This window comes from Nocardia caishijiensis NBRC 108228, from assembly GCF_001612825.1.
GTDB lineage: Bacteria > Actinomycetota > Actinomycetes > Mycobacteriales > Mycobacteriaceae > Nocardia > Nocardia caishijiensis.
In genome coordinates, this window is record NZ_BDBE01000039.1 from 57,672 (window position 1) to 113,469 (window position 55,798).

The 55,798-nt window shown below is 70.0% G+C and carries 55 protein-coding genes and 1 pseudogene (2 of these 56 only partly in view); 26 read left to right on the plus strand and 30 right to left on the minus strand.

All coding sequences use genetic code 11. From position 1 onward, the window contains the following. The 4 genes from NC7_RS21605 to NC7_RS21620 all read left to right on the plus strand — a co-directional run. A protein-coding gene (locus tag NC7_RS21605; RefSeq protein ID WP_159372893.1) for a GNAT family N-acetyltransferase crosses the window boundary here: on the plus strand, nt 1-1,275 show its 3' portion. 108 nt of this gene lie to the left of the window's left edge; the window shows 1,275 of its 1,383 coding nt (coding positions 109-1,383); its start codon lies beyond the left edge, outside the window; the stop codon is at nt 1,273-1,275. Next, nucleotides 1,275-2,606, plus strand: coding sequence for a glutamate-1-semialdehyde 2,1-aminomutase (locus NC7_RS21610; RefSeq protein ID WP_067985985.1), 1,332 nt, complete (start codon nt 1,275-1,277; stop codon nt 2,604-2,606). Before NC7_RS21605 ends, NC7_RS21610 begins: the two co-directional genes overlap by 1 nt. Continuing rightward, the gene (locus tag NC7_RS21615; protein WP_067985987.1) at nt 2,603-3,709 is read left to right on the plus strand and encodes a glycosyltransferase; all 1,107 of its coding nucleotides are present in this window, start codon (nt 2,603-2,605) and stop codon (nt 3,707-3,709) included. The genes NC7_RS21610 and NC7_RS21615 overlap by 4 nt, the downstream gene beginning before the upstream one ends. Before the next feature lie 245 nt (nt 3,710-3,954). Continuing rightward, nucleotides 3,955-5,973: an SDR family oxidoreductase gene (locus NC7_RS21620; RefSeq protein WP_067985989.1), complete on the plus strand. Its 2,019-nt coding sequence runs from the start codon at nt 3,955-3,957 to the stop codon at nt 5,971-5,973. 57 nt (nt 5,974-6,030) lie between these two features. Here the strand turns inward: NC7_RS21620 and NC7_RS21625 are convergent, their stop codons facing one another. From NC7_RS21625 to NC7_RS21640, 4 genes are all read right to left on the minus strand, one after another. Continuing rightward, nucleotides 6,031-6,909, minus strand: coding sequence for an NmrA family NAD(P)-binding protein (locus tag NC7_RS21625; RefSeq protein ID WP_067985990.1), 879 nt, complete (start codon nt 6,907-6,909; stop codon nt 6,031-6,033). A 52-nt stretch (nt 6,910-6,961) separates the two neighbouring features. Beyond that, nucleotides 6,962-7,267, minus strand: a complete 306-nt coding sequence (locus NC7_RS21630; RefSeq protein ID WP_218017651.1) for a DapH/DapD/GlmU-related protein — start codon at nt 7,265-7,267, stop codon at nt 6,962-6,964. A 48-nt stretch (nt 7,268-7,315) separates the two neighbouring features. After that, nucleotides 7,316-7,930, minus strand: coding sequence for a cutinase family protein (locus NC7_RS21635; RefSeq protein WP_236573617.1), 615 nt, complete (start codon nt 7,928-7,930; stop codon nt 7,316-7,318). 232 nt (nt 7,931-8,162) lie between these two features. Further along, on the minus strand, nt 8,163-8,375 hold the full coding sequence (locus NC7_RS21640; protein ID WP_067985994.1) for a hypothetical protein: 213 nt from the start codon (nt 8,373-8,375) through the stop codon (nt 8,163-8,165). Between the two features lie 93 nt (nt 8,376-8,468). On the opposite strand from NC7_RS21640, the gene NC7_RS21645 reads away from it, so the two are divergent. Then, a complete protein-coding gene (locus NC7_RS21645; RefSeq protein ID WP_067985996.1) occupies nt 8,469-10,160 on the plus strand; it encodes an FAD-binding dehydrogenase in 1,692 nt (563 codons plus the stop codon). A 1-nt stretch (nt 10,161) separates the two neighbouring features. On the opposite strand, the gene NC7_RS21650 is transcribed toward NC7_RS21645, so the two are convergent. The 4 genes from NC7_RS21650 to NC7_RS21665 all read right to left on the minus strand — a co-directional run bounded on the left by NC7_RS21650 (nt 10,162) and on the right by NC7_RS21665 (nt 13,655). Continuing rightward, nucleotides 10,162-10,992 (minus strand): IclR family transcriptional regulator, encoded by an 831-nt coding sequence (locus NC7_RS21650; protein ID WP_067985998.1) that lies wholly within the window; start codon nt 10,990-10,992, stop codon nt 10,162-10,164. A 100-nt stretch (nt 10,993-11,092) separates the two neighbouring features. Then, complete coding sequence (locus NC7_RS21655) at nt 11,093-12,013, minus strand: LysR substrate-binding domain-containing protein (RefSeq protein WP_067985999.1); 921 nt, start codon at nt 12,011-12,013, stop codon at nt 11,093-11,095. Beyond that, nucleotides 12,010-12,594 (minus strand): YdcF family protein, encoded by a 585-nt coding sequence (locus NC7_RS21660; protein WP_067986001.1) that lies wholly within the window; start codon nt 12,592-12,594, stop codon nt 12,010-12,012. The genes NC7_RS21655 and NC7_RS21660 overlap by 4 nt, the downstream gene beginning before the upstream one ends. A gap of 59 nt (nt 12,595-12,653) precedes the next feature. Then, entirely contained in the window at nt 12,654-13,655 is a 1,002-nt protein-coding gene (locus tag NC7_RS21665; protein ID WP_067986003.1) for a YeiH family protein, read from the minus strand. 176 nt (nt 13,656-13,831) lie between these two features. Between NC7_RS21665 and NC7_RS21670 the strand changes: the two genes are divergently transcribed. Further along, the gene (locus NC7_RS21670; protein ID WP_067986005.1) at nt 13,832-14,092 is read left to right on the plus strand and encodes a hypothetical protein; all 261 of its coding nucleotides are present in this window, start codon (nt 13,832-13,834) and stop codon (nt 14,090-14,092) included. A gap of 51 nt (nt 14,093-14,143) precedes the next feature. Here NC7_RS21670 and NC7_RS21675 read toward each other — a convergent pair whose 3' ends face one another. Both NC7_RS21675 and NC7_RS21680 read right to left on the minus strand, forming a co-directional pair. Further along, entirely contained in the window at nt 14,144-14,617 is a 474-nt protein-coding gene (locus tag NC7_RS21675) for a hypothetical protein (RefSeq protein WP_157102129.1), read from the minus strand. A gap of 92 nt (nt 14,618-14,709) precedes the next feature. Then, on the minus strand, nt 14,710-15,534 hold the full coding sequence (locus NC7_RS21680; RefSeq protein WP_236573609.1) for an AraC family transcriptional regulator: 825 nt from the start codon (nt 15,532-15,534) through the stop codon (nt 14,710-14,712). Between the two features lie 75 nt (nt 15,535-15,609). Between NC7_RS21680 and NC7_RS21685 the strand changes: the two genes are divergently transcribed. Both NC7_RS21685 and NC7_RS28675 read left to right on the plus strand, forming a co-directional pair. Further along, on the plus strand, nt 15,610-16,428 hold the full coding sequence (locus tag NC7_RS21685; RefSeq protein ID WP_067986010.1) for an alpha/beta fold hydrolase: 819 nt from the start codon (nt 15,610-15,612) through the stop codon (nt 16,426-16,428). A gap of 53 nt (nt 16,429-16,481) precedes the next feature. Next, nucleotides 16,482-16,565: pseudogene (locus tag NC7_RS28675) on the plus strand (mycothiol transferase); the annotation flags it as partial. Here NC7_RS28675 and NC7_RS21690 read toward each other — a convergent pair. Next, nucleotides 16,566-17,216 carry an HAD family hydrolase gene (locus NC7_RS21690; RefSeq protein WP_067986294.1) on the minus strand — a complete coding sequence of 217 codons (651 nt, stop codon included), beginning with the start codon at nt 17,214-17,216 and terminating at the stop codon, nt 16,566-16,568. 100 nt (nt 17,217-17,316) lie between these two features. On the opposite strand from NC7_RS21690, the gene NC7_RS21695 reads away from it, so the two are divergent. The 8 genes from NC7_RS21695 to NC7_RS21730 all read left to right on the plus strand — a co-directional run bounded on the left by NC7_RS21695 (nt 17,317) and on the right by NC7_RS21730 (nt 26,396). Further along, nucleotides 17,317-17,988, plus strand: coding sequence for a PaaI family thioesterase (locus tag NC7_RS21695; RefSeq protein WP_067986012.1), 672 nt, complete (start codon nt 17,317-17,319; stop codon nt 17,986-17,988). Between the two features lie 177 nt (nt 17,989-18,165). Next, nucleotides 18,166-18,936, plus strand: coding sequence for a GntR family transcriptional regulator (locus tag NC7_RS21700; RefSeq protein WP_067986014.1), 771 nt, complete (start codon nt 18,166-18,168; stop codon nt 18,934-18,936). Further along, complete coding sequence (locus NC7_RS21705) at nt 18,937-19,164, plus strand: 4Fe-4S dicluster domain-containing protein (RefSeq protein WP_019046727.1); 228 nt, start codon at nt 18,937-18,939, stop codon at nt 19,162-19,164. It abuts the gene before it with no gap. A 17-nt stretch (nt 19,165-19,181) separates the two neighbouring features. Beyond that, nucleotides 19,182-20,609 carry an ABC transporter substrate-binding protein gene (locus tag NC7_RS21710; RefSeq protein ID WP_084458678.1) on the plus strand — a complete coding sequence of 476 codons (1,428 nt, stop codon included), beginning with the start codon at nt 19,182-19,184 and terminating at the stop codon, nt 20,607-20,609. Continuing rightward, nucleotides 20,606-21,568 (plus strand): ABC transporter permease, encoded by a 963-nt coding sequence (locus tag NC7_RS21715; RefSeq protein ID WP_236573607.1) that lies wholly within the window; start codon nt 20,606-20,608, stop codon nt 21,566-21,568. Before NC7_RS21710 ends, NC7_RS21715 begins: the two co-directional genes overlap by 4 nt. Next, on the plus strand, nt 21,565-22,299 hold the full coding sequence (locus tag NC7_RS21720; protein WP_067986016.1) for an ABC transporter ATP-binding protein: 735 nt from the start codon (nt 21,565-21,567) through the stop codon (nt 22,297-22,299). Before NC7_RS21715 ends, NC7_RS21720 begins: the two co-directional genes overlap by 4 nt. After that, a complete protein-coding gene (locus tag NC7_RS21725) occupies nt 22,296-25,016 on the plus strand; it encodes a fumarate reductase/succinate dehydrogenase flavoprotein subunit (RefSeq protein WP_067986019.1) in 2,721 nt (906 codons plus the stop codon). Before NC7_RS21720 ends, NC7_RS21725 begins: the two co-directional genes overlap by 4 nt. Before the next feature lie 129 nt (nt 25,017-25,145). Next, a complete protein-coding gene (locus NC7_RS21730; protein ID WP_067986021.1) occupies nt 25,146-26,396 on the plus strand; it encodes a serine hydrolase in 1,251 nt (416 codons plus the stop codon). 4 nt (nt 26,397-26,400) lie between these two features. On the opposite strand, the gene NC7_RS21735 is transcribed toward NC7_RS21730, so the two are convergent. From NC7_RS21735 to NC7_RS21745, 3 genes are all read right to left on the minus strand, one after another. Continuing rightward, nucleotides 26,401-26,691, minus strand: coding sequence for a hypothetical protein (locus NC7_RS21735; protein ID WP_174550258.1), 291 nt, complete (start codon nt 26,689-26,691; stop codon nt 26,401-26,403). A gap of 195 nt (nt 26,692-26,886) precedes the next feature. After that, on the minus strand, nt 26,887-27,528 hold the full coding sequence (locus NC7_RS21740; RefSeq protein WP_067986023.1) for a response regulator: 642 nt from the start codon (nt 27,526-27,528) through the stop codon (nt 26,887-26,889). Next, nucleotides 27,525-28,673 (minus strand): sensor histidine kinase, encoded by a 1,149-nt coding sequence (locus tag NC7_RS21745; RefSeq protein WP_236573605.1) that lies wholly within the window; start codon nt 28,671-28,673, stop codon nt 27,525-27,527. The genes NC7_RS21740 and NC7_RS21745 overlap by 4 nt, the downstream gene beginning before the upstream one ends. Before the next feature lie 108 nt (nt 28,674-28,781). On the opposite strand from NC7_RS21745, the gene NC7_RS21750 reads away from it, so the two are divergent. Beyond that, complete coding sequence (locus NC7_RS21750; RefSeq protein WP_067986025.1) at nt 28,782-29,330, plus strand: hypothetical protein; 549 nt, start codon at nt 28,782-28,784, stop codon at nt 29,328-29,330. A gap of 150 nt (nt 29,331-29,480) precedes the next feature. Here NC7_RS21750 and NC7_RS21755 read toward each other — a convergent pair whose 3' ends face one another. Genes NC7_RS21755 through NC7_RS21790 form a run of 8 tightly spaced genes read right to left on the minus strand, consistent with a single transcriptional unit; the run spans nt 29,481 to nt 37,042 of the window. Further along, nucleotides 29,481-30,425, minus strand: coding sequence for an ABC transporter substrate-binding protein (locus NC7_RS21755; RefSeq protein WP_067986027.1), 945 nt, complete (start codon nt 30,423-30,425; stop codon nt 29,481-29,483). Beyond that, on the minus strand, nt 30,422-31,141 hold the full coding sequence (locus tag NC7_RS21760) for a class II aldolase/adducin family protein (RefSeq protein ID WP_067986029.1): 720 nt from the start codon (nt 31,139-31,141) through the stop codon (nt 30,422-30,424). The genes NC7_RS21755 and NC7_RS21760 overlap by 4 nt, the downstream gene beginning before the upstream one ends. Before the next feature lie 14 nt (nt 31,142-31,155). Next, entirely contained in the window at nt 31,156-32,325 is a 1,170-nt protein-coding gene (locus tag NC7_RS21765) for an LLM class flavin-dependent oxidoreductase (RefSeq protein WP_067986031.1), read from the minus strand. Then, nucleotides 32,322-33,416 carry an LLM class flavin-dependent oxidoreductase gene (locus tag NC7_RS21770; protein WP_067986032.1) on the minus strand — a complete coding sequence of 365 codons (1,095 nt, stop codon included), beginning with the start codon at nt 33,414-33,416 and terminating at the stop codon, nt 32,322-32,324. Before NC7_RS21770 ends, NC7_RS21765 begins: the two co-directional genes overlap by 4 nt. Continuing rightward, nucleotides 33,413-34,438, minus strand: a complete 1,026-nt coding sequence (locus NC7_RS21775) for an ABC transporter substrate-binding protein (protein ID WP_067986034.1) — start codon at nt 34,436-34,438, stop codon at nt 33,413-33,415. Before NC7_RS21775 ends, NC7_RS21770 begins: the two co-directional genes overlap by 4 nt. Further along, the gene (locus tag NC7_RS21780; RefSeq protein WP_067986037.1) at nt 34,435-35,190 is read right to left on the minus strand and encodes an ABC transporter ATP-binding protein; all 756 of its coding nucleotides are present in this window, start codon (nt 35,188-35,190) and stop codon (nt 34,435-34,437) included. The genes NC7_RS21775 and NC7_RS21780 overlap by 4 nt, the downstream gene beginning before the upstream one ends. Then, nucleotides 35,187-36,002 (minus strand): ABC transporter permease, encoded by an 816-nt coding sequence (locus NC7_RS21785; RefSeq protein ID WP_067986039.1) that lies wholly within the window; start codon nt 36,000-36,002, stop codon nt 35,187-35,189. Before NC7_RS21785 ends, NC7_RS21780 begins: the two co-directional genes overlap by 4 nt. A 2-nt stretch (nt 36,003-36,004) precedes the next feature. Further along, nucleotides 36,005-37,042 carry an NrtA/SsuA/CpmA family ABC transporter substrate-binding protein gene (locus tag NC7_RS21790; protein WP_067986041.1) on the minus strand — a complete coding sequence of 346 codons (1,038 nt, stop codon included), beginning with the start codon at nt 37,040-37,042 and terminating at the stop codon, nt 36,005-36,007. A 208-nt stretch (nt 37,043-37,250) separates the two neighbouring features. On the opposite strand from NC7_RS21790, the gene NC7_RS21795 reads away from it, so the two are divergent. Together NC7_RS21795 and NC7_RS21800 are read left to right on the plus strand one after the other, a co-directional pair. Beyond that, complete coding sequence (locus NC7_RS21795) at nt 37,251-37,997, plus strand: IclR family transcriptional regulator (protein WP_067986043.1); 747 nt, start codon at nt 37,251-37,253, stop codon at nt 37,995-37,997. A gap of 103 nt (nt 37,998-38,100) precedes the next feature. Beyond that, nucleotides 38,101-39,507, plus strand: a complete 1,407-nt coding sequence (locus tag NC7_RS21800) for an MFS transporter (RefSeq protein WP_067986045.1) — start codon at nt 38,101-38,103, stop codon at nt 39,505-39,507. A gap of 83 nt (nt 39,508-39,590) precedes the next feature. Here NC7_RS21800 and NC7_RS21805 read toward each other — a convergent pair whose 3' ends face one another. Together NC7_RS21805 and NC7_RS21810 are read right to left on the minus strand one after the other, a co-directional pair. Continuing rightward, the gene (locus tag NC7_RS21805; protein ID WP_067986047.1) at nt 39,591-40,814 is read right to left on the minus strand and encodes a hypothetical protein; all 1,224 of its coding nucleotides are present in this window, start codon (nt 40,812-40,814) and stop codon (nt 39,591-39,593) included. Nucleotides 40,815-40,947: 133 nt separating this feature from the next. Next, nucleotides 40,948-42,363 (minus strand): amino acid permease, encoded by a 1,416-nt coding sequence (locus NC7_RS21810; RefSeq protein WP_067986049.1) that lies wholly within the window; start codon nt 42,361-42,363, stop codon nt 40,948-40,950. 144 nt (nt 42,364-42,507) lie between these two features. On the opposite strand from NC7_RS21810, the gene NC7_RS21815 reads away from it, so the two are divergent. Continuing rightward, nucleotides 42,508-43,500 (plus strand): LLM class flavin-dependent oxidoreductase, encoded by a 993-nt coding sequence (locus NC7_RS21815; protein WP_067986051.1) that lies wholly within the window; start codon nt 42,508-42,510, stop codon nt 43,498-43,500. Nucleotides 43,501-43,506: 6 nt separating this feature from the next. Here the strand turns inward: NC7_RS21815 and NC7_RS21820 are convergent, their stop codons facing one another. Next, nucleotides 43,507-44,325 (minus strand): NADPH-dependent oxidoreductase, encoded by an 819-nt coding sequence (locus NC7_RS21820; protein WP_067986053.1) that lies wholly within the window; start codon nt 44,323-44,325, stop codon nt 43,507-43,509. Between the two features lie 123 nt (nt 44,326-44,448). On the opposite strand from NC7_RS21820, the gene NC7_RS21825 reads away from it, so the two are divergent. Further along, nucleotides 44,449-45,045, plus strand: a complete 597-nt coding sequence (locus NC7_RS21825; RefSeq protein ID WP_067986055.1) for a pyridoxamine 5'-phosphate oxidase family protein — start codon at nt 44,449-44,451, stop codon at nt 45,043-45,045. Here NC7_RS21825 and NC7_RS21830 read toward each other — a convergent pair. Both NC7_RS21830 and NC7_RS21835 read right to left on the minus strand, forming a co-directional pair. Next, the gene (locus NC7_RS21830) at nt 45,023-45,754 is read right to left on the minus strand and encodes a glutamine amidotransferase (protein WP_067986058.1); all 732 of its coding nucleotides are present in this window, start codon (nt 45,752-45,754) and stop codon (nt 45,023-45,025) included. The two genes, NC7_RS21825 and NC7_RS21830, sit on opposite strands and share 23 nt — an antisense overlap. Nucleotides 45,755-45,810: 56 nt before the next feature. Beyond that, nucleotides 45,811-46,797: an SMP-30/gluconolactonase/LRE family protein gene (locus tag NC7_RS21835; RefSeq protein WP_201449917.1), complete on the minus strand. Its 987-nt coding sequence runs from the start codon at nt 46,795-46,797 to the stop codon at nt 45,811-45,813. 125 nt (nt 46,798-46,922) lie between these two features. Between NC7_RS21835 and NC7_RS21840 the strand changes: the two genes are divergently transcribed. Further along, on the plus strand, nt 46,923-47,669 hold the full coding sequence (locus tag NC7_RS21840) for a M50 family metallopeptidase (RefSeq protein ID WP_067986305.1): 747 nt from the start codon (nt 46,923-46,925) through the stop codon (nt 47,667-47,669). 6 nt (nt 47,670-47,675) lie between these two features. On the opposite strand, the gene NC7_RS21845 is transcribed toward NC7_RS21840, so the two are convergent. After that, on the minus strand, nt 47,676-48,158 hold the full coding sequence (locus NC7_RS21845; RefSeq protein WP_067986060.1) for a gluconokinase: 483 nt from the start codon (nt 48,156-48,158) through the stop codon (nt 47,676-47,678). 96 nt (nt 48,159-48,254) lie between these two features. On the opposite strand from NC7_RS21845, the gene NC7_RS21850 reads away from it, so the two are divergent. Continuing rightward, nucleotides 48,255-49,172, plus strand: coding sequence for an LLM class F420-dependent oxidoreductase (locus NC7_RS21850; protein ID WP_067986307.1), 918 nt, complete (start codon nt 48,255-48,257; stop codon nt 49,170-49,172). A gap of 7 nt (nt 49,173-49,179) precedes the next feature. Here NC7_RS21850 and NC7_RS21855 read toward each other — a convergent pair whose 3' ends face one another. Beyond that, nucleotides 49,180-51,222, minus strand: a complete 2,043-nt coding sequence (locus NC7_RS21855; protein WP_067986309.1) for a CocE/NonD family hydrolase — start codon at nt 51,220-51,222, stop codon at nt 49,180-49,182. A gap of 243 nt (nt 51,223-51,465) precedes the next feature. Between NC7_RS21855 and NC7_RS21860 the strand changes: the two genes are divergently transcribed. After that, on the plus strand, nt 51,466-52,263 hold the full coding sequence (locus NC7_RS21860) for a VOC family protein (protein ID WP_067986062.1): 798 nt from the start codon (nt 51,466-51,468) through the stop codon (nt 52,261-52,263). Between the two features lie 92 nt (nt 52,264-52,355). On the opposite strand, the gene NC7_RS21865 is transcribed toward NC7_RS21860, so the two are convergent. Beyond that, nucleotides 52,356-53,978, minus strand: coding sequence for a PucR family transcriptional regulator (locus NC7_RS21865; protein ID WP_067986064.1), 1,623 nt, complete (start codon nt 53,976-53,978; stop codon nt 52,356-52,358). Between the two features lie 130 nt (nt 53,979-54,108). Here NC7_RS21865 and pruA point away from each other — a divergent pair, with 130 nt between their 5' ends. Both pruA and NC7_RS21875 read left to right on the plus strand, forming a co-directional pair. Beyond that, nucleotides 54,109-55,752, plus strand: coding sequence for an L-glutamate gamma-semialdehyde dehydrogenase (gene pruA, locus NC7_RS21870; protein ID WP_067986066.1), 1,644 nt, complete (start codon nt 54,109-54,111; stop codon nt 55,750-55,752). After that, a protein-coding gene (locus tag NC7_RS21875) for a proline dehydrogenase family protein (RefSeq protein WP_067986068.1) crosses the window boundary here: on the plus strand, nt 55,752-55,798 show its start. The gene runs 916 nt beyond the window's last position; 47 of the gene's 963 nt are visible here — the first part of the coding sequence; the start codon lies at nt 55,752-55,754; its stop codon lies beyond the right edge, outside the window. Before pruA ends, NC7_RS21875 begins: the two co-directional genes overlap by 1 nt.

The following is a 55,798-nucleotide window of genomic DNA, read 5'->3' on the forward strand; positions in this document are numbered from 1 at the left end:
TTCGACCGGTGGCGTGAGATCCGGTTGCGCGACCGCGCCTGGATCGAACCGCACTGGGGCACCTCCCCATTGAGCTGGGAGCAGCGGCACACGCCACGGATCTGGGCGCGCGAGTGCCTGGTGGCCTGGGCCGATATGCGGGCCGGTCGCCGGTTCGTCGGCGTCATCGAGGTCGACGGGCGGTTCGCGGGTCAGGTCGAGTACACGATCATCGACGCCGAGGCGGCGACGGCGGAGGCGAGTGCCTGGATCGATGCCGGTGCGGCCGGTCGTGGGCTGATCGGCCGGGCCCTGCTGTTGTTGTGCGACCACATGTTCCGCGTGCACCGGGTGGCGCGGGTGCTCGCTCCGGTGTCCATCGACAACGACCCGGCGCTGCGCTGCCTGCGGGGACTCGGCTTTCGGCACGAGGCGACGATGGCCCGGGCCTACGACGCGGGTGGTGCGCGCAAGGACCACACGCTGTGGGCACTGACACCCGCCGATCTGGCCGCCGCGCAGCTGTCGCCGCTCGTTCCGGCCGATCCCGCGGACGTTCCCGGCGTGGAGCCGAGGACTTCCACGCCGACCTACCCGCCGAGCACCGCACCGGGCGCAGGCTCGGCGAACAGCGGCGTACCGCGCGCGGTGGTCGCGCTGGCCGCCCTGCGATGGTCGGTGTGGTCTGTGCGGGAGAAACTGCGGCACTACCGTCCCGCCGCCCCGGTGGCGTTGACCGTCCGGGCGAGTCCGAACACGGTGGTGCGCACCCTGACTCGCACGGACAGGGCGCAGTGGACTCAGGTGGGACGCACAAGGGCTACGGCGACGAGCTCGTTCCCCCGGTCCGGGCAGGAGAGGCTCGGCACCGGGGAAGGTTCCTCGGCCGGACAAGACCGATCGAAGAGCCGCGCTCAGTGGTATCGCACGGTGTGGCACAGCCGATTCGGCCTGCGATCACCCAGCGGACTGCGCCTCGTACTCGACGTGAACGGTACTTACGCGGGCGAATTCCACCTCTACGATTCACCGCTGCCCTGCCAGGCCACCGGGCTCTACACCTGGGTCGATCCGCTCCGTGTCGAACCCGAACTGTGGGCGGTGGCCCTGCGCTCGGTCATCGAGCACGCTGTCGCGGAGCTGGGTGTACAGCGGATGGCGGCCGAGGTCCCCGTGGGCGACACGGTCACCGCCGCGGTGCTCGCCGCCGCCGGTTTCGCCCACGAGGGCCTGCTCACCGCCCATCGCGGGCCGAGCGGGCTGTGTGTCGATCACGATCTGTGGGGGCTCACCTGATGCGCGACTTCACTCGCAGCGCCGAGATCCAGGCACGCCTGCACGACCTCGTGCCCGGTGGCGCGCACACCTATGCCCGCGGCGTCGACCAGTACCCCGAGTCGATGGCACCGGTCCTGGTGCGCGGCAAGGGCGCTCGCGTCTGGGATGCCGACGGCAACGAGTTCGTGGAATACGGGATGGGGTTGCGGTCGGTCACCCTCGGCCACGGCTATGAACCGGTGCTGCGCGCGGCCGCCGAGGCCGCCGCCGACGGCATGAGCTTCTCCCGGCCCACCGAGCTGGAACTCCTTGCCGCGCAGGACTTCCTGGATCTGGTTCCGGGCGCGGACATGGTCAAGTTCGCCAAGAACGGCTCCGACGCCACCACCGCCGCCGTTCGGCTCGCGCGCGCGGTCACCGGACGCACCACAGTCGCGGTCTGCGACCAACCGTTCTTCTCCGTCGACGACTGGTTCATCGGCACCACCGAGATGTCGGGCGGCATCCCCGCCGTCGACACCGTGACCTTCCCCTACAACGATCTCGACGCGCTCGCCACGATCCTGGCGAGCGGCACCGTGGCGGCGGTCTTCCTCGAGGCGGCGACCGCCCTGGCCGAGCCGCTGTCCGGATACCTCGAAGGTGTTCGCGCACTGTGCGATCGACACGCGACGCTGCTGGTGTTCGACGAGATGATCACCGGTTTCCGGTGGTCGGCCGGGGGCGCCCAAGCGGTCTACGGCGTGACACCCGACCTGTCGTGCTGGGGCAAGGCGATGGGCAACGGCTTCCCACTGTCCGCGCTCGCGGGCAAGCGTGAGTACATGGAACTCGGCGGCCTGCGCACCGATCGTGACCGGGTGTTCCTGCTCTCCACCACGCACGGCCCGGAAACCGCCGCCCTCGCGGCGTTCCGCGCGGTCGTGCGGGCCTACCGCACCGAGGACCCCATCGCCCGCATGGAGGAGGCGGGCCGCGCCCTCGCCGACGGCGTCAACGCCGTCGCCGCCGCACACGGCATCGCCGATCACCTCCAGGTGCGCGGACGGCCGTCGTGCCTGATCTTCCGCACCCTCGACGCCGAAGGGCTGCCGTCGCAGGCCTTTCGGACCCTGTTCCTCCAGGAACTGCTCGAGCACGGGGTACTCGGGCAGTCCTTTGTCACCTCCGCCGCCCACGACGCCGACGCCGTCGCCGACACGGTGTCCGCCTGCGCCGAGGCCGCGCGGGTGTATCGCCGCGCGATCGAGCGCGGCCGCGTCGACGGGCTGCTGCGCGGCCGACCCGTCGCCCCAGCACTGCGCCGCACCGCCGCACCCCGCCGGATCGAAGAGAGAACCCTCCCATGACCCGTGTCGCCATCGTCCACGAACGATTCACCGAATTCGGCGGATCGGAGGCCGTGGTCGGCGAGTTCGTCGAAACCTGGCCCGACGCCGAGGTTTTCGCGCCCATCGTGGCGCCCGGCGGGCTGCGCGAACCGGTCCGTTCGGTGCACGACACCTGGCTCAGCCGCGCCCACGGCTACACCGGCGGTCGACACGCTCCCCTGCTGCCGCTGGTGCCATCGGTGTTGCGACGCATGCCGCTTCGCGACTTCGACGTGGTCGTGGTGAGCCATCACGCCTTCGCCACCCAGGCCGCTCTCGCCACCGACGCGCCGGTGGTCGCCTACGTCCACAGCCCGGCACGTTGGGCATGGGACCGGGAGTTCCGCGCCCAGGAGGCGGGTGGCCGGGTGGGTCAGCTCGCGCTCGGTGCGCTCGGAACACTGGCTCGCCGTGGCGAATTGCGCGCCGCGCCGCGCCTGACCCACGTGATCGCCAACTCGCACGCGGTCGCCGACCGGGTGCGCGACTGGTGGGGGCTGCCCGCCTCGGTCGTCAATCCGCCGGTGCAGGTCGCCCGCTTCACCCCCGATTCGGCTCTTGCCCGTGAGGACTTCTTCCTGTGCGCGGGTCGACTGGTGCCTTACAAGCGCGCCGACCTGGCGATCCGGGCCGCGCAGCGCGCCGGTGTGCGGCTCGTCGTGCTCGGTGACGGCCGTTTCCGCGACCAACTCGCGGGGATCGCCGGACCGGAGACCACGTTCCTCGGCGCCACCTCCGCCGACGTGCTGCAGGACATGTACCGACGCTGCCGGGCGTTGCTCATGCCGGGCATCGAGGACTTCGGCATCGTCCCGGTGGAGGCCATGGCCTGTGGAACACCGGTGCTAGCGGTCGGCGCGGGCGGCTCGCTCGACACCGTGCGACCGGGCGTGACCGGCGAATACGTCCCGCCCGGTCGCGACGACGCGGTGGTCGCGGCCCTCGCCGAGCGGATGCGCCACTTCGACCCGGGCACCTACGATTCCGCGAAGATTCGCGCGCACGCCGACAGCTTCGCGCCGGAGAAATTCCGCGCGCGCATGGCCGACACCGTCGCCGAGGTACTGGCCGCGCATCGTTAGCGAGAAGTTGCCCGAAACTCGCGGTTACGGAAATCGACTGTCACACATACCCTTTGACCTGCGACGACGGGTGACAATTCCCACACGGTGACACACACCCCGTCGCTTGCCCCCTTTGTTACCGGCGAGTACGGTTAGCCGCACCCGGACGACGACGTTCCCGGGTTCCCGTGATCCCCACATCCACCGCCGCATGCCGGATCACTTTGCGCACACCGTGTTTCGAGACATTTTCAGGAGGGGCGATGGTTTCCTACATCGTGACGGGCGGTACCGGTTTTCTGGGTCGGCGAGTGGTTCGCGAGTTGCTCGCCGCCGATCCGGCCGCGATCGTGCACGTGCTGGTGCGCGCCGGATCGCTGGCCAAATTCACCGCGCTCAACGCGCAGCATCCCGACGGCGACCGAGTGTTCGCGCTGGTCGGCGACCTGACCGCCGACGGGCTCGGCTTGGGTGACGAGCCGCCGCGCGCCGATCACGTGGTGCACCTCGGCGCGGTCTACGACATGACCGCCGACGAGGAATCCGCCCACGCGGCCAATGTGAACGGCACCCGCGCGGTGATCGAGCTGGCCCGCAGGCTCGGCGCGGTGCTGCACCACGTGTCCTCGGTCGCGGTGGCGGGCGATCACCACGGCAAGTTCTTCGAGGAGGATTTCGACCTCGGCCAAAACCTCACCTCGCCCTACCACCGCACCAAGTTCGCGGCCGAGAAGTTGGTCCGCGAGGCCACCGATGTGCGGTGGCGGGTGTACCGCCCCGCGATCGTGGTCGGGGATTCGCGCACCGGCGAGATGGACAAGGTCGACGGCCCGTACTACTTCTTCCCGGCGATCGCGGCGCTGTCGGACCTGCCCGCCGAATTGCCGTTGCCCCTGCCGGACCTGGGCGCGACCAACGTGGTTCCGGTCGACTACGTCGCCGAGGCCATGGCCCGCCTGGTGCGCCGTCCGGGTCTGGACGGACGCACATTCCACCTGGTCAACCCGCGGCCGCAGCCGTTCGGTGAGATCTACCGTGCGCTGGCGAGCGCGGCGGGCGGACCGACCGGGATCGGAACCGTGCCGGGCAGTGCGTTGGCGCTGCGCGGGCTCGGGCAGGTCCCCGGCGCACACGCGGTGCGCGACTTCCTGTTCGAACAGGCGGGCATTCCCGCCGAGGTCGCCCCGCACGTCGGCTTCACCGCCGAGTTCGTCTCCGATTCCACGCGAGCGCTGCTGCCCGGACTCGAGGTTCCCGCGTTCGACACCTACGCCGAGCGGCTGTGGGACTTCTGGCGGGCGAATCTGGATCCGCAGCGTGGTCGCGTCGGGTCGGGGGCGCATCCGCTGTCGGGCCGGACGGTCCTCATCACCGGCGCGTCGTCGGGCATCGGGCTGGCCACCGCGCATGCGGTCGCGCGTCGGGGTGCGGTGGTGCTGATGGTGGCCCGTGGCGTCGAGGAGCTCGATGCCGCAGCGGAATCCATTCGCGCCGACGGTGGGTCCGCCTTCGCCTACCCGTGCGACATCACCGATGCGACGGCGGTGGGCGCGCTGGTGCAGACGGTGCTCGCCGAGCACGGTCACGTCGACTACCTGGTGAACAACGCGGGCCGCTCGATCCGGCGGTCGGTGGCCAACTCGGTGGACCGCATGCACGATTTCGAGCGGACCATGGCGGTCAACTACTTCGGTGCGGTGCGGCTCATCCTCGCACTGCTGCCCTCGATGCGGGAACGCCACTTCGGGCACATCGTGAACATCTCCTCGATCGCGGTGCAGACCAAGGTGCCGCGCTTCGCCGCGTACGCCGCGAGCAAGTCGGCGCTGGACAACTTCAGCGACATCGCCGCTGTCGAAAACCGTGACGCGGGAATCACATTCACCTCGATCAGGATGCCGCTGGTCCGCACCCCGATGATCGCGCCGACCGAGCTCTACCGGGCACTGCCGCTGCCGGACCCGGAGCGGGCGGCGGGCATCGTGGTCCGTGCCCTGCTCGAGCGCCCCGACCGGATTGACACCCCGGTCGGCACGTTCTCGCAGGCGGTCGAGATGTTCCTGCCGTCGCTCAAGCGCACCATCATGCACACCGGGTACCGCCTGTTCGGCGAATCGACTGCCGCGCAGGGCACGTCGGAACCGGCGATCGCGGAACCCGCCGAGACCGAGGAGTCCTCGCGCGGGCCGCTCACGGTCCTCGGTCCGGTCCTCGCCCCGCTGATGGTCGTTCCGAGTCCGGCAGCCAGGGTGAGCCGGATGCTGCCGGGCGTGCACTGGTGACCCGCTCCCGGTCACGGCACTCGCTGCGTCGGGGGGTGGCGTGACCGGGAGGCGTGGTCATCCCAGCTGACCGCACGCCCATTCGGCCAGGGTCATCGGGGTGGTGGTGAGCAGGGTTCGGGTGTCCTGCGGGACGTAGCCCGAACTCAATCCCGCTGCCATCCCGGCGATTCCGTCGATCTGCCCGTCGCCGAGCCCGGTCCCGGCCAGGGCGGCGCGGAACTCCTCGTCGGAAAGGTGGATCGGGGTGACCGCGCGCCCGAGTCGCGCCGCGAGGACGGCGGCGACCTGGGTGAAGGTGAGGTCCTCCGGCCCGTGTACGGCCTGCACGACGCGGCCCGACCAGTCCTCGGACAGCAGCCGCACCGCGGCGACCTCACCGATATCGCGTGGATCGACCCAGGGCATGGCGTGGTCGAGCGGCCACGGCGTGGACAGGGTGCCCGCGCGGATCTCGTCGAGTTGAGGCAGCAGGTTGGTGAAGAAGTACCCGCACCGCAGATGCAGCACATCGGCACCGGTGGCGTCGAGCAGTTCCTCGGTGCGGCCGAGTCCGTCGATCTCCCCCGCGCCGCGACGCTTCTCGGCTCCCCCACTGCTGAGGAACACGGTCTTCGCGATCCCGTTCTCGACCACGGCCCGCGCCGCCGAGGCACCCATGCGCGCGTACCCGGCCACCGGATCACCGTCCACCAGTGCGGGTGGGTCGACCCAGAACAACCGGTCGGCCCCCTCGGTGGCCCGTACCACGGCGTCCGCGTCACCTTGGTCGACCGGCACCACGTCGACCAGGTCCCGCAGCGCACCGTCGAGCCGCCCCGGATGCCGCATCAGCACCCGGGGTCGTACCCCCGCCTGCACCAACAACCGCACCACCCGCGACCCGACGTGTCCGGTAGGGGTGGTGACCACGATTCTCTTCGTTCGATGACCCATCACCGCACGATAGGACCCATCGCGGCCAGTTTCCGTCCGCGCGGCGCGGGTGTCACCAACGACGGAGGACCGCCGCCTTGGGGCCCGCCACCAGGCTCCGCTCGGGCACGTCGTCCGCGACCACCGCGCCCGCCGCCACCACCGCGTCGCGGCCGATGGTGACGCCTGGCAGGATGGTCGCCCCGGCACCGATCCAGACATTGTCCGCCACCTCGATCGGTGCGCCGGTGAGGAACCTGCGTCGCTCCTCGGGATCGACCGGGTGCCCCATGGTGATGAAGTGGCGGTTAGCCAGCACCCGCTCGCCTCGCTCCAGCAGGTCGGGATCGTGGATCAGCATCATGTTCTCGCTCGCCATCCGACGATTGTGGACCACCGGCCCTCGGCACAGCGGGTGCGGCCGACGTCACAGGCGGGCGTTCACCTGACCCGCCGCGTCGGCGAAGGCCCACTCGTAGGTGCCGTGGGCGGCGGGGAAGATGCCGCCCGCGCACACCGGATCCCCTGCGGCGCAGTAATTCTGCGTGCGATCGGCATACCACGGGTGGACGGTTGCGCCGACGAGTCGCAACGGGTCACCGAAGAGCAGCACCGCGAGAACACGATGAGACAACTCCGGCGGCAGAGTCCACATCCCCGGGAGCAGCAGTGCGGCAGGGGAACCGAGCACACCGTGGGTGACCACCGCCCCCTGGGAATAGCCGACCAGGATGAACCGCTGGTCCGGGCAGGCGGCCGCACGGGCGACGAGATGCCCTGTCATCGCTCGGGTCCCGTCGCTCACCGAGGACGGAACCAGCAGGTCGGCGGGGTAGTCCACGCGGTGGGCGCTGGTGTCCACCGCCAGTCGCTCGCGCAGTACCGCGTAGAGCGGGTCGCCGACGGCGGCCCCTAGATACCCGGGTTCTGTTGTGCCACGGGCGATCACGACGTCCACTGCGGCACAGCCCTGTGCCCACGCCGTCGGTCCCGGCGAGATCGCCGCACCGAGTCCCGTGGCGAGAAGCAGCACGGACAGCATCGTCGCTGTGCGCTTCCAACCGATACGCATTACCTTCCGACAGTTCATCGGTACCACCTGCTCACGCCGTTGTGAGGAATCGAGAATCGAGCAGTTACCGTCTGCCTCAACGGCATTCGACGTGCTCAGAGGTGGGATACCCGATCATCGGCATCGACACGGCATGCGTTGCGCATCCCTTGTGCCACGGTTGCGTCTCGGATCGCCTGCGGCACAGCGCCGCTCGGTGGGTTTACTTCTTCTTGGACTTCTTTTTGTACTTGGGCTTGTCGTTGTCGGGTTCCCACTCGTAGCCGGGGGTGTTCTTCTCGCAGTACGAGTCGGCCACGTGCACGTCGCCGAGGTCGCGTTCACACCAGCGCGACTTGCCGCAGGAGGTGGCGCCGAGGGAGGCGAGCACGGCGAGAGTGAGCACGGCGGCACCCGCCCGGTTGCGGACCTTCATGGTTGCTGGAGCCTTTCTTCGGTGAAACATCGCTGGTCAGGTGATTCCCAGGACTCCCCCCGGTCACCGTCGCCGCAATGCTAGCTTTCCTACATGTCGAGCGCAGCACCTCAGTCCACCGATGACTTCTCCCCCGACGCGATCGTCGTCGGCTCCGGGCTCGCCGGTCTGGTCGCCACCCACGAACTGGTGCTGGCCGGACGCAAGGTGCTCGTCGTCGATCAGGAGAACCGCGCCAACCTGGGCGGGCAGGCGTTCTGGTCCCTGGGTGGGCTGTTCCTGGTCGACACGCCCGAGCAGCGCAGGCTCGGCATCAAGGATTCCTACGAACTGGCCCTGCAGGACTGGATGGGGTCGGCCGGGTTCGATCGCCTCGACGACGAGGACAGCATGGCCGTTCAGTGGGCGCGCGCCTACGTGCGCTTCGCCACCGACGAGAAGCGTGACTACCTGCACGCCTTGGGATTACGGATCACCCCGATCGTCGGCTGGGCCGAGCGCGGCGGCTCGCTCGCCGACGGGCACGGCAATTCGGTGCCCCGTTTCCACCTCACCTGGGGCACCGGTCCGGAAGTACTCCGGGTGTTCCTCGAGCCCGTGCTGGCCGGTGAGGCGAAGGGTCTGGTGCGGTTCGCGTTCCGCCACCGGGTCGACGAACTGGTTGTCACCGACGGCGCGGTCACCGGTGTGCGCGGCAGCGTGCTCGCGCCGAGCGACACCGAGCGCGGTGTGGCCTCGAACCGGGACGTGGTGAGCGCGTTCGAGGTCCACGCACCGGCGGTGCTGGTGAGCACGGGCGGTATCGGGCACGCGCACGACATCATCCGGCGCAACTGGCCCACCGAGCGCCTCGGCCCCTGCCCGGAGACGATGATCTCGGGGGTGCCCGCCTACGTCGACGGCCGGATGCTCGCCATCTCCGAGAACGCCGGTGCGTCTCTGGTGAACCGCGACCGTATGTGGCACTACACCGAGGGCATCAACAACTGGGATCCGGTGTGGCCCGACCACGCCATCCGCATCCTGCCCGGACCGTCGCCGCTGTGGTTCGACGCGAACGGTCAGCGCATGCCCGCACCGTGCTTCCCCGGGTTCGACACCAACGCCACGATGCGCCGGATCCTCTCGACCGGCTACGACTACTCGTGGTTCGTGCTGAACCAGACGATCATCGAGAAGGAGTTCGCCCTCTCCGGCTCCGAGCAGAATCCCGACATCACCGGTAAGGACTGGAAGCTCACCCTGCGCAGCCGCCTGGCCAAGGGCGCACCCGGCCCGGTCGAGGCGTTCAAGCAGCACGGTGTCGATTTCGTGGTGGCCGACTCGCTCACCGCCCTGGTGGACGGCATGAACGAGATCTCGCGTGGTCCGAAACTCGATGCCGCGGAACTGGAACGCCAGATCGTCGCCCGCGATCGTGAGGTGACCAATCCCTTCACCAAGGACGCGCAGATCGCGGCGATCACCGCCGCCCGTAAATACATCGGCGACAAGGTGCAGCGGGTGGTCGCCCCGCACCGCATCCTCGACCCGGCCCATGGCCCGCTCATCGCGGTGCGGCTCAATGTGCTCACCCGAAAGACGCTGGGCGGCTTGCAGACCGACCTCGACTCGCAGGTGCTCCGGCCGGACGGTTCGGTGTTCGACGGCCTGTACGCCGCCGGGGAGGTCGCCGGATTCGGCGGCGGTGGCGTGCACGGCTACAACGCGCTCGAGGGCACATTCCTCGGCGGGTGCGTCTTCTCCGGCCGCGCGGCGGGCCGGGCGATGGCGCGCCGGAGTTAGGTCAGCCGCGCCCGTGCCGGGGCGCGAGGGCGCGCGATGCCTCGTTGGCCACCTCGGCGAGGGCGCGCGCCAGCCGCGCGGTGTCGAGGGCGGCCCGGTCGCCGTTCACAGTGCCCGACAACGAGATCGCCGCCACCGCCACCCCACGGCCACGGATCGGCACCGCGACACATCCCACGCCGGGCAGCGATTCCTCGGTGTCGACGGCGACGCCCTGGCGGTGCCGGATGCGGGCCAGTTCGCGGTGCAGTTCCACCCGGTCGATGATGGTGCGGGCGGTGCGGGCGACGGTGTTGCCGCGCAGCGACGCCTCGGCGATGCCGGGCTCGAGGGTGGCGAGCAGCGCCTTGCCGACGGCGGTGCAGTGGGCCGGGAGCCTGCCGCCGATGCGGGTGGGGATCGCCACCTGCCCGCGTCTGCCCGCGCGATCCAGGAACAGCACCTCGCGGCCGTCGAGCACGGCGAGGTGCCCGACCAGACCGGTGCGCTGGCTGAGGTCGTAGAGCAGTGGGCCGACCACTTCGCGCAGTTCGTTGTGTTCGGCGGCGAGACCGCCGAGTTCGAGCACCCGCAACCCGAGCCGGTAGCCGCCGGGAGTGTGTGCGAGCCAACGCAATCGGATCATCTGGTCGAGGATGCGGTGCACGGTGGACCGGGGCAGACCGGTGCGTTCGGCCAGGCCGAGCAGGGTGAGCGTGGGGGTGGTCGCGTCGAAGGCGTCGAGGATGAGTGTCATCCGCTCGATCATCGACGTGGGCGGCGTCCCGGCCGACCGGCCCGATCCGGTCCACAGTTCCTCCGTCGCCGGTTCGGTCACGATGTCGACCGTCATAGATCCAACCTCCACAGTGTGTAGCGGATACAGCCTAGAGCCGTCCGCGCCGCCGACGCACCATTTCGCTGGACCGAGCGGTACACCCCGGACGATTTCGTCAGCGCCGGGCCGCTTCGAGGCGGGCGGCGCGGTCGACGAGGAGTTCGGCGGGGCCGGTGGGTGGCGTGCCGCGCCGCCAGATCGCGCGGAACTTGCGGGTGAGCCGGGTGGCCTCGGCCGAGGCCACCTCGACCAGGGTGCCCGCGGCCAGATCGGGTGCGGCGACGAGTCGGCTCAGCACCGCCGGAGCCATGCCGGTGCGGGCGGCGGCGACGATGGCGGCGGCCGAGCCGAGTTCGGCGGCCGGTCCGGCCGGGGCGCCCGCGGCACTGAGGAGGTCCCAGACGGTGTCGCGGGTGCCGGAGCCGGGTTCGCGCCAGAGCAGGGCGGTGTCGGCCAGTTCCGCGAGCGTCACGGGGGTCGTCCTGCGTGACCACGGGTGATCCCGCGCCACGACGACGACCAGTTCGTCGGAACCGAGCACCCGGCTGCCGAGCCCGGCGGGTGAGTGTGGTCCCTCGACGAAGCCCACGTCGGCGGCGCCGTCGCGGACCAGCGCGGCGACCTGGGTGGAGTTCTCGACGTGCAGGGCGACGACGACCTCGGGATGGTCGGTACGCAGGGCCGCCAGCCAGTGCGGAATACGGTGGTCGGCAATGGTTTTCGAGGCGGCGATGCGCAGACGCGTGGCCTGGGCGGCCCGCAGTCGCTCGATGTCGTCGACGAGCTCGCGCACGGCGGTGAGCACCGGCCGTGCGTGCTCGACGACGGCGCGTCCCGCGGCGGTGAGTTCGGACCCGGTGGGACCCCGGTCGAGCAGGGTGACCCGCATCCGCCGTTCCAGGGCGCTGACGCGCATGCTCGCGGCGGGCTGGGTGATGCCGTGCCTGCGCGCGGCGGCGCCGAGACTGCCCAGCTCGGCGACCGAGACCAGCAGGTCGAGGACCTCGAGGTCGGGGGTTCCCGGTGGCAGCATCACGCGCCGTTCGCCGGTGCGCGACCCAGGTTCTTCGCCACCCCGTAGAGCGCGATCACCGGTTTGAGCGGCATCCACTCGCCGAATCGGTAGTCGCGCCCTCGGACCAGGCGTGCGGCGAGTTCGGGGCTCTGTTCCGCGAGATAGCGGCGTGCGACGGCGGCGTGCGTCGGGAGGGAGACGATCTTGATCCGATCCACGTCCGTCAGGAACGGCCGGGCGAAGGCGATGTTCTCCCAGGTGGATCGGCTGTCCTCCTCGAGCACGAGCTCACCGGTGTATCCACGTTCGCGCGCGTAGCGGGCCAGCAGGGCTGCCTCGGTGTCCGGTCCCGCGCAGGCACCACCGCACAGAACCAGACGTGATCGGTTCGCCCGGGGGTCGAGGGACCGCAGGCCCGCGCGGACCCGCCAACGGTTCATGGCATTGGCGCGCGGCCCGGCATTGCGGTATCCCAGGACGACCACCGCTTCGGAACCGCCGGTGTCGGTGTGCACGTCGGTGCGGGAGGCGCGGCGGTTCACCCACTCGCCCCACAGCATCACACCGAGGGCGGCGACGGCGATCCGGCTTCGTCTGCGCACCCCACCAGCAAACCACGATGATCTCGTTCCGGCCGGGATTGCCCACCTGACCTCGGGATTCACCACCAGCCGGTGAGCGCCATCAACGCCAGGCTCGAGACACCGAGCACCACCCCGATGGCCCCGCCGAGCAGCAGCGGGCGTGGGCCGGTCGAACGCAGGCGATCCAGGCTCAGGGACGTGCCGATGGCGGCCAGCACGGCGGTGATCAGCCAGCCGCTGATCGCGGCGAGCGGCTCGGTGAGCCCGGCGGGCAGGACGCCGGTGGCGGCGACGACCGAGGCCACGACGAACAGCACGACGAACAGCGGAAAACTCTCCCGCAGGGAACCGGGTGCGGTGCCGTTCCGCTCGGCCAGGCGACGCTGCCCCAGGTGCAGACCCAGGCACAGCGGGACGATGGCCAGGCTGCGGACCAGCTTCACCACGACGGCGAATTGCGCGGCACCCGCCCCGAACACCACACCGGCGGCCAACACCGAGGAGGTGTCGTTGATCGCCGTGCCCGCCCAGAGCCCGAAGGCCTCCGGCGACATCCCGATGGCCCGGCCCAGTGGCGGATAGACGAGGACCGCGACGACGTTGAAGACGAAGATGGTGCCGAGCGCGTAGGCCACCCGTTGACGGTCGGGGCGCAGCACCGCGGTCGCGGCGGCGATGGCGGAGGCACCGCAGATGGTCGACCCGACGGCGACCAGCGTCGCCGATTCGCGGTCGACGGCGAGCATCCGCCCCACGACGAACGCGGCGACAGCACCCGCGATCAGGGTGCCGACGAGCACCGCCGCCGTCTCGCGGCCGACACCGAGCACCGCGCCCATCGGCAGACCGAGCCCGAGCAGCACGATGGCCCAACCGAGCACCCGCTGCCTGGCCACCTCCAGGCCCGCCTCGAACCGCGCGCTGCCGCGGCGCCGCAACCACATCCCGGTCGCCGCGCCCGCGAGCAAGGCCACCACCGGCGCTCCGGCCATCGGCAGCAGCCTGCCCAACGGAGTGGCGACGGCGGCCAGCAGCAGTGCCAGCGCGAGCCCCGGCCCGACGATCCCCACACGATTCACGTTCCCACCATCGCCGGACCCCGGCCCGCCGGGTAGACCCCGAACCACGACGAGCACATAAGTGCGGCTTATGAGCCGCGACACGGGCTCGCCCGCGTGCTTGGGTCGGCGGTCCAGGGGTAAGGCCGAGGCAGAATCGACGCGGCATCGAGTGCCGCCGAAGACAGGAGGATGTTGTGCGAGCTGTTTACCGGGTCATCACCGCCGTGGCCGTCGCGGGTGCCTTCGCCTCGAGCTCGGCCGCGGTGGCGAGCGCCGAGGAACCGGAAGCGCCGAAGACCCCGCTGGTCCAGTACATCGAGTCGTGGCCGCCCGCGCCGGAGAACTGCGATCAGGTGTGGGATCCCATCGAGGACGCGGTCGAGGACTCCGTCCCGCCCCAGTACGAGGCCGAATTCGAGGCCTTCGACGATTGGTGCGAGGGCGACGAGGACTGACGGACGGGTCGCCGCGGACCGGTCTGCGGCGACCTGCCGCCGACGAGGTCGTCAGCAGTCGGGGAGGTCCGGGTCGGCGAGCAGTTCGTCGGCGCGGGCAAGGGCCGCGTCGAGGTCGTCGGTGACGGTATCGAGCAGGGACATGCCGTCGAGCATGTCGGTGAGTTCGGCGCGCAGCGCGTCCAATTCGGCGAGGGCGGGGTCGACGGTGGTCCAGGCGACAGTGTCGGACCACCAGCTGTCGCGTTGAATCCAGGACCAGACGATGTCGCGGACCAGCACGGCGTCCGTGGTGAACAGGTGGCGACGGTCGGTGTCAGCGGTGTGTTCGAGCTCGTAACTGCCGTCGGGTAGATAACGGGCCTGAATGTGATCCGCGCCCCGGGTCAGCAGCAGGAACGGGTGGTCGGGGGCCGGGTCGACGGCATCCGCGCCCGGACGGGCTGGGTCGACGGCGCGCGGCGCTCCCGAACCGTCACCGACGTGGACCACGACCTCGGGCAGGTCGACATGCTCGGCACCCATCGGGCCAGTGTGCCGGACGCGGCCCCGCAGCCGACCACCGGCGTCCCCGGGAAACCGGTCCGCGCGCACAACCTCTGCGAAGAATCCGACGATCAGGTCGTCGGCCACGCGAGGTCATCGATCGCGAGCCACGGTGCCCTCGCGACGACGGTGGGAGTCGTCCCGGTAGCCGCCCTGGTACGGCGGTGCAGATGAGATTGGTCGGCATAACCCGCCTCGGCGGCGACCTCCGCGAGCGGTCGCCCGCCTGCCAGGAGATGAGCGGCACGATCGAAGCGGACCAGTTCGGACGCGTGCCGGGGCGAGACTCCGAGCTGGGTGCGAAAGCGGGACCAGAGCCGCTGGCGGGTCCAACCGGTTTCGGTGGCCAGAGTGTGGATGCGGACCCGGCCACCGGCACGGACGGTCCGGTCCCAGACGTACGCGAGCTCCGGTGCGACACCGGACTTGCGGGGAAACCGGCTGCGCAGGAACGCGGCGGTGATCGCGAACCGGTCGTCCCACGACGGCGTCGCACGGAGGCGCTCGATCAGGAAAGTGGTAGCGGGGCCCCACAGTTCCGTCAACGGTGCCACAGCGCCACCGATGATGTCGGTGTCCCGAAGGATCGCGGCCGCGACGACAGGTGACATGCGGATCTGCAGGACGTCGCCGACCCCGGCGCTGGTGATCCGGAAGGCACCGGCCCGCAGGCCGATGACCGCGTTTCCGGTGACCCGGCCCCCGGAAACGTCGTGAACGACACCGTGCTCGCTGAGGTCGAGCAGGACGGTCACCAGCGGATGCGGGATCATCGTGATGTCGACGGGAGCGTCTTCCCGGTACCGGAAACCCGCCATCCGGATTCCGGGTACGGACGGGCCGAGCGGGACGGCGACGTCGACCCGACTCCAGTCCCACCGGCCCGTCACGGTCATGAATCCAGGGTAACCGCGGCCGAAAACGTGACATTCGTTCAATACGGCGCGACGCGTCGCGTCGACACTGTCGATATGAGCGAATCGAGTCTTACCCCCGCATCCGAGGACGTGACGGTCCACGGGGTACATGTCGTCATCATCGGGGAACCAGCGGCCCCACCCCTGTTGCTCGTCCACGGCTCGGGCGCGACCGGTTCGATGTGGGCACCGGTGGTGGCCTCGCTCGCGACGAGGTATCGGGTGATCACGATCGACCTTCCCGGATGCGGCCGGTCCGCGCCGATGTCGACGTACACCGTTGCGCGACAAGCGGATCGGGTGGCCGCGGCGATGGACGAACTCGGCGTCGGCGACCTGCGGGTGGTCGGTCATTCCAGCGGCGGATATGTCGCCACGGCCCTCGTGGAGCGGCGTACGGATCTGGTCGGTGGACTGGTGCTGGTGAGCACCGGGCCGAGTCACGCGGCGCTGCTCCCGGAACCGGCGATCATCCGGGCGCTCACCGCGCCGCCCTTCGGACCACTCGTGTGGGCGCTTCGTACCGGTTCGATGATCCGACGCGGCCTGGCGGCGACCGCGGCGGCCCCGATCACGGTGCCCGACAGTGCGGTGTCCGACATGCGCAGGACGTCCTATCGCGCCTTCCGGGCGATTCTCGCCGCCAATGTCGACTACATCGCCACGCGGCCTGTGCCCGAGCGCCTCGCCGAAGCCGGAAAGCCACTGCTGGTGATCTTCGGAGATCGTGACCCGCGCTGGGATCCGGCATCGGCACACGACTACGAGGTGGTGCCGGGTGCCCAAGTGCACCACCTTCGCGGCGTCGGGCATCTCGCGATGCTCGAGGACCCCGACGCACTCGCCCGCTCGATCCTCGACGGCGCGCCCTAGGCCGCGTTCGCCCCACGCGGTAGCCTCGCACCACCACTCACTTGGTGTAGCCGCACATGATCGAGGAGTACGCCCGCCACGACGGGCACGCGGACCTGCTACGCGAACGTATCGACGGGGTCACCGGCAGTGTGTGATCAGCCGGTGACCACCTGCGTGGTGAGCTGGTCCAGACCGTCGATGACCGCCTGGGCCAGCGCCAGTGCCTCGGCCGAGGCCGGGAACTCCGGGCGCGGCACGGCGATCACCCGCATCCCCGCGGCGTGCGCGGACCGCAGCCCGTTGGTCGAATCCTCCACCGCCGTGCAGTTCTCCGGGTCGAACCCCAGACGCTGCGCGACGGTGAGGTACACATCGGGCGCGGGTTTGCCGCGACCCACCTCCTCGGTGGACAGCACCGTCGCGAAGCTCGCCATCAGCCCCGCATTCTCCAGGACGAGGGCGATCAGGGAGGCGGGCGAGGAACTGGCGAGGCCGAGCTTCCAGGAATCCGCGCAGCGGCGCACGGCGTCGACGGCGCCGGGCAGCAGCGGCAGATGCTGGGCGTATTCGTCGGCCATGAGATCGATGACGTCGGCGGCGACCTTGTCGGCGGGCTGGGCGACACCGAGATCGTCGGCCAGATACGACGACCATTCCACGGTGGACATCCCCATCATCCGCTGCTGCGAATCCGGTTGCCAGCGACCACCATTGACGGTGACGTAGTCTTTGCGGACCTTCTCCCAGACGGGCTCGGAGTCGATCAGCACGCCGTCCATGTCGAACACAACCGCCGCGATACTCATACCAAGCCTTTCGCCGTCGATGATGATCGGCATCGAGCCTAACCGAGAAGCGCCGATCCCCCGCGCGAACGCCCAGCTCGGAAACGATAACGTGTTACATATGGACGAGAATCACGTCGGCGACCCGCGACCCGACCAGACGCAGCACGAGGGCGGCTTCCGGCCGATGGCGGAGCTGATCGAGGCGCGTGCGAGCGAGAGCGACACCCTGGTCGGCGGACCGCACTACGGCGAGTTCATCGAGCAGGTGCGTGAGCTGATGGACCGCGCGCGACTGGCGAACCCGTCCGACGAGCTGGCCAAGGAAACGATCGTCGCGCTCGAACAGCTCAATGCCCGCCTCGACGAGGCCGTGGTCGACGAGTGGTCCTCACCGAGTTGGACGCGCACGGACTTACCCGCGCGCGGCAACATCACGCTGCCGCCGTACACGGTCGTCAGCGGCGGCCGCGACGGGGTGACCGCCACGGTCACCTTCCGCACGTTCCACCTGGGCGGCAACCAGGCCGCGCACGGTGGGCACATCTCGCTCGCCTTCGACGACATCCTCGGCATGACCGCCGCCCTGGCCACCGGCGCGGTGACCCGGACGGCCTCGCTGACCGTCGACTACCGCTCCGTCACCCCGCTCGAGCGCGAACTCACCGTGCGCGCCCGTGCCGAACGCCGCGACGGCCGCAAGGTGTACCTGAAGGCGACCCTGCACGACGGTGATCGGCTCTGCGCCGAGGCCAACGGCCTTTTCATCGTGCTCAAACCGGGCCAGCCCTGACATTACGATCGGCCTGATTCCAAGGCCGGTACTGACGCGCCGGGTGGCGCAATAGCCGGGACGGGCCGGGTTCGCGCAGGTCGCGCGACCCGGCACCCGGCGCAGAGACATCCGGTCCGTCGCGCGCTGTTCCGCACGCCGCCCGCACCGGCGTAATCGCCACTATCGTCGCTGTTCATGCAGGTCAGCGAGAGAACAGGCACGAAAGAGCCGGGGCCCGACCGGCGCGCCGATCGGGCTCGTCGCGTCGCCGACGTGGTGCGCCACCAGATCCTGTCGGGTGCGCTCGACGGCACGGTTCCCGGCGAACAGGAGTTGGCCGCCGAGCACGGCGCCTCCCGCAACACCGTCCGCGCGGCGCTGGCGTTGCTGCGCGACGAGGGCCTCATCGACCGCGCCCCGAAGGTGGGCACCCGGGTGGCGGCCCGCAAGTTCGATCACGGCCTCGACGTACTGCTCGGTTTGCAGGAGACCCTCGCCGTGCACGGCACGGTGCGCAACGAAGTGCGCGTGGCAGGCACCGTCACCGCGCCGCCCGCCGTGGCCCGCAAGCTCGGGCTCACACCGGGTGAACAGGTGGTCTACATCGAGCGGTTGCGGTTCCTGGCCGATCTGCCACTGAGCCTCGACCTGACCTATCTGGTTCCCGACATCGGCACCGAGGTGCTCGCCCACGACCTCGCCAACACCGACGTCTTCGTCCTGCTCGAGCAGATCACCGGCCGCCCACTCGGCGACGCCGAGATCGCCCTCGAGGCGGTGGCCGCCGACCCGCACACCGCCGTCACCCTCGATGCCCCGGCCGGTGCGCCGCTGCTGATGCTCGAGCGACTCACCCGACTCGAGGACGGCAGGCCCGTCGACCTCGAGTACATCCGCATGCGCGGCGACCGAATCACCATGCGCGGCAGCCTCGTGCGCGGCGCACCCGAATGGAAGGTCCGTTAGATGGCCCTCGTCCCCCAGCGCGCCGACGTCCCCGTGACGATCGACGAATCCCTGTGCATCACCGGCTGCACGCTGTGCGTCGACATGTGCCCACTCGATTCCCTTGCCATCCACGAAGATTCGGGCAAGGCCTACATGCACGTCGACGAGTGCTGGTACTGCGGGCCCTGCGCCGCGCGCTGCCCCACCGGGGCCGTCACCGTCAACATGCCCTATCTGCTCCGCTGAACCCGGGAATCCCACGCATGAAGATCACTCGCCTCCTGCCCGTCGCCCTGGCCGTCGCACTCGCCGTGGCCGGGTGCTCGCTCGAAAGCTCCACGGCCGCACCCGCGGGCACCGTCAAGGTCGTCATCGGCTACCAGTCCAAGACCATCAACACCGTCACCGCGGGCACGCTGCTGCGCGCACAGGGTTACCTGGAGCGGCGGCTGCAGCACATCACCGACGCGGGCGGCGCGAAGTACCAGGTGGAGTGGCAGGACTACGACACCGGCGCGCCGATCACCGCCCAGATGGTGGCGGAGAAGATCGACATCGGTTCGATGGGTGACTACCCGTTGCTGATCAACGGTTCCCGCACCCAGGCCGCCGAGCGCTCCCGCACCGAACTGGTGTCGATCACCGGCTACAACCCCAAGGGCGCGCTGAACATGGTCGTGGTGCCCACCGATTCACCGGCGCGCTCGCTGACCGACCTGGCCGGGCAGAAGATCTCGGCCAGCGTGGGTTCGGCCGGGCACGGCACTCTGGTGCAGGCGTTGAGCCGTGCGGGCATCGACCCGGCCAAGGGTGTGGAGGTGCTCAACCAGCAGCCCCAGGTGGGGGCGACGGCCCTGGAATCGCATCAGGTGAGTGCGCTGTCGCAGTTCGTGGCCTGGCCGGGGCTGCTGGTGCAGCAGAACAAGGCCAAGCTGCTCTACGACGGCGCCGAACTGAATGTGCCGACCTTCCACGGTGTCGTCGCGCGGCGGGCCTACGCGGCCGAGCACCCCGAGGTGTTGCAGGCGTTTCTGGCCGCACAACTGGACGCGACCGCCTTCCTCAACGAAAAGCCGTTCGAGGCAGCCGATCTCGTCGCCAAGGGCTCGGGGCTGCCGCAAGAGGTCGTGTACCTCTACAACGGTCCGGGCGGCACGAGCTTCGACACCACCCTGAAGGGGACGCTCATCGAGGCGTTCAAGGGAGACGTGAACTACCTGAAGTCGATCGGTGACTTCGCCGACCTCGATATCGACGCGTTCGTGCAGGACGGGCCGCTGCGCCAGGCGTTCGCCGAGACCGGACGCGATTACGACGCGAACCTCGCCGCGGCGACCAACCCGAGTACGGTCACCGGCACCGATCCGATCTGCGCTGTGCCCGTGACCGATTCGGCCCTCGCCGGTGAGGTGTGGGTCGACGGCGCCGAGAAGCCGCAGCCCGCCGCGAACCCCGACTGCCTGCTGCGGGCGGTGCAGGCGGCCCGGGCGCAGGGCAAGACCGTGCGCGCGGCCTACGTTCCCGATGCCGAGCTCGGCACGCGCTGGTTCGCCGACAAGTCGATCTGGTTGCGTGACGGCGCCCGGCACCTGCCCTTCACCACCCAGGCCGCGGCCGACCGGTACCGGGCCACGCACCCGACGGCCACCGCTGTCACCTACGACCAGGCCGTCGCCGAGGTCCGAGGATGAGCACCACCGCCCGCTCGGATCACCCGGCGCCGCCCGACACCACCACGCTGCCCGACTCCACGGCTCTGCCCGACTCCACGGCGCTGCGCGCCGAACGCGACGTTCCCCTGATCGACAGCGAGGCGTCAGCTCCCGCGTCGCAGCCGCTGGCCGACAGCGCAATCCCCGCGAGCGCCACCGAGACCTCCGGGTGGACGTCCCGGTTGATCCGGGTCGGTTCGGTGGTGGCGGCGATCGGGGTGTGGCAACTGCTCACCGCGAACGACGTGCGAGCCGGGTTGCGCTTCGACACCCTGCCGACGGTGACCGAGATCGTCGCCGAGTTCGGCGAGCACCTCGGCGCGGGCCAGTACTACCTGGACGTGGCACAGTCGCTGATCCGTATCGTCACCGGATTCGGACTGGCCGCCGTGGTGGGCGTGGCGGCGGGGATCGGTCTCGGTCGGTCCCGGCTGCTGGCCGATGTGTTCGGTCCGCTGGCCGAACTGGTGCGGCCGATCCCGGCGATCGCGCTGGTCCCGGTGGCGATCCTGCTGTTCCCCAGCGACGAATCGGGCATCGTGTTCATCACGTTCACGGCCTCGCTGTTCCCGGTGCTGGTGAGCACCAGGCACGCGACGCGGGCGCTGCCGACCATCTGGGAGGACGCGGTGCGCACCCTCGGCGCGTCCCGGCGGGAGGTGCTCACCCGGGTGGTGGTGCCCGGCATCCTGCCCGGCGTGTTCAGCGGCCTGTCGGTTGGCATGGGGGTGGCGTGGATCTGCCTCATCTCCGCGGAGATGATCTCCGGTCGACTCGGCATCGGCTACCGCACCTGGCAGTCCTACACCATCGTCGACTACCCGGCCGTGTTCGTCGGCATGATCACCATCGGCGTCCTCGGCTTCCTCACCTCCGGCATCGTCGAACTGGCCGGTCGGCGGGCGACCCGCTGGCTGCCGAGAGAGGTTTCCGCATGACCACCGCCACCGCCGTCTCGCTCGGTATGCGCCTCGATCTGGAATCGGTGCGTGTCGGCTACGGCTCGAGAACCGTTGTCCGCGATCTGGATCTGTCGATCGGGGCCGGGGAGATCCTCGTCCTGGTCGGCAAGTCCGGCTGCGGCAAGTCCACCCTGCTGCGCGCGATCGCGGGCCTGCGCGAGCCGAGCGGTGGGACGATCCGGGCCGACGGCGACGCCGTCACCGGACCTTCGGCCGACCGGGCCTTGGTCTTCCAGGACGACGCGCTGCTGCCGTGGCGTACGGCCCGTGCCAATGTCGAACTGGCCCTGCGTCTTCGCGGTGTCGCGCGAGCCGAGCGCCGGGAACAGGCGCTGCGCTGGCTCGGCGAGGTCGGGCTCACCGGGTACGCCGACTTCCTGCCCCGCGATCTGTCCGGCGGGATGCGCCAGCGGGTGCAACTCGCCCGCAGCCTGGCGGGTTCACCGCGCGCGGTGCTCATGGACGAACCGTTCGGCGCGCTCGACAGCCAGACCCGCGCCGAGATGCAGCGTCTGCTGGTCGACACCTGGCGCGCGCACCCGACCACCGTCGTTTTCGTCACCCACGACCTCGACGAGGCACTGCGCCTCGGCGACCGGATCGCCGTGCTCGGCGCGGGCACGCTGCGGGCACTCGTCGAGGTGCCCGACCCGCGCGAAACGGTCGACCGCACCGCGCTGAGGTCCCGAATCCTGGAGTCGCTGTGAACATTCCCGATCTGGACGACCGTGTCCGCCTCGACTGCGATGTGCTCGTGATCGGCGGCGGCACCGCGGGCACGATGGCCGCGCTCACCGCCGCCGAAGCAGGGGCGAACGTGCTGCTGCTGGAGAAGGCGCATGTGCGCCATTCCGGGGCACTGGCCATGGGCATGGACGGTGTGAACAACGCCGTGATCCCGGGCAAGGCCGAGCCGGAGGACTACGTCGCCGAGATCACCCGCGCCAACGACGGGATCGTCGACCAGCGCACCGTGTACCAGACGGCGACACGGGGTTTCGCGATGGTGCAGCGCCTCGAACGCTACGGCGTGAAGTTCGAGAAGGACGAGTACGGCGAGTACGCGGTGCGCCGGGTGCACCGCTCCGGGTCGTACGTGTTGCCCATGCCCGAGGGCAAGGATGTGAAGAAGGCCCTCTACCGGGTGCTGCGACAGCGTTCGATGCGCGAGCGCATCCGCATCGAGAACCGGTTGATGCCCGTGCGCGTGCTCACCGCGAACGGGCGGGCGGTCGGCGCGGCCGCGCTGAACACGCGCACCGGCGAATTCGTCGAGGTGGCGGCGAAAGCGGTGATCCTGGCGACGGGCCCGTGCGGTCGGCTCGGGCTGCCCGCCTCCGGCTACCTCTACGGCACCTACGAGAATCCGACCAACGCGGGCGACGGGTACTCGATGGCCTACCACGCCGGAGCCGAACTCTCGGGCATCGAATGCTTCCAGATCAACCCGCTGATCAAGGACTACAACGGCCCGGCCTGCGCCTATGTGGCCAATCCGTTCGGCGGCTATCAGGTCAATGCCGAGGGCGAGCGGTTCGTGGACTCCGATTACTGGTCGGGGCAGATGATGGCCGAGGTGAAGCAGGAGATCGAGTCCGCGCGCGGACCCATCTATCTGAAGGTGTCGCATCTGCCGGACGAGACGCTGTCCACCCTCGAATCGATCCTGCACACCACTGAACGGCCGACCCGTGGCACGTTCCACGCCAATCGTGGTCACGACTACCGCACCCACGACATCGAGATGCACATCTCCGAAATCGGTTTGTGCAGTGGGCATTCGGCGTCGGGCGTGTGGGTCGACGAGAACGCGCGTACCACGGTGCCGGGGCTGTACGCGGCGGGCGACCTGGCCTGCGTGCCGCACAACTACATGATCGGCGCGTTCGTCTACGGCGACCTCGCGGGGGCGCATGCGGCGTCCACGCTGCCCGAGGTCGACGCACCGGGGGCGTTGCCAACCGATCAGCTCGCCGAGGCGCACGAACTGATCTACCGACCGTTGCGTCAGCCGGAGGGTCCGCCGCAGACCCAGGTCGAATACAAGTTGCGCCGTTTCGTCAACGACTATGTGGCGCCGCCGAAGACGGCGGCGAAGCTGTCGATCGCGGTGGAGACCTTCGAGCGGATGCGCGCCGAGGTCGACGGCATCGGCGCGCACACCCCACACGAGCTGATGCGCGCGGTGGAGGTGCAGTTCATCCGGGACTGCGCGGAGATGGCCTCGCGCAGTTCGCTCACGCGCACCGAATCGCGGTGGGGTCTCTACCACGATCGCGCCGACCTGCCCGAGCGCGACGACGAGTCGTGGAATTTCCACCTGAATCTGCGCAAGGCCGCCGACGGGGAGATGGAGTTCGTCAAGCGGTCGGTGGCGCCCTATCTGGTGCCGGTGCCCGGCCTGGACGACGTGCCGTCGGCCGAGCCGATCGTCGAGGTGATCGCCCAGCCGGACCTGGTCGGTACCCGGGCTCCCCAACGGGCCGAGCCCGCCCCGCGCCCGACCGCGCCGGTGACGCCGTCCTCACCCCGGCTGGTCGCCCTGCTCGCCCTGGATTCGCCTGTACTCGAAGATGTTTCGAGCTACCTCGACGATGCCGATCCGGTTGTCCGGGTGGCGGCGCTTTCGGTGCTCACCGAGAACACACCCGAGGGGTTCGCCGACGAACTGGTGCGCGCGCTCGCCGACGAGGGCGCCTCGGTGCGTCGCGCCGCCACCGAGAGCCTGCGGGAACTGGTTGAGGTTCTGCCGGGGCCCGGCGCGCTGGCCGATCACCTCGGCTCCCCTGATCCGCTGGTGCGCGCGACGGTCGTCGATCTGCTGCGTGCGCTCCGGGCCGGGACTGGCACGCAATTCCGTGCGGCCCTGGCCGATCCGGATCATCGGGTGCGGATCGAGGCGGTGCGGGCGCTGGTCTCGCTCGACGACGCCGAGGCCGTCGCCTCGATCGCCGGTGATGTCAACCGGGAGGTGCGCATCGCGGTCGCGCACGGTCTGGCCTCGATCGGTACGGGTGGTCGCGAGGTGGTCGCGAAGTTGGTCGCCGACCCCGATCCCCTCGTTCGTGCCGCCGCGCTCACCGCCTACGCCGCCCTCGGTACCGACGACATCACCGACCTCGTCGCCGCACTGCGGCATTCGGCCTGGCAGGTGCGGGTCGGCGCGGCGAAGGGCTTGGCAGGCGCGAGTCCGCGGGTGGCGGTGGAACCGCTGCGTGCGGCTCTGGCCGATCGCCACCTCGATGTCCGCAAGGCCGCGGTCCTGTCCCTGTCCACCTGGCCGGACAGCACCGCCGCGCTCGACGCCCTCGAACCGGCGGTGGCCGACCCCGACGCCGATGTCCGCGCCTACGCCCGCCGGGCGGTCACAGCGGCAGGTCGGACACCTGTCTCCGACACGGCCCCGGCGGACGCGGTCGCCTGACAACTGGTCGGTCGACGACGCCCGCTCACCACTCGGCAGCACTGTGACCCGTTCGAAGAGAGCCTGCTCACGTGTGTGGTGCGTCGTCGACAGCAGCGGCCGAGGAGTCGGCGTCGGTAGGCTGGCCCGATGAACGCACTCGCTGGCGCAGTGGTGAGGATCGCCGAGGATCTGGACTCGGTGACGACTGTCGGGTACGAGGACGATCCGGTCGACGCGGGGTGCTCACGGGCCGAGGTCGAGGCGCTGTGGTCGTCGGTGCGGGATTGGTACTCGATGGGAACCACGCCCGCCATCCAGGTGTGCCTGCGGCGCAACGGGAAGATCGTGCTGAACCGGGCCATCGGGCACGGGTGGGGCAACGCGCCGAGCGATGGGCCCGACGTGGCGAAGGTGCTCGTCACGACCGAGACACCGTTCTGCGGATTCTCGACCGCGAAAGGCGTCGCCGCGACGGTGATGTCGATGCTCATCGAGCAGGGCGCGTTCGCGGCGGAGGACGCGGTGTGCGACTACATCCCGGAGTTCGCGTCGCATCGCAAGGGCGTGATCACCATCGGTGACGTGCTCTCGCATTCGGCGGGTATCCCGTTCATCACCCCGCCCTATCAGGGGGCGGAACTGGCGATCGACGAGGATCTCGCGGTCGAGGCGCTCACCGCGCTGCGGCCGAGCTGGCCGCCGGGCCGATTCCGCGTCTATCACGCCTTGACCAGCGGACTCGTGCAGCGGTTGCTCGTGCGGCGGGCGACGGGCAAGCGGATGCGCGACCATCTCGCCGAGCAGGTGTTGCGACCGTTGGGCTTCCGGTGGACCAATTTCGGTGTCGACCCGGCCGACGTTCACCAGGTGGTACCGAGCGTGAAAACCGGTCCCCCACCGTCGCGCCTGATGCTGTTCCTGACGAACAAAGCGGTCGGCGGCCGGATGGACAAGGCGTCCAAGGCCACCAATGACGCGTTCCTCACCGCCGAGCTGCCCTCGGGCAATCTGGTGACCACCGCCGCCGAGCTGTCGCGGTTCTACGAGATCCTCGCCCGCGGTGGCGAATCGGACGGCGTACGGATCATGGACCCCGACACGGTGCGCACCGCGATCCAGCCCGCCGACCGGATGCCGGGTCTCGCGGGCCGGGTGAGCCGGGCGGGATTCGAATTGGGCGCTCGCCGGTCGAAATTCGGGCCGGACACCACCAACCATTTCGGTCGCAGCGGGCTGACCACCCAGTACGGCTGGGCCGATCCCGACCGCGACCTTGCCGGTGCGATCCTCACCAGTGGAAAAGCCTCCACCGACACGGACCGGCCGTGGCAGCTGGTCGCCCAGGTGTCGAGAATCCTGCGCCCACTACCACCGACCGAACGACTGTTCCGACCCTGAGGTGTCAGGCTCCGATCACGGCGTTCATGATGGTGCCCGCGCTGGTGGCGACGGCGCCGCCCGCCATCGCGCTGGCGATCATCTTGGGTGACTGCAGGCCGCCGCCGTTCCACTTCTCCCACGCGAAGCGGCCGCCGCCGTAGGTGATGGCGGTGACGCCGGACAGCAGGATCATCCAGGTGAAGTACCGGCCGAGCTGCAGCACCTTGTCGGCCATGGGCGGCGCCTCCGGCGTCGGGTTGCCCACCTGCGCGAGAACGATGCCGTAGGTGTCGTGTACAGCGGCCAGGATCATGCTCACGATCGTTGCTCCTTCGTCGGTTGTTCGTGATGACGCCGATGTCGAGAACGCATGACGCGGTAGAGCCAGATCTATTGAACATTCAACCTCAGGCGGGTCTGGTGGCGTGCACGACACTCCGCAGGCCACCACCGCGCCCTGACATGGGTATTGAACCGGCGTGCCCGTTTCAAACGGCACGACCCGGCGTCAGGGAAATTCGAGACCGACCTGTGCCGCGATGACGGCGGCCTGCACGCGCGACTGCACACCGAGTTTGCTCAGCACCCGCGAGACGTGCGTTTTCACCGTCGCCTCCCCGATCCGCAGGCGGGTGCCGATCTGCGTGTTGGACAGGCCCGCGCCGAGACCGGCGAGCACCTGCCGTTCGCGGTCGGTGAGGGCCGACAGGTCGGGTGGAGCGGTTTCCTCGGCGCGTGGCAGGGCCGCGATGACCGCGCGGGTCACCTTCGGGTCGAGCACCGCGTCGCCCTCGGCCACCGCTCGGACGGCACGGACCAGCTCGTCACCGCCCACCGACTTCAGCAGGAATCCGCTCGCCCCGGCCGACAGCGCGCCGAGCACGTAGTCGTCCAGGGCGAAGGTGGTGAGCACGAGGACCTTCGCGCTGGTCTCCGCGACGACGGCCGCCGTGGCCGCCAGGCCGTCGACCCGAGGCATGCGCACGTCCATCAGGACGACATCGGGGCTCAGCGCCTTGGCCTGGCGCACGGCGGCGGCGCCGTCGGCGGCTTCGCCGACCACACGCACCTCCCCCGTGGCCTCGAGCAGCATCTTCAGCCCGGCGCGGATCGCGGCGTGGTCGTCGGCCACGAGCACGGTCACCGTCATCGGGCCTCCAGTGGGATCCGGACCCGAACATGCCATCGGCCGTCGCGGACACCCGCCGTCGCGGTGCCGTCCATCGATTCGGCGCGGAACATCATGTTGCGCAATCCGTTTCCGTGGCCTGTCACCACCTCGGAACCGAGGGGATTGCTTGCCTCGACCACCAACCCGGCGCCCTCCCGGCGCAGTTCGACGTCCAAGGGTGCGCCCGGTGCGTGTTTGGTCGCGTTGGTGATGGTCTCGCCGAGGATCCGGGTGACCACGGCCTCGATCGCCAGCGGCATCGACAGGTCGTCGGGTCGTCGCAGCGTCACCGACCCGCCCGCCGCCTCGGCCGCCTCGATCAGGCCGTCCAGCGAGGCCAGCCGAGTCGTGACGGCGCTGTCGTCGGGTCCGGTGAGCAGTTCGATCGTGGTCCGCATCTCCTCCATGGCGGCCAGGCTGCTCGACCGGATCGTTTGCAGGACACCGATATTGCCCGGGTCGCGCTGCGCGACCTCGGCGAGGATCGCCACGGCCGAGACGTGACCGGCGACCGCGTCGTGCAGATCGCGGGCCAGGCGTCTGCGCTCCTCCCCGATGGCCGCGGATCGTTCGGCGTCGCGCGCGGCGAGTTCGGCGCGACCGGCGTCGCGTTCGGCGTCGACCATTCGCCGGGAGGCACGCACGGCGCGGCCGTAGCCGAGGGGCGACCAGGTGAGCGCGACCCCGATCAGACCGGCGTAGAGCGCGGCCCGCACCCCGAGCAGGGCCAGGGCGAGCAGCGCCCCACCGACGGTCACCAGGAACGCGAACCAGCCGACCACCACCGACAGCCGGGCCGACCCGGTGCTCACCGCCAGGAAGATCACGTCGGTCAGCGCGATCCACAGCGGCAGCGAGGGCCCATAGACGAAGTCGCCCGCCAGCAACACGATCATCAGGCCGAAGGCGAGCGCGGGCCTGCGCTGCGCGGTGAGCTGGATGGCGAGGGCCGCCAAGAGCAGGGCCAGTTTCGCGGCGGGCGGGTAGAGATCGCGGTCGACGACGATGGACCAGCCACCGACCCCCCACAGCAGCAATCCGACGAGGAAGACCCCGACGGCCGCGGAGGTAGCGCTGTCGAACGCCGCCACGAGCCGGTCCATGGGCGCGCGGACGGTGGGCATCTGCTCATTCCAGCACATCGGGCGGTGCTAGACGTCCCCCGAAGGACGGACCCGCCCGCGACCGGAAGCCGGATGTGCCCACCGCATCCGGTTCGACACTCTGAACGCATGAACGAACTGACGAACCCGGTACTGCTGACGATCGCGGGGTGCGAAATCGGCTTCTGGGTGCTGGTGGTGGGCGGGTTGGCCCTGCGATACCTGCTGCGGCTGCGGCGCGCCAGCACAGTCACCCTCGCGCTGGTTCCCGCGCTGGACGTGGTGCTGGTGGTCGCGGTCGCGATCGACCTGCACCGGGGCGGCGAAGTGACGTTCGCGCACCGGATCGCCGGGATCTACCTCGGCTGCACGGTGATGTTCGGACCGCGCATGATCCGGTGGCTCGACGAGCGCTTCGCCCACCGGTTCGCGGGCGGCCCCGCGCCGGTGCGGGTACCGAAGTACGGGCCCGAACGCACCCGCAAGGAGTGGGCCGACTTCGCCCGCTGGCTCGGCGCGGCCGCCATCGCGGGCGCGCTCACCCTGGTGCTGAGCTACACGGTGGCCGACGCCGAACAGCGCGAACAGCTGATGGGGATCTTCGGTTCGCTCGGCGTGATCACGATGATCTGGCTGCTCACCGGACCGGTGTGGGTGACGGGGTCGCGGCGGAGTTGATCCGGGGCGAACCGTCGCCGACCGGCCCGCCGCACGTCGGCGGCGGCGAATCGTCGGCCACGCGCCGAGACCCGCGTCGAGAGCGGACTGCGATCGCATCCGATGCCCTGGGCGCCCGAACCGGCAGGCCAGGGCATCGGATGCGGAGGCTCAGACCGTGGTGGTGGCCTGTTCGTCGATCAGCTCCCCGATCCACGGGAGCACCGCCGAGCGCACCTCGATCGAGCGCGGGAGCAGCCCGTTCGCGACGAGGAGGTCGGCGGCGCGCTGCTGCTCGTCGAGAAAGTCCTCGGTCACGGGGTGCACGCCGAACGGCCGCCCGCGCAGCGCCGCTTCCCAGGCGTCGAGATCGGCGGGGATCCCATGGCGGAGCGCGTCGTCGACGAAATACTGTGCCGCCGCCCGCGGATTCTCGACGATCCAGGCATCGGATTCCCGCAACGCCGCCAGCACGGCCTCCACGGTGTCGGGATCGCCTTCGGCCAGGTCGCGGCGGGTGAACCACAGGGACGGGTGGCTGAAGACCGAGGCGGTGTCGACCAGGGTGGTGAGTTCGATGGCGGCCTCGATCTCGTGCAGACCGGGGTAGGTGCCGACCCAGGCGTCGAGCTCACCGGCCAGCAGTGCCGCACCGCCGCCGCGCACGTCCACGTCGATCGGTTCGACATCCGCCCAGGTCAACCCGACCTTGTCGAGGGCGAAGAGCAGCAGCGTGGTCTGCCACGAACCGTGGGCGATGCCGACCCGTTTACCCCGAAGATCGGCGGCGGAGGTGATACCGCTCGCGGCGGTCGCGACCAGCCTGCCGTTCTCCACCCGCGGGCCCGAGATGCCGAGGTAGACGATGTCGCGGCCGTTGGCAAGGGCGGTAAGCGGTGGGGTGAAGCCGGTGCCGATGATGTCGTAGCCGCCCTCGGTGAACAGCCAGTCCGAATGTTCGCCGGGCAGTGCGGTTTTCGGATCGACCCGTGCGGGCCGCGGCAGCGCGCGCAGGTCGACCCATTCGACCTCGGGCAGCAGCCGTTCGAGAATGCCGCGGTGGCGCAGGACGAACAGCGAGTTGTTGTGTGGGAAGTAGCCGACCCGGATGCTCATCGCGCGTCTCCGATCAGGCCGAGGCGGCGGGCTTCGTCGGCCAGCCCGCTGCGCTGCCACTGCACCGCCAGGTTCGACGGATCGAATTCCACCGAACCGCCGAGGGTTTCGGCGATCGCCTGATACTGCGCGCCCTCCTCGAGCAGCACCACGAATTTCGCCAGTTCCAGCAGACCGGCACGGCCGATCACATTGGCCCCGCCGTTCGCCTCGAAGATGGCGGCCAGGTGCGGATCGGTCTCGAGCTTGCTCAGGATGAAGTCGCCCGCGCCGATGGTGCGGTCGATGTGCGGCGGGATCTCGCGCGACAGGGTGTGCCGCTGGGATGCGGCGTAGCGGATGGGCAGGGTGCGGTGGGTCTGGGCCCAGCCACCCAGCCAGGGCGTGTGGATGTGCACGACCGAGGTGATCTCCGGGTGGGCGCGGAAGACCTTCGCGTAGCCGGTGACGAATCCGGCCGATCCCTTGCCGGACAACACCTCTCCGTCGAAGGAGGCCACGACGGGTTCGACCGTGCGGTCCGTGGCCCAGGGGCCCGGTTCGTTGAGGGCGACGGCGATCTCGGTGCCCGGCACGCGCTCGACGAAGTTGACGGTGCCGTTGCCGGTGACGGTTCCGGTCTCCCGGAAGACCCGGAACGCGGTCTCGGCGTCGTGGGTGGCCGCCGCGACGAAGGCTGTCACGGTCTCCGGCAGCAGGGTTTCGGTGGTGGTCATGGGGACTCCTGTGGTTATCGGGACGTCGCGAGGACGGTGTCGGTGGGCGGGGCGGTGAGCCGGGAACGGCCGAGTAGCGGCAGCACTTCCTCACCGACCCGGTAGGCCTCTTCCAGGTGCGGGTTGCCCGCGAGGATGAAGGCGTCGACGCCGAGGTCGATCAATTCGTCGAGCCGCTGGGCGACCTGTTCGTAGCTGCCGACCAGGCCGAAGGCCGGGCCGCCCCGGATCAGGCTGAAACCGCACCAGACATTGGGCTGGACTTCCAGATCGCGGTAGCCGGTGATGTTCTCGGGCACCCAGCCCTTGATCCGGGCGGCGCCGACCGAGTCACCCTGGGCCGCACGGTTGGCGGCGTCGCGGTCGACGAAAGCCCAGCCCTGCTCGATCTCGGCCCACGCGGCTTCTTCGGTGTGGCGGGCGACGATGTCGATGCGGACGGCGAACTTCGGTGTGCGTCCGGTGGTTTCGGCGTTGCGCCGCACACCGTCGAATTTGGCGCGCAGGTCGGCGTAGGGCTCGAGCCAGGACAGGTAGTAGTCGGCGTGGCGACCTGCGGCGGCCACGGCGGCACCCGACGAACCGGAGAAGTACACCTCCGGGAAGGGCTGACCGGCCAGTCCAGGTGGCAGCGCGGCACCTTCGGTGCGGAAGAAGCGGCCGTCGTGATCGAAGGGTTCACCATCCCAGACCCCGCGCAACACGTCGAGGAACTCGCTCGTGCGCGCGTAGCGGTCGTCGTGGGAAACCTTGTCGCCCCACCACAATTGGGCCGGACCGCCGCCACCGCTGATGATGTTGTAGACCAGTCGCCCACCCGTGGCGCGCTGCAGACTCGCCGACATCCGCGCCGCCTGCACGGGATGCAGGAAACCCGGCTGGAAGGCGACCATGAAGCGGTAGGTGGTGGTCTCGGCGGCGAGCGCGGCGGCGAAGGCCCACGGGTCGTCGGTCACCGGGAACGACGGCAGCAACCCGCCGAGGAAGCCCGCCGATTCCGTGGCCTTGGCGACCGCGGCGACGTGGTCGAGGTAGGTGTACTGGTCGAGTGCGCCACCCCGGACGGCCGGGGCGATATTGCCGGGACCGTAGCCGCCCGCGTTGCCCCGGTTGTAGCGGCGCGGCGTGCGCAGCGAGGCGTGGTCACCCTCCATGCCGATGCGCCAATAGACGTCGATGGTCATGCGGTGAGCTCCTGAGCGAGTGTGCGACCCGAGGGGTCGGCGAGGAAGAGCAGATGTTCGCCCGCGCGGTGGATCTCCTCGATGGCGGGGTGGCCCGACAGCACGAAGGTCCGCACGCCGTCGGCCGCGTACGTCGACAGCTGCTGTGCCACCTGCGCGTAGCTACCGACCAGGCCGATGCGCTGGTCGTAGCCGAACGCCTCGAAACCGGCCCAGCGTCCGGCACCGAGCGCGTGGTCGGCGACGGTGTCGGATCGGTCGAGTTCGTTCCAGAGGCGATGCACGCGCGCCCAGGCTTCGTCTTCGGTCTCCCTGGCGATGATCGGCAGCTCGAGCCCCACTCGCACGTCCCGACCGGCCGCGGCGGACCGCTGCGCCAAGTCGGCGACCACACCGCTGATTCCCTCCACCTGTTCGGCGAACAGGTGGAGGTCCGCGTGCGCGGCCGAGAGCGCGAGCGCGGCGGGCGTGGTCCCGCTCAGCTGCACCTCCGGGAACGGCAGCCCGGACAGGATTCCCCGGAAACCACCGTCGGCCACGTCGTAGTAGCGGCCCGCGTAGTCGAAGCCGGTGCCCGCGAATCCCGCTGCGCCGACCTCGGTCTCGTTCCAGACACCGCGCGCGACGGTGAGGAACTCCGCGGCCCGGTCGTAGCGTTCGGCACCGGTGAGCAGGTCACCGCGCGTGCGGGCCTCGGCCTCGTCGGTGTCGACGGCCAATCGCCAGTTCAGGCGACCGGCCGAGTGCCGCTGCAGGGTCGCCGACACCTTGGCCGCGTACACCGGTGTGCCGAAGGCGGGCTGGAATTCGACCGTCACGCGGGCGTAGCGGGTAGCGCGCAGGGCCGCGGCCGCCACAATCCAGGATTCCTCGCCGAGGGGATCGTAGGGTGCGAGTACTCCGTCGAAGCCGGTCAGTTCGGCCGCGTCGACGATCTGGGCGAGCTCGTCGAACGGACCGAAGCGGTCGGGGCGCACATCGGTGGTCTCGACGCCACCGGGCCGCGGCCCGAACCCGCCGCGTCCACGCCGCGCCGGATCGGCGCGTCGGCCGTCGCCCCGGCTGGGGAGCCGCCAGAGGAACTCGGTCATGCCGACACCCGCTCGGCGGCGACGATCTCGTGCGCCCGCGCCAACGGCTCGGGGGCCACCCAGGATTCGAGGTCGAAATCGGCGGCAAGGAAGCCGTGGGTGTAGAGGAACTGTTTCTGCACACCGAGCAGTTCGACGCGTTCGTCGGTGAGCGAGGGGTGCAGGCCGCGATGGAACTCGGCACCGTAGGCGGCGACGACGCCCGAGGGGCCGGACAGTGTTTCGCGCTGCAGCACCGTCCGGACCCCGTCGAGGTCATTGGCTGCCCAGTCGGCGGCACGCAGGCTCTGCGCCAGGAAACCGACGACGACCTCGGGCCGGGATTCCAGCAGATCGGCGTGCACCGTGATCGGGCGCGGGGTGCCGTTGTTGACCCGCAGGTGCTTGGTGGCCGAGGCGTCGAGGTCGACCGCGACCCGCAGGCCGTGTTCGACCGCCACCTCCTTGGCACGGGCGCCCTTGACGTAGATCGCGTCGACCGTGCCGTCGAGCAGTTCGGGCACACCCCAGGTCACCGAGCGGCGAGCGGTCTGGATCTCGGTGCGCACCTGCGGTTCCCGCTCGACGTCGAGTTCGACGACGCGCACATCGGACAGCGTGAGACCGGCCGGGCGCAGGGCGTTGGCGAAGCCGTGCAACGCCATCGCGCGCGGGAAGCTGCGAGCCTGGTCCTGCGCCCAGGCGGGGATCCCGACACGCAGTCCGGCCAGCCCGGCGGCGTCGGTGACCGGCGACTCGGGGCCGACCAGGATCGCCTGGGACTCGTCGATCCAGGTGAGACCGATCAGGCGGGTCGGCGAACCCTGTGCGCGCGCGGCCAGGGCAGGCACATTGCCGCCCTCGCGGATCAGTCCGGACAGGTCGTGCAGGAAGTGGTGTCCGGCGAGTTCCGGGTCCGCGTCCTGCAGGACGCCGAACGCGAGACCCGCGCTCGCGGCGGTCTCACCGAGCCAGCCGAGGCTGTGCGCCAGGCCGCTCGCGGTGGGCACGGGGCAGCGGGTGTACCACAGGGTTTCGGTCATGACAGGCTCCTTGCATGTGGTCCGACACCGAGTTGGGCGAGGAATCGCGTTCGGTAGCCGAGTGTTTCGGGCGCGGCGTGATCGCGCGGGTGGGGTAGGTCGACGGTCTCGTCCACGGCGAAACGGCCGCGGTCGAGGATGATCACCCGGTCGGCGAGTCGAATCGCCTCGTCCACATCGTGGGTCACCATGAGGACGGCGGGCCGGTGACGGGCGACCAGATCGCCGACCAAGTCCTGCATGCGCAACCGGGTCAGCGCGTCCAGTGCCGCGAACGGCTCGTCGAGCAGCAGCAGTTCGGGTTCGCGGACCAGGGCCCTGGCCAGGGCGGCGCGCTGCGCCTCGCCGCCGGACAACGTGGCGGGCCATTGCTTCGCCTTGCCGTCGAGGTGTACTTCGGTCAGTGCGCGCAGACCGGCGTCGCGCTGTGCCCTGCCGCGCCGCAGACCGACGATCACGTTGGCCAGCACCCGTTTCGACGGAATCAGGCGCGGTTCCTGATACACGGTGGTGCGGCGTGGCGGCACCAGAACCGCACCGGCATCGGGTGTTTCGAGACCGGTGAGCAAGCGCAGCAGCGTGGTCTTGCCGGTGCCGCTCGGGCCGAGCAGCACCACGAACTCGCCGCGGCGGATGGTGAGGTCGACACCGTCGAGCACGGTATTGTCGCCGAAGGCCTTGCGCAGACCGGTGATCGACACCGCCACCGGGTCAACCGCCACGTCGAGCGGGGCGGCCGCTGTTGTCGTCATCGGATCGCCACCTGCTTGCGCCAGGGCAACGCGTACCGTTCCGCGAGCCGTACGAGTGCGTCGAACACCAGACCGAGCAGCGCGTAGAGGACCACGCACAGCACCATGTAGTCGGTGCGGTTGTACTCCTGGGCCAGGGTCACCAGGTAGCCGACGCCCTGCTGGGTGCCGACCTGTTCGGCGGCGATCAGCGCCGTGATGCTGATCGACAGGCACACCCGCAGCGCCATCAGGATGCCGGGCAGGGCGGCGGGCACGATCACCTCGGCGACGAGCCGGGTTCCGGTGAGCCCGAAGCCGCGCGCCGCCTCGACCATCTTGCGGTCCACATTGCGCACACCGAGGTAGGTGTAGGCGTACATCGGCGCTGTGGTCGCCACCGCGATGAGCAGCACCTTGTAGAGCTCGTCGATACCGAACCAGGCGATGAACAGCGGCACCAGGGCCAAGAACGGCACCGCCCGCACGATCTGCATGGTCGAGTCGACCAGTTCCTCGCCGAGCGCCGACAGCCCCGACAACAGGCCGAGCACCAACCCGACCCCGACTCCGATCGCCACCCCGGCGGCGGCGCGACCGAACGAGGCGAGCGCGAAGTCGAGCAACTGGCCGCTGCCCGCCAGCTCGACCAGCGCCGACCAGACCGCGCCGGGTCCGGCGATCACCCGTGGCGAGATCGCGCCGCTGGCCGTGCCCGCCCACCAGGCGAGCACGATGACGGCGGGCAGCAGTGCCCGCAAGCCGAGCGACAACCACCGTGGCCGCTGCCTGGTGCACCGCACCGGTGGTGCGGCGAGGGCGAGAGTGCTCATCTTCACTTGTCCTTCAACGCGGCGAGCTGTTCGGGGGTCAGCTTGGATTTCAGGTCGTAGAAGATGTCGGCCGCGGTGATGCGGCGGGTGATGACACCGTTGTCGGCGAAGGTGTTCACCACGTCGGCCAGATCGGTCGCGTCGGAGTCGACGGGCAGCCGCGGTACGGAGGCCTGCGCGCCCACCCGGATGGCGTCGGCCAGCCGTTCACCGGTGAGCGCGCGGGGACCGGACTTCTCGAAGACGTTCTCGAAATCGGCCGGTGCCGTCTTCTGTTTCGCGGTGAGCCCCTGCAGGACTTCCAGGTACTTCGCGGCGACGTCCGGGCGTTCGTCGAGGATCTCGGTGCGGAACACCACCACGGAGTTGTCCTTGGAACCGATCTGCTTCTCGGTGGTGATCTCCACCGCGCCCGCGGCCTTGGCCTCCTGGTAGGGCACCAGGAACGACGCCCAGGCGTCGACCTTGCCGGTCGCGAACGCCGAGGCGGCGTCCTTCTGCTGCAGCGGAACGCGGGTGACCTGATCGGCCGGGATACCGGCCTGGGCAAGGGCTTTGAGCGTGATGTACTCACCCTTGCCCGCCGGGTTCACCGCGATCCGCTTGCCAGCCAGTCCGGCCACCGTGGTCACGCCCGACTCCGGCCGGACGACGATTCCACTCTGGTCCTGGCCCGCCGGGTCGGCCACCGCGACGATCTTCACGCCGACATCCTTGGACAGCGCGCCGACGACGGGGCTGAAGGCGGCGCCCGAGACGTCGAGTTCGCCGGTGTTGAACAGTTTCAGCATGGAGCTGAAACCCGGTGTGGTGCTGACCCATTCGATCTTGGCACCCAGCGGCGCGAGGGCCGCGTCGAAGGTGCCGTCGCGTTTGCCGACCGCCAGCGGGCCGCTGTTGCCCGGATCGGTGACCTTGAGAACGTACGTGGCGTGTGCCCCCTGCTCCGGCGTCGAGCCGGAGCCACATGCCGCGACGAGGACGACGACGGGGGCGATCGCGAGGGCGATCCGCGAGAAGGCCGACAGCCTGCGCGACATTCGGGGCTCCTGTTCGGGGGGGGTAGATGTCCTCGGAGCGTACGAGCGCCCAGGACCCCGAACAAGGTATGCCTTTCCGTGGATCGGAAAGCTTGACAGGAACACATCGGCGGAATTATGGCGAATACCGAAGCGTTGCGTCACAGCCCTTTCCATCTACCGGAATACGCGGCCCGGCTGGTGCCTGCGCCTGTGTTACCTTCGGTTCGTGGAGACAGCCAGCGTGCAGACCGTGACCCGAGCCCTGTCGGTGCTCGACTGCTTTCGTGGCGGCGAGGAACGCGGCGTCTCGGAAGTCGCACGCGCACAAGGACTCGCGGTCAGCACCACCCACCGGTTGCTCGGTGCGCTGGTGCAGGCGGGCTTTCTGGAGAAGGACGCCGAGTCCAGTCGGTATCGCATGGGCGGGGCCCTGGCCGAATACGGCCAGATCGCCTACCGCCAGCACAAGATCTACCTCGCCGAGCCCTGCCTGGAACAGCTGGCCGCCACCACCGGGGCGACGGGCTCGGTCGCGACCCGTCACGGAATCCACGCCGTGCTCCTCGGCACCAGCCGGTGGCGCGAGAGCGACGGGCACAAACTGCAGGGTGTGCGGCTACCGCTGCACGCCAGCGCCCTCGGCAAAGCCCTGCTCGCCTGGTCCGACGTCGACGACGACGAGTTGCGCTCGCTGCCCTACGAGGAGGGCACCGAGCGATCGGTCACCGGGCCGGAGGAACTCCGCGCCGAACTCGTCACCACCCGCCAGCGGGGCTACGCCTTCAACGACCGCGAACTCGACCCCGGATTCCGCACCATCGGTCTGCCGATCCTCGACCCCGGGGGTCGGTGCCGGTTCGCGCTCGGCCTGCGCGGACCCGTCACGTTGATGATCGATGAGCGGGTGCCGTTCTTCGTCGAGCTGGCCAAGGTCACCGCGGCCGAGATCGCCGCCAAGTTCGCGGCGGCCTGAAGACCGGTCGAGCACGCCTTTCGATTGCCGGTGAAAACCCCGCGCGCACACGGGGTTACGCCGGATACGGTGGCGAAAGTGGTTTGTCGAGGAAAGGACCGCAGTGGCGACCGATACGGCGGACCCGGCTGTCGGGCTGCGTTCCGAGCGAGGTGCGGTACTCGCCTCGCTCATGCTCTCGACCTCGCTGATCGCGCTCGACTCCACGATCATCGCCACGGCGGTCCTCACCATCACCGATTCGCTCGGTGGGTTCGCCCTGTTCCCCTGGTTGTTCTCGATCTACCTGCTCGCCCAGGCGGTGACGGTGCCGATCTACGGCAAACTCGCCGACATGGTCGGGCGCAAACCGGTGATCCTGTTCGGGATCGCCGTGTTCGCGCTGGGTTCGCTGCTGTGTGGCCTGGCCTCGAGCATGCTCGCGCTCATCGTGTTCCGCGCCGTCCAGGGAATCGGCGCGGGTGCGATCCAGCCGATGACGATGGTCATCGCCAGCGACCTCTACACCCTGGCCGAACGGGCCAGGATGCAGGGCTACATGGCCGGTGTCTGGGCCGGGTCGGCGGTGCTCGGCCCGCTGCTGGGTGGTCTGCTGTCCGATCACGCGGATTGGCGGTGGATCTTTCTGATCAACCTGCCGCTGTGCGCGGTGGCGGCGTGGATGTTGGTGCGGCACTTCAGCGAATCGGCGCCACGGAGCCGTCAGCGGATCGACTACCTCGGCGCGGTGCTGCTCACGCTCGGCGGCGGGGCGCTGATCCTGGCCCTGCTCGAGGGCGGGCAGGCGTGGGCGTGGGGATCACCGGTGTCGATCGGGCTGTTCGCGGGGAGCACGGTGGTGCTCGCCGCGTTCGCCGTGGTGGAGACGCGGGTGGCGAATCCGGTTCTGCCCGTGTGGGTTTTCACCCGCCGGATCGTGATCGCCAGTAGCACGGTCTCGCTGCTCGTCGGCGCGGTCGTGCTGGGATTGACCTCCTACGTCCCGACCTTCGCCCAGGGGGTGCTGGGCACCAGTGCCCTGGTCGCTGGATTCGCCGTCGGCGGGTTGACCCTCGGCTGGCCGCTGGCGGCGACCCTGTCGGGGAAGCTCTACCTGCGCTGGGGTTTTCGCATCACCGCTCTGCTCGGCAGCACCCTCGCTGTGGCCGGTTGCGCCACGACGCTGTTCATCGGCGCCGGGACCAGCCCGTGGCAGATCGCGGGTTCGTGCTTTTTGATCGGCGGCGGGATGGGCCTGGTCGCCTCCCCCACCCTGATCGCCGCGCAGAACAGCGCACCGTGGCAGGAGCGGGGCGTGGTGACCTCGGCCAACATGTTCGCCCGCTCCCTCGGCAGCGCGCTCGGCGTCGCCGTGTTCGGCGCCGTGGTCAACACCGGCATCACCGACCCCGACCACCCCACCCCCGGCGAACTCGCCTCAGGCATCCACCTGGTGTTCGCCGCACTCCTGGCCATGGCGGTGATCATGTTCGCGGCCGCGGCCACCATGCCCGGCCGAACCGCCGACTGACCTCCGGTCGCGGCGGTCGATGCCCGAGCGGCCATCGCCCGACGCGGGGTGCCTCGGGCGGTGGTCCGTGCCGACGAACGTGGTCAGGCGGATCGCTGTTCGGTGCCGCGCACCACCTCGACCCGCTCCTGCGGCGCGAATTCGACGACGCGGCGGATGCGTGAGTTCGCGACCGGAGCCAGGTCGACGGTGATCGGTGTCCCCGATCCGGTGCGGGTGATCGCGGTGATCCGGTCCTGGAGGAACCCGTCGGGAACCGGAACCCGGATGATGTCACCCACTGCCAGTGCCTCCGCGGCGATCTCACCGCCGGTCGTCGGTGCGGCGAATTCACCGCACCGGGTCGGCCCGGTGCTCGCACCGAGTCCGCGCTCGGCGATGGTCCACCACACCTGCTCGCCCGACAGAGCGGGTTCTCGAACGCCGGACGCTGCCGCGGTATCGCTGCGGGCGCGCGGCCGTTCCTGCGACCACAGCGGCTCGCCGGGATCGGAAGTGTCACCGGGACCGCCGCGCGGGTGCGCGGAGGGCGCATCGGAGTTGTTCCCGGCCGGTGCGGCGGAGCGCGGGCCGAGCAACTCCGGTACCGACGGCCCGGGTGCGGGTTCGTCCGGAGCACCGTGCCGCGCCGACGAGGTGAGTCGCTGGTGCCAGGCGAGTACGCGGTCGCGTTCGGCTTCGGCGGCGGCGCGGGTTTCGTGCAGGGAGATGTGGCGGCGGGTCGGGGCGTTGCGTGGGTGGGTCGTGCCCGCGGCGCCGTCGACGACGAGGATCCAGCGGGCGCCGACGGCGCGGTCGCGGCGGGCCGCGACCCGGTCGGCGAGGGCGTGGCCCGGGGTCGCGCCAAGGCGCTCGGCGGCTTCCTCGATGCTCTCGACGAGACCGAGCGAGCGCAGCAGTTCGGCGGCCGAGAGTTCCGAGGTGTCGAGCTCCTGGGCGAGAGCGGGCATGGGAGTCCTGCGGCGCCACCCGATCCGGGCGCAGTGTTCGTGTTGGGTGAACCACAGTCGGCTGCCGGAACGGCGATGGGCGTCGATCACGACCGCCCACCAGTCCCACTCGGGTTCGGCGACCAGACGGGTCCGCACCCAGCGCTCGCGCTCGGCGGTGGACACCCGGTCCTCGGGTGGCACGAAGTTGCGCAGTGCGGTGCGGATCGCCGATTCCGTTCGCCCGAGCGTGTGCGCGGTGCGGGTCAGGTCCACGCCCGCGCGCAGGTCGTCGGCCAGGACGCGGTATTCCGATTCGCGCCAGGTGGTTCCGTGCCTCCGTGGTGGCCGCGGATCGCCGCGGTGGTCGTCACTCATGTCGTGCCCCCGTTCTCGCACCGCCCGGCAACACTCGCCGGGCCAGTTGTGTGACACCTCGACGATACCGCTGGGGTATGACAGAAAACGCTTGTCTGCCAGCGGCTTTCCAGCAAACGGCGACCCACCGCGTTCAGTGCGTGCGCGCGACCTCCTCGCGGCCGAAGGCGTAGTAGCCCGCGCACACCAGCACGCCCCACACCGCGCCGACCATCAGCGCCGTGCGTCCGCCGTCGGTCCACAGCAGCAGCACGACGACCAGGCCGAGGAAACCGAGCGCCGCCCAGGTGGTCACCGGGGCACCGGGCAACCGGTAGTCGCCGGCGGGCAGCGCACCGGCGCGCACCTCGGCGCGGTACTTCAGGTGGCACACCAGGATCACGCCCCAGACGACGATGATCCCCACCGTGCTCACCGAGGTGATGTAGGCGAACGCCTTGTCCGGCGAGATCACGTTCACCACCACACCGATCACCATCGCCCCCGCCGACGCGCAGATGCCGGTGAACGGCACCGACTGCTTGCTCAGTTTCGCGAACCCCGCCGGTGCCTCCTCGTGCAGCGCGAGACTGCGCAGCATGCGGCCGGTCGAGTAGATCCCGGAGTTGCACGACGACAGCGCCGCGGTGAGCAGCACGAAGTTGATGATGCCCGCGGCGGCCGGGATCCCGATCTGCTCGAACACCTCGACGAACGGGCTGCGCCCGGCGTGGAAACTGCGCCAGCCTGCCACCGACATGATCACCACGAGCGCACCGACATAGAACAGGCCGATCCGGAACGGCAGGGTGTTGATCGCCTTGCGCAGGGTGGTCTTCGGATCACGGGCCTCCCCCGCGGTCACACCGACCAATTCGACACCGACGTAAGCGAACACCACGATCTGCAACACCAGCAGGGTCTGCCCGAAGCCGTGCGGGAACACGCCACCGTCGGCCCACAGGTTGGTCACCGTCGGGTCCGCCGCGTGACCGAATCCGAATACCAGCACACCGATGCCGATCAGGATCATCGCCAGGATCGCGGTCACCTTGATCGCCGAGAACCAGAATTCGCCCTCACCGAACAGGCGCACCGAGATGAGGTTGGCGGTGAACAGCACCGCCAGCACGACCAGCGCGGTCACCCACTGCGGGATGTCGAACCAGTACCGCACGTAGTGCCCGGCGACGGTGATCTCGGCCATGCAGGTCGACACCCACACCGCCCAGTACGACCAGCCGGTGGCGAACCCGGCGAAACGGCCGAGGAATTCGTGCGCGTATTCGGCGAAGCTGCCCGAGACCGGACGGTAGGTGAGCAGCTCACCGAGCGCGCGCATGATGACGAAGATCGCCGACCCGGCGGCGAGATAGGCCAGGATCAGCGACGGCCCGGCCTGTTCGATCGCCGCACCGGAGCCGTAGAACAGGCCGGTGCCGATGGCACCGCCGATGGCGATCATCTGGATCGTGCGCGGATCGAGCCCGCGCGCGTAGCCTTCCTCCGACGGTGTGGTCGGGGCGTCGGTCGGCGCGGCGGTGGGTAGGCCGGGGCCGTCAACGGACATGGCGGGATCCTTCCTTCGTGTCGATCAGTGCTGCACGCTACCGCTGCGCAACCGTGCCGCCGATCACCCCTGCCGCTCGGGCGGAAATACCCGGGCCGCCGCACCGGTTGGCCTACGAAGGGGATTGCCACGCGAAGGAGACTCATGAGCCCGGTCACGTTGTCGGTGCTGGATCTGGCACCGGTGCAGGCCGACGCGGACGCGGGAGCGGCGCTGCACGCCACGACCCGCTTCGCCAAGCGCGCCGAGGAACTGGGCTTTCACCGGTTCTGGGTGGCCGAGCACCACAACATGCCCGGCATCGCCAGTTCGGCGCCCGCCGTGGTGCTGGCCCATCTGGCCGCCTCGACCTCGCGCATCCGGGTCGGTTCGGGCGGGGTGATGCTGCCCAATCACGCCCCGCTGGTCGTGGCCGAACAGTTCGGCACCCTCGAGGCGCTGCATCCCGGCCGCATCGACCTCGGGATCGGCCGCGCTCCCGGCACCGATCCCGCTACCGCCCGCGCGCTGCGCCGCCACGCCGACGGGCTCGGCGCCGAATCGTTCCCCCGCGAGCTCACCGCCCTGATGGGCTATTTCGGGGGGACGGACCCCGACGGAATCGTCGCCACCCCCGGTCGCGGCGCGCAGCCCGAGATGTGGTTGCTCGGCTCGAGCGGTTACAGCGCGCAGGTCGCGGCCGTCCTGGGGTTGCCGTTCGCGTTCGCGCATCATTTCGCCGGGGAGAACACCGCCGCCGCCCTCGCGCTCTACCGGGACAACTTCCGGCCCTCGCCCACCCGGCCCGAGCCGTACAGCATCGTCGCCGTGTCGGCGATCTGCGCCGACACCGATGCCGAGGCCGACCGGCTCGCCGCACCGCGCGACCTGGCCTTCGTCAACCTGCGGGCCGGACGCCCACAGGCGATGGCGACCCCTGCACAGGCCGAGGGGTTCCCGCGCACCGAGGTCGAACGGCACTTCGCCGCGCAGCGCAAGGCCGGTCAATTGCAGGGATCGCCGGAAACGGTGCGCGCCCAGGCGGCCCAGCTCATCGAGGACACCCGGCCCGACGAGCTGATGCTCACCACCCTGGTCTACGACCTCGACACCCGCATCCGTTCCCTCGAACTCACCGCCCGCGCGATCAACGGCTGACCCACCTCAACGGAGTCGGAATCCCATGGTGGTCAACGACTCCCGCAACCGGTGCCTGCCGTTGAGCGCGGCTTCGGAGCCGAGGCGGGCCAAGACCCGCTCGGTCCAGGAGAACGGGAGCCCCTGGTCGCCGTAGACCGCGCCGATCCGCTGCTCGTAGGCGGCGACCGGTTCGCGCTGGCCGGGCAGGTCGTAGGTCTCCTGGTGCAGCACGGCGGCCTGGGGCAGGCGCGGCTTGACCCGCGTGCCCTCCGCCGGGTCGGGATACCCGACCACCAGCCCGAAGACGGGGAACACGTGGGCGGGCAGGTTCAGTTCCGCCACGACCTGCTCGGGGTCGTTGCGCAACGCACCGATGTAGACGGTGCCGAGCCCGAGCGATTCGGCGGCGATCACCGCGTTCTGGGCGGCGAGCGCGGCATCGACCACACCGACGTAGCTGGATTCCAGGTAGTCGACACCGTCGAGGGGCGCGCGGTGATCGTCGGCGAGTTGCCGTAAGCGGGCGAAGTCGGCCGTCCACACCAGCAGCACCGGCGCCTGCTCGATGTGCGCCTGGCCGCCCGCGATCGCCGCCAGCCGCGCCCGCCGCGCCGGATCACGGACCTCGATCACGCTCCACGCCTGCAGATTCGACGAGGTCGGCGCCGACTGCGCCGCCGAAACCAGCAGGCGGATCGTCTCCGGCGCGACGGGATCGGGCAGGTAGCGACGCACCGATTTGTGTTCGTGCAACACCTCGAGCACGGTGTTCCACTGCGCGGGAACGGCGGCGTCGGGGTCCGCGTAGCGCTGCTGGACTGGGTGGGAGGCGGTCTGCGTCATAGCGCCATCGTCGGTCACGGTGGTGGGAGCCGTCTGCGATAACTCTCACCGTGAATCCAATGCCACGGCCGATAGACTCCCTCTACGGGGAGCTCGCCGCCCGGCGGGACCGGAAAGTGCGTCATGGCCAAGGTGTTCGACCGGATCGACGACAAGTTACAGGCGTTCATCGCCGACCAACCGATGTACTTCGTGGGGACCGCGCCCTCGTCCGGCGGTCATATCAATGTGTCCCCCAAGGGATACCGCGACACCTTCGCCGTCCTGGACGACCACACCGTCGCCTACCTCGATCTGTTCGGCAGCGGCTCGGAGACGATCGCGCACCTGCGTGACAACGGCCGCATCACCGTGATGTTCTGCTCGTTCTCCCGCGTCGCCCGCATCCTGCGTCTGCTCGGTACCGGGCGGATCGTGCGGCCCGATTCGGCCGAGTTCGACACGCTGCGTGCGCGATTCGGCACCGAGCACCCCGGTGTGCGTGCGGTGATCGTGGTCTCGGTCGACCGGATCGCCGACTCGTGCGGCTGGTCGGTGCCCCGGATGGACCTGGTGGAGGAGCGCTCCGTCCTCGACGAGGCGCACACCCGCCGCACCGACGACGATTTCGCGCGGCGTATCGCGGGCGACAACTCGGCCAGCATCGATGGTCTGCCAGCGCTGGAACCCGACCACCCGTTGCCGTCCACCGTCTGGGCTAGCGGCGAGAGCGCGCGATGAAGCGGCGCAGCAGTTCCCTGGGTACGGGCACCGATTCGCGGCGCCCGAGTTCGACAAGCATGCCCGCCTCGCTCGGGTCGAAGTAGCCCGCGTGCCGGTAGGCCTCGATCCGCACCGCCAGCCCGGTGCCGTCGAGCTCGGGATGGAACTGGGTGGCGTAGACATTGCGTCCCACCCGGATCATCTGCACCAGGCAGGTGTCGGAACCGGCGAGCAGCACCGCGCCCGGCGGCACCTCCTGGCAGGCCTCCTTGTGGCCGACGAAGGCGCGGAAGGTGCGGGGGACGCCGGTGAGCAGCGGATCGTCGGCGCCGTCGGTCAGCACGACCGTGCACGCGCCGACGGCCTCGCCGTACCGGTCGGAGCCGACTTCGCCGCCGAGTACGTCGGCCAGGATGCCCAGGCCGTAGCAGGCGCCGAAGTAGGGGAAATCCCGGTCGACGATCTCGGCGATCAGCGTGCGCAGCGGCGGTTCGAACCGTCGTTGGTAGTCGTACTTCTCCGGCTCGGGTGCGCTCACGTTGCTTGGGCCGCCACCGACGATCACGGCACAGAAGTCGTCGAGGTCGATCTCGGGCAACCCCCGATCCATCTCGATGCGCACCACCTCGTCGTCGGTGAGTTCGGCGGCGCGCAGCAGCGCGGCGTACTCGTCGTCGGACGCGGCGCGTTCGGGGCGCAGCTGAAGCAACAGGCAGGGCTTGGTCATCGTCGAGCCATCCCTCCGCAGTCTCGTCGGGTCGGCTACCGACGATACTGCGCAGGTCACGGCACCGCGCTCACCGCGACGGCCGATTCGGACAGACTGCCGAGATACAGGGTGCCCTCGTGCTCGACCACCGAGGTGACCATCGCGAAGTCGTCACCCGCCCGTTGCAGGTCGTGTACCACCGTGCCGTCCGAATCGAGCGCGATCACCCAGGCAGTGCGGGCGGGTGCCGGGCGCAGCCGTTCCGGCAGCGCCCACGCCAACCGACGGAAGATGCCCGGCAACGCCAGCATCCGGTCCAGCAACGCGTTGCGTGGTGCGACCATCCCGACCCAGACCAGACCGTCGCTGCCGAGCGACATGTTGTCCGGCGAGCCGGGCAGGTTCTCGACGAGGTGATCGACGGTTCCGGTGCGCGGGCCCGCCAGCCAGTACCGGGTGATCCGGTAGGCGCCGGTCTCGGCCACGAGCACCCACGAGAGGTCCGGCGCCAGCACGACCCCGTTCGCGAACTGCAGCCCGTCGATCAGCACCTCCACCTGCCCGCCCGGATCGCGGCGGACCAACCTGCCGCTGCCGGAATGCTCGAGGATGTCGCCCATCCACTGTTCGAACGGCCAGCGCCGCGACGACTCCGAGAAATAGATGGTGCCGTCGTCGTCGCGCACGACATTGCTGGGGAAGATGATCGGTTCACCGTCGATCTCGGTGAGGACGGGCTCCAGTTCGCCACCGGCGGCGACCGACCGGAACACGCCGTGGCCCGCGACACAGATCAGCAGCGAACCGTCGGCATCGGCATGCATTCCCAGCGGCCTGCCCGCCGCGTGCGCGATCTTCTCGGCGGTGCCGTCGGCGGGGTCCACGCGCCAAATGGTGCCGTCCTCGGTGCCGGTGACCACGTGTCCGTCAGGGGTGAGCACCACGTCTTCCGGCGCGGTCCCTGGCAGCGGCAGCAGACGAAGCGCGGGGAGCGCGGGGTCGCTGTTCGGCTGCCCGGCGCGTGCGGTGGCGCGGGGCGGGGTCCATCGGTGCGGTCGCATTCGCATGCCCATTGCTACCACGCCTGGCGAGGATCGTCGGGCGGGTAGCGTTGCGGGACCGGAGGTTTGGCACATCGTCGAGCGACCCGGCCGTGCGGACCGTTGATCGCGGCTACAGTGCGGCGGTGGATACCGGCTCCGTCAGCACGTCGTTCGAACGCCTGCTCGCCCCGCAGCCCGCGCCGCCCTGGTGGCTGGTGCTCGTCACCGGGGCGGTGGCACTGGTTCTGGTCGGGTACCGGCCGCTGTGGCGGGTCACCCGCGCGGCCGTCACCGTGGCGCACGAGGGTGGACACGCCCTGTTCGCGCTGCTCACCGGGCGCAGGCTGCACGCGATCACCCTGCACACCGACACCTCGGGACTCACCGTCTCCAGCGGCAGGCCAACGGGCCCGGGCATGATCCTCACCGCGATGGCCGGATACCCGGCGCCCGCGCTGCTCGGCGTCGGCTACGCGGCACTGCTCGGTTCCGGCCGGGTGTCGGTGATGCTGTGGGCCACGCTCGCGATGCTCGTCGCGGTACTGATCAAGGTGCGCAATGTGTACGGCCTGCTGACAGTGCTCGTGCTCGGCGCCCTGGTGTTCGGCGTCTCCTGGTACGGCAACGACTTGCTCCAGGCCGGTTTCGCGTATCTGGCCGCGTGGTTCCTGTTGGCCGCGGCCGTTCGGCCCGTGCTCGAACTACAGCGCGGCAGGCGCAGGCAGCCGGGCCGCACCGATTCCGACGCCGATCAGCTCGCCCACCTCACCCACCTGCCCGCCCTGCTGTGGGTGCTGTTCTTCGCGGTGGTGTGCCTGGCGGCCGCGGTGGTCGGGGCCTGGTTCATGCTCGCGCCCGTCGAACAGCTGCACCCGTTGTTTCAACGGTGATCTGTTTCACCGGTGATCGGCGGACCAGCGCTCGACCGACTCGGTGACCAGCACGCCCGGTGGCTGCAGCGCGTTGAGCGCGACTCCGGCCTCGTCCTGGTCGAGCGGCTCGAGGGTGGCGAGTTGTGAGTCGAGCAGGATCGTCGGCATGAAGTGGCCGAGGCGGCCGGTCATCCGGCGCATCAGTTCGACCCGGGTGGCGGCCAGATGCACGAAATACGTCTCGGGCGCGTTGGCGCGCAGCCGGTCACGGTAGACCCGGCGCAGCGCCGAACAACTGGCCACCCCGCCCCGCGCGCTGTGCTCGTGCAGCCAGGCGCCGACCTTGTCGAGCCACGGCCACCGGTCCTCGTCGGTGAGCGGTATCCCAGCCGCCATCTTCTCGATGTTCTCCAGCGGGTGGAAGTCGTCGCCCTCGGCGTAGGGCACATCGAGGCGGTCGGCAAGCATCGCCCCGACGGTCGTCTTCCCACACCCCGAGACGCCCATGACGACAATGAGAGGTACTTCCACCGCATCCTCCTCGTACCGGCCCGTGTCCTACAGCCTCACACACCGAGGCGCGTCTCGGGCACGATGGTGATCATGGACCTCCGCATCTTCACCGAACCGCAGCAGGGCGCCGACTACGACACGCTGCTCACGGTGGCGCGCGCCGCCGAGGATCTCGACTTCGACGCCTTCTTCCGCTCCGACCACTACTTGGCGATGGGCGATGCCGACGGCCTGCCCGGCCCCACCGACGCGTGGATCACCCTGGCGGGCCTGGCCAGGGACACCGCGCGCATCCGGCTCGGCACCCTCGTCACGGCCGCGACGTTCCGGTTGCCCGGGCCCCTGGCCATCCAGGTGGCCCAGGTCGACCAGATGTCGGGCGGCCGGGTGGAACTCGGGCTCGGCAGCGGCTGGTTCGCCGCCGAACACGCCGCCTATGGAATTCCGTTCCCCGACAACCGGTTCGGGCTGCTGGAGGAACAGCTCGCGATCGTCACCGGCCTGTGGTCGACCAAGCCGGGTGAGACGTTCTCCTTCGACGGCGAGCACTACCAGCTCACCGACTCCCCCGCGCTGCCCAAGCCCGTGCAGGATCCGGTGCCGGTGGTGATCGGCGGCAACGGGAAGGTACGCACCCCGCGCCTGGCCGCGCGCTACGCCACCGAATTCAACATGCCCTTCGCCTCGGTGTCCGACAGTGCCGCCCAGTTCGACCGGGTCCGTGCCGCGGTGCGCGCGGCCGGGCGCACCGATGAACTGGTGTACTCGAACGCGCTCGTGGCCTGCGTCGGGCGCACCGACGCCGAGGTGGCCCGCCGGGCGGCGGCGATCGGGCGTGCGGTCGACGAACTGAAGACCAACGGCCTGGCGGGTTCGCCCGCCGAGGTCGTGGACAAGATCGCCCGCTACCGCGAGATCGGCGCGCGCCGGATCTACCTGCAGATCCTCGACCTGAGCGACCTCGACCACCTGGAACTCATCGCGAGCGCGGTGGCATCGCAGCTCTGAGCCCGCCTCACGGGATCGGCTTGTCGGTCGGCAGGTTGACGAAGCTCGGTGCCGCCGGGTCCAGCCGCACCTGCTGCGGTTCCAGACCGGAGGCATCGAGCATCGGGCGGAACGGCAGCGCCTTGGGCGCGTTGCCCGCGTACACGTCGATCCGCACGCGGTGCCCCGGCGCGAGCACGGCCTGGGTCGGGATGACGGCGATGTCCATCTCGGTCGGCGCACCGGGCACCACGGGCAGCAACCGGTCGAGGGTGAGCGGGTTGAACGGCGCGGTGAGGTCACCGTTGACCGACCGGGCGCTGCGCCGCTCGTCGATGGCCCGCATGGAGGCGGTGAGCTGACCGGTGGTGAGGACCGTCGAGGTGCCGTCGGGGGCGACATCGTTGACGGTGACGTTCCAGAACCCGTCGCCGGCCGTGTGCACCGTGTTGAGCCGCACATTGATCGGGCCCGAGATGACCGTCTCCTCGGCGACCGGGGCGCTGGTGAACGTGAGCGCGTTGCGTTCGGCGATGCGCGAGTCCTTGGCGCAGGCGTCGAGCGCCGCGGTCATCCCGGCCGAGCCCTGAGCCGCGTCCCTCGAGCACACGGTGCTCAGACCCGGTGCGACCGTGAGGTTTTCGACCTTGCCGGGGCCGTTCGACCGGAGCGAGCCGTCGTGCAGGCTGTCCTCGGTGGTTCCGCTGGCGTCGGCCGACAGGTACACCCGTCGATGGGTGACACCCGGCTGCGGCCACTGCCGCAGCGTCACCCAACCGCCGCCCTGCTGTTTCACCGTCACCGGGCCGAACGACTCGATCCCGCTGTCGATGTCCTTGAGCCACTTGTCGAACCAAGCTCGCTGCAACACGTCCAGTCGTGGCGGCGCACCCGGAACACCGGTTCCCGCACCGGGATTGGCGTGATAGGTGTCGCCGACGACCAGCTGCTTGCGGCCAGCGGGCAGTGGGAGCTGTTCGTAGAGTTTGGTCGCGCTGTTGGCGAAGATGTCGTGCCACCCGCCGTAGACGAAGGTCGGCACGTTCACCTTCTCCGGGTGACCCATGATCGCCTCGCGAAACGCCGAGGTCTCGTCGAGCGCACCATCGAGCGCTGGCGGCATGTCCTCGAGCGACGGGGTGAGCAGCGCCTGGGCGAGCAGGTCGAAATTGGTCGTCGGATCGGCCAGGCGATCGTTGAACCAGGTCCAGTCGAAGGTGCCCTGGATCATCGACGCCACATCGGGCACGAGCTTGAGCTGGTTGACCGAATTGAGCCACAGCGGAAGGAACGTCGTGCCGACGCCGCCGCCGGGGGCGACCACGTCGCGCATCAGGTCGCTGCCCGGTTCCACCGGGAAGATGGCCTGCAGCGCGGCGGGCGCGTCCTCGGCGGCACGCAACTGGTTGATGCCGGAATACGAGCCGCCGCTCATGCCGATGCGGCCGTTGGACCACGGCTGGGCCGCGGCCCACTCGATCACCTCACGGGTGTCGAGCTGTTCGCGGGCGCCGAGGGTGTCCCATTTCCCCTGGGACAGACCGGTTCCGCGCACATCGGCGACGACGACCGTGTACCCGCTGCCGATGAGTTTGCGGTCGACACCGAGCATGGTCTGGATCATGCCGCCGTCCAGTGCCTGCATCAGATCGCCGAAACCGCTGACGGGTGTGCTCGACAGGTTCAGGCGGCGCACGATGTCGACGGCCGTGGACTGCAGGCCGGGGGTGGCGGCGGCCGCTTCGATCAGGCCGGTCATGAGTTTGGAGTAGGGCGTGAGGCTCACGATCGTCGGCAGCGGCCGCTGTTCGATCACCCCCGCGGCGTCGGCGGGGCGGTACACATCGGCCTTGAGGACGACGCCGTCGCTCATGGTGATGTGCACGCCGCGTTCCACGCGCACCTCCGGGTAGGTGCCCGGCGCGTCGTGCTGGGCGGTCCAGCGCACACCCGGCACCTCGGCGCCCGGCTGCCCCGAGACCCCGCCCGCTCCGCAGGCGAGTACCGCTGTGATCGCGAGGATCGCCGTCAGCACACGGACGAGCCCACGTTCGGAACCTCTCAACGTCATCGAGTCGCTCCCGACCGGTTCGTTCATCGTTGACCTAGCCACCGCGGATCGGCGCGAAAACTGTAACAGCGGTAACGACTTGCGGGGCGCAGCGCCGGACCGCTCGGAGGGTCGCTGTGAACACGCATTGTTCCAGTTCAGGGCATTATCCGCGGCGTCGGACCTGTCGGTGCTCGATGGTTGACTGTGCGCATGCCGACCGACCCGGCCGGTGCCATTCATCGACGAGGAGGACGATCGACAATGCCGACACGTGACGAACCGTGGTCTCAGGGCACACCGTGCTGGGTGGACTGTCAGGTCGACGATCCCGCCGCCGCCCGCGAGTTCTACAGCGCGCTGTTCGGGTGGGACATCCAGGACGCGGGAGCCGGTGGATATCTCATGGCAATGCTCGACGGCAGGCCCGCGGCGGGCATCGGACCGAAACCCGACGGCATGGGTCAGATGCCGTCGGTGTGGACCACCTACTTCGCGGCCGACCGGGCCGACGCGATCGCCGAGCGGGTCGCGACAGCCGGTGGCCAGGTGTTCGTGCCGCCGTTCGACGTGCTGGACGTGGGTCGGATGTTCGTCGCGGCCGACCCGACCGGCGGGGCCTTCGGCGTCTGGGAGGCCAAGCGCCACATCGGCGCCGGGGTGTTCAACCAGCACGGCGCCTACTGCTGGAACGAACTGCACACACCGGGCTACGACCAGGCACACGAGTTCTACAACAGCGTGTTCGGCTGGAACTACACCGAGATCGGCGACGGGGTGAACTTCACGTACTCCACCTTCTCGCTGCCCGGCGACAAGCACGAGGTCGGCGGGATGATGGACGCCTCGGCGCTGGGCAATCCGCCGTACTGGCTCACCTGGATCCAGGTCGACGACGCCGACGGCACCCTGGGCACGGCGACCGGACTCGGCGCGACGGTGATCATGGGGCCCGACGACAGCCCGTTCGGGCGCATGGGAATCCTGCGGGCACCCCAGGGTGAGGTGCTCGGGGTGATCGACCCGGCCGCGGCGGTTGGCGAGGTGCCGACGGGCGCGTGACGACGCGGCTCGCGCTGATCGAGCGGTCGCGGTCTACGCCGGAACAGGCCTCGGCGACATCTCCACGCGGGTCGGTGTCTCATCGCGACCACTCAGGACGGCGTGCGAGGTGGCCCGGCGGCGAGTTGGATCTCGAGCAGCAGGCGGTCGTCGGGATCGGTGAGGTCGATGCCGAGGATGGATTCCACGCGGCGCAGCCGGTAGCGCAGGGTGTTCGGGTGGATGCGCAGGGCGGCGGCCGCCACGCTCACCTCGCCGTGGGCGCGCACGTAGGCGTGGGCAGAGGTACGCAGGTCGGCGCCGTGGTCGTGGTCGTAGGTGTCGAGGGCGGCGAGGCGGGGGTCGTGCAGGTGGGGACGAGCGCGGATGAGGTCGAGGATCTCGGTGAGCAGCACCGCCGTTCGCGCCTCGGCCAACGTGGTCACACGGCTGCCGTCGGCGGAGGCCGGGCTGGCCAGCACACGGTCGACCTCGGCGCGCGCCGAGGCGACGGCCGTGAGCCCGGCCACCGGAGCGGCCACCGCCGCCCGGGCCACCAGCCCACGCGCCTGCTCGAGCTGCGCGACGAGCTCACGCACCCACGACCCGACACCGTGCTCGGAATGATAGGAGGGCAACAACACATACACCCGGTCACCGATCGCCTCGGTGACCGAGTCGCCACGAAAAGCACTGGCGTGCAATCGGATCAGGCCGCTGGACGCGGCGAGCTCGGCGGCCGGGCCGAGCGCACCGAACCCGATCACCGCGGCGGGCCCCGCCTCGGGCAGGCGCAGGGCTGCCGCCACCGACGGCACGTCAACGCCCGCACCGTGTGCGCCGAACAGTCTGCGTACCAGCACCGCCTCGGTCGACGGCGCGTCCAGTGCCCGCGCGATGATCCGGCCCGCCACCGCCGACGCGCCCCGCAGTACCCGGGCGGCGTCGGGTCGCAGCGGTCGGTGGCCTTCCTGCAACCAGATCGTGCCGAGCAGCCGGTCCTCGGTGCCGTCGGAGCCGCGCCTGACCCCGACGACCAGGCGGCGGCGGATGTCGAGTTCGGGGTGGTCGGGGATGTCGACCACCTCGTCTGTGCGACGCACCCGGTCGAACACCCCCCACTCGCGCAGGATCCGCAGGTAGTCGGCCGGACCCTCGCGACCGAGGATCGAACGGATGCGCAGCTGGTCGGCGGCATCGTCGGAGGCGGAGTAGGCGAGCACGTGGGAGTGCGGGTCCTCGATGCTCACCATGCCGCCGGTTTCGGCGGCCACCACCTGCGCGAGCCCGAACAGGTCGGTGTCGGGGGCGAGCAGGTCGGGTTCGCCCGCTTCGGTGCGGCCGCCGGGCGCGCGGGTGAGCACGCGGCGGACCAGGCCGAACACCTGATCCCAGCGGGCGTGCCGGTGCACCCGAACCAGCGCGATACCGGCCGCGCGGGCGGCGGTGCGCACCTCGGGAGAATCGTCGGCGCCCTTGGTCATCAGCAGTCTCGGCCGCCGGGCGTACGGACGGGCGCCGACGCCGCGCAGCCATCGCACGGTCTGCTCGGGATCGACGCCGACCAGCAGATACACCTCGGCGAGCACGCCACCGGCCTCGAGGTGTTCGGCCAGGTCGGCGGGCTCGGCGAGGGCGACGGTGCGCAGCACCACCCCCTCCCCCGTCGGCGCGTCGATCAAGGTGGCCACGGTGTGATCGAGCGCGCCGAGCAGCTCGCCCAGCGTGGTCTCCATCGCGAACTCCTTTGTCCGTTCGGACCAACGAACCGGCGGATCTTCATCCGATCAGCTGATTATGACCCATCTCGATCGGTGTTGACTACGTCACATCCCGCTATCGCCGTACGACGCAGGAGAGGCACTCATGGACGTCATCGCGACCACCCCGCCGCCGGTCAACGAGCCCGTCGGCACTTTCGCGCCGGGCACGCCAGAACGCACCCGGTTGCAGACCGCACTCACAGATCTGGCCGCTGCCCCGACCGAGATCTGCCACGTCATCGGCGGTCGACACCTGCGCGGCGACGGCCCGGCGTTCGAGGTCGTGCAACCGCACCGCCACCGCGCCGTGCTCGGTACCCTGCACGACGCGACCGCCACCGAGACCGCCGCGGCCGTCGGCGCCGCCACCGAGGCCGCACCGGCCTGGCGGGCGATGTCGTTCGACGACCGCGCCTCGGTGTTCCTCCGCGCGGCCGACCTGCTCGCCGGTCCGTGGCGCGAGAAGATCTGCGCGGCAACGATGCTCGGCCAGTCCAAGTCGCCGTATCAGGCCGAGATCGACGCACCGTGCGAACTGGTGGACTTCTGGCGGTTCAATGTGTCGTTCGCGCGCCAGATCATCGCCGAACAGCCGCTGTCCTCGCGCGGGGTGTGGAATCGCATGCAGTACCGGTCGCTCGAGGGCTTCGTCTACGCGGTGACACCGTTCAACTTCACCGCCATCGCGGGTAACCTGCCGACCGCGCCCGCGCTGATGGGCAACACGGTGGTGTGGAAGCCGTCGCGGTCGCAGGCGGTCGCCGCGTATCTGACGATGTGCCTGCTCGAGGAGGCGGGTCTGCCGCCGGGCGTGATCAATCTCGTGCACGGTGCCGGACCCGAGGTCTCGGACGTGGTGCTGCCCGATCCGCGCCTGGCCGGTGTGCATTTCACCGGGTCCACCGCCACCTTCCAGCATCTGTGGCGCACGGTGGCGACGAACCTCGAGCGCTACCGCACCTATCCCCGGTTGGTCGGCGAGACCGGCGGCAAGGACTTCGTGCTCGCGCATCCGTCGGCTGACCCCGCAGTGCTGACCACCGCGCTGCTGCGGGGCGCGTTCGACTACCAGGGCCAGAAGTGCTCGGCCGCCTCGCGCGCGTATGTGCCGCGGTCGGTGTGGTCGGTGATGTCGGAGGACCTGATCGAGAAGACGGCGTCGCTGCGCTACGGCGATGTCACCGATTTCGCGAATTTCGGTGGGGCGCTGATCGATCGGCGCGCCTTCGACCGCAACACCGCCGCGCTCGAGCGGGCCAAGGCCACCCAGGGGATCACCGTGGTCGCGGGTGGGCACAGCGATGACAGTGTCGGCTGGTTCGTGGAGCCGACGGTGCTGGTCGGCGACGACGCGGGCGACGAGATCTTCCACACCGAGTACTTCGGCCCGATCCTGGCGGTGCACGTCTACGACGACTCGACACCGTCGGGTTTCGAGGAGGCCATGCATCTGGTCGACGCGGGCGCCTACGGTCTCACCGGCTCGATCATCGCCCAGGACCGCACCGCCATCGCCGCCGCCACCGAGCGGCTCACCTTCTCGGCGGGCAACTTCTACATCAACGACAAGCCCTCCGGCGCGGTCGTCGGGCAGCAGCCCTTCGGCGGCGGGCGGGCCTCGGGCACCAACGACAAGGCGGGCTCGGCGCAGAACCTGCTGCGCTGGACCTCGGCGCGCACGATCAAGGAGACGTTCACCCCACCCACCGAGCACGGCTATCCCCACCAGGAATCGGAGGCCAACTGATGTCGGCACTTCTGCGCTCGGCGCTGCTCGCAGCGGCGCGCTCGGC

Coding starts and splice junctions, on each gene's coding strand:
- NC7_RS21775 (WP_067986034.1), bottom strand. CDS start 34,438: ATGACCGAAACCCTGTGGTACACCCGCTGCCCCGTGCCCACCGCGAGC.
- NC7_RS21710 (WP_084458678.1), top strand. CDS start 19,182: ATGAAGATCACTCGCCTCCTGCCCGTCGCCCTGGCCGTCGCACTCGCC.
- NC7_RS21630 (WP_218017651.1), bottom strand. CDS start 7,267: ATGGCGAGCGAGAACATGATGCTGATCCACGATCCCGACCTGCTGGAG.
- NC7_RS21855 (WP_067986309.1), bottom strand. CDS start 51,222: ATGACGTTGAGAGGTTCCGAACGTGGGCTCGTCCGTGTGCTGACGGCG.
- NC7_RS21845 (WP_067986060.1), bottom strand. CDS start 48,158: ATGGGCGTCTCGGGGTGTGGGAAGACGACCGTCGGGGCGATGCTTGCC.
- NC7_RS21685 (WP_067986010.1), top strand. CDS start 15,610: ATGAGCGAATCGAGTCTTACCCCCGCATCCGAGGACGTGACGGTCCAC.
- NC7_RS21615 (WP_067985987.1), top strand. CDS start 2,603: ATGACCCGTGTCGCCATCGTCCACGAACGATTCACCGAATTCGGCGGA.
- NC7_RS21635 (WP_236573617.1), bottom strand. CDS start 7,930: ATGCTGTCCGTGCTGCTTCTCGCCACGGGACTCGGTGCGGCGATCTCG.
- NC7_RS21610 (WP_067985985.1), top strand. CDS start 1,275: ATGCGCGACTTCACTCGCAGCGCCGAGATCCAGGCACGCCTGCACGAC.
- NC7_RS21755 (WP_067986027.1), bottom strand. CDS start 30,425: ATGAGCATCCGGGTCGGCTACTTCCCACACAACAACTCGCTGTTCGTC.
- NC7_RS21765 (WP_067986031.1), bottom strand. CDS start 32,325: ATGACCATCGACGTCTATTGGCGCATCGGCATGGAGGGTGACCACGCC.
- NC7_RS21770 (WP_067986032.1), bottom strand. CDS start 33,416: ATGACCGAGTTCCTCTGGCGGCTCCCCAGCCGGGGCGACGGCCGACGC.
- NC7_RS21790 (WP_067986041.1), bottom strand. CDS start 37,042: ATGTCGCGCAGGCTGTCGGCCTTCTCGCGGATCGCCCTCGCGATCGCC.
- NC7_RS21740 (WP_067986023.1), bottom strand. CDS start 27,528: ATGACGGTGACCGTGCTCGTGGCCGACGACCACGCCGCGATCCGCGCC.
- NC7_RS21750 (WP_067986025.1), top strand. CDS start 28,782: ATGAACGAACTGACGAACCCGGTACTGCTGACGATCGCGGGGTGCGAA.
- NC7_RS21815 (WP_067986051.1), top strand. CDS start 42,508: ATGAGCCCGGTCACGTTGTCGGTGCTGGATCTGGCACCGGTGCAGGCC.
- NC7_RS21730 (WP_067986021.1), top strand. CDS start 25,146: ATGAACGCACTCGCTGGCGCAGTGGTGAGGATCGCCGAGGATCTGGAC.
- NC7_RS21720 (WP_067986016.1), top strand. CDS start 21,565: ATGACCACCGCCACCGCCGTCTCGCTCGGTATGCGCCTCGATCTGGAA.
- NC7_RS21850 (WP_067986307.1), top strand. CDS start 48,255: ATGGACCTCCGCATCTTCACCGAACCGCAGCAGGGCGCCGACTACGAC.
- NC7_RS21675 (WP_157102129.1), bottom strand. CDS start 14,617: ATGGGTGCCGAGCATGTCGACCTGCCCGAGGTCGTGGTCCACGTCGGT.
- NC7_RS21700 (WP_067986014.1), top strand. CDS start 18,166: ATGCAGGTCAGCGAGAGAACAGGCACGAAAGAGCCGGGGCCCGACCGG.
- pruA (WP_067986066.1), top strand. CDS start 54,109: ATGGACGTCATCGCGACCACCCCGCCGCCGGTCAACGAGCCCGTCGGC.
- NC7_RS21820 (WP_067986053.1), bottom strand. CDS start 44,325: ATGACGCAGACCGCCTCCCACCCAGTCCAGCAGCGCTACGCGGACCCC.
- NC7_RS21640 (WP_067985994.1), bottom strand. CDS start 8,375: ATGAAGGTCCGCAACCGGGCGGGTGCCGCCGTGCTCACTCTCGCCGTG.
- NC7_RS21830 (WP_067986058.1), bottom strand. CDS start 45,754: ATGACCAAGCCCTGCCTGTTGCTTCAGCTGCGCCCCGAACGCGCCGCG.
- NC7_RS21810 (WP_067986049.1), bottom strand. CDS start 42,363: ATGTCCGTTGACGGCCCCGGCCTACCCACCGCCGCGCCGACCGACGCC.
- NC7_RS21860 (WP_067986062.1), top strand. CDS start 51,466: ATGCCGACACGTGACGAACCGTGGTCTCAGGGCACACCGTGCTGGGTG.
- NC7_RS21745 (WP_236573605.1), bottom strand. CDS start 28,673: ATGCCCACCGTCCGCGCGCCCATGGACCGGCTCGTGGCGGCGTTCGAC.
- NC7_RS21780 (WP_067986037.1), bottom strand. CDS start 35,190: ATGACGACAACAGCGGCCGCCCCGCTCGACGTGGCGGTTGACCCGGTG.
- NC7_RS21620 (WP_067985989.1), top strand. CDS start 3,955: ATGGTTTCCTACATCGTGACGGGCGGTACCGGTTTTCTGGGTCGGCGA.
- NC7_RS21645 (WP_067985996.1), top strand. CDS start 8,469: ATGTCGAGCGCAGCACCTCAGTCCACCGATGACTTCTCCCCCGACGCG.
- NC7_RS21825 (WP_067986055.1), top strand. CDS start 44,449: ATGGCCAAGGTGTTCGACCGGATCGACGACAAGTTACAGGCGTTCATC.
- NC7_RS21805 (WP_067986047.1), bottom strand. CDS start 40,814: ATGAGTGACGACCACCGCGGCGATCCGCGGCCACCACGGAGGCACGGA.
- NC7_RS21835 (WP_201449917.1), bottom strand. CDS start 46,797: ATGCGACCGCACCGATGGACCCCGCCCCGCGCCACCGCACGCGCCGGG.
- NC7_RS21680 (WP_236573609.1), bottom strand. CDS start 15,534: ATGACCGTGACGGGCCGGTGGGACTGGAGTCGGGTCGACGTCGCCGTC.
- NC7_RS21695 (WP_067986012.1), top strand. CDS start 17,317: ATGGACGAGAATCACGTCGGCGACCCGCGACCCGACCAGACGCAGCAC.
- NC7_RS21705 (WP_019046727.1), top strand. CDS start 18,937: ATGGCCCTCGTCCCCCAGCGCGCCGACGTCCCCGTGACGATCGACGAA.
- NC7_RS21760 (WP_067986029.1), bottom strand. CDS start 31,141: ATGACCACCACCGAAACCCTGCTGCCGGAGACCGTGACAGCCTTCGTC.
- NC7_RS21865 (WP_067986064.1), bottom strand. CDS start 53,978: ATGGAGACCACGCTGGGCGAGCTGCTCGGCGCGCTCGATCACACCGTG.
- NC7_RS21625 (WP_067985990.1), bottom strand. CDS start 6,909: ATGGGTCATCGAACGAAGAGAATCGTGGTCACCACCCCTACCGGACAC.
- NC7_RS21785 (WP_067986039.1), bottom strand. CDS start 36,002: ATGAGCACTCTCGCCCTCGCCGCACCACCGGTGCGGTGCACCAGGCAG.
- NC7_RS21715 (WP_236573607.1), top strand. CDS start 20,606: ATGAGCACCACCGCCCGCTCGGATCACCCGGCGCCGCCCGACACCACC.
- NC7_RS21650 (WP_067985998.1), bottom strand. CDS start 10,992: ATGACGGTCGACATCGTGACCGAACCGGCGACGGAGGAACTGTGGACC.
- NC7_RS21735 (WP_174550258.1), bottom strand. CDS start 26,691: ATGATCCTGGCCGCTGTACACGACACCTACGGCATCGTTCTCGCGCAG.
- NC7_RS21690 (WP_067986294.1), bottom strand. CDS start 17,216: ATGAGTATCGCGGCGGTTGTGTTCGACATGGACGGCGTGCTGATCGAC.